Source organism: Streptomyces hokutonensis (assembly GCF_000376565.1).
Taxonomy (GTDB): Bacteria; Actinomycetota; Actinomycetes; order Streptomycetales; family Streptomycetaceae; genus Streptomyces; species Streptomyces hokutonensis.
Genome location: NZ_BARG01000012.1, coordinates 1 through 55,543, shown reverse-complemented (window position 1 = coordinate 55,543; position 55,543 = coordinate 1). Strand labels below are relative to the sequence as shown.

56 protein-coding genes and 1 riboswitch are annotated in these 55,543 nt (G+C 70.7%); of the genes, 12 read left to right on the top strand and 44 right to left on the bottom strand.

Going from position 1 to position 55,543, the window contains the following annotated elements; all coding sequences use genetic code 11:
• Positions 1–94 precede the first annotated feature (94 nt).
• Entirely contained in the window at positions 95–469 is a 375-nt protein-coding gene (locus SSP08S_RS04965; RefSeq protein WP_003977404.1) for an RNA polymerase-binding protein RbpA, read from the top strand.
• Positions 470–575: 106 nt separating this feature from the next.
• On the opposite strand, the gene fxsA is transcribed toward SSP08S_RS04965, so the two are convergent.
• From fxsA to SSP08S_RS04945, 4 genes are all read right to left on the bottom strand, one after another.
• On the bottom strand, positions 576–1,133 hold the full coding sequence (gene fxsA / locus SSP08S_RS04960) for an FxsA family membrane protein (RefSeq protein ID WP_019066465.1): 558 nt from the start codon (positions 1,131–1,133) through the stop codon (positions 576–578).
• A gap of 72 nt (positions 1,134–1,205) precedes the next feature.
• Positions 1,206–2,018 (bottom strand): polyprenol monophosphomannose synthase, encoded by an 813-nt coding sequence (locus tag SSP08S_RS04955; protein WP_019066464.1) that lies wholly within the window; start codon positions 2,016–2,018, stop codon positions 1,206–1,208.
• 534 nt (positions 2,019–2,552) lie between these two features.
• Complete coding sequence (locus tag SSP08S_RS04950) at positions 2,553–4,154, bottom strand: amidohydrolase (RefSeq protein ID WP_019066463.1); 1,602 nt, start codon at positions 4,152–4,154, stop codon at positions 2,553–2,555.
• A 47-nt stretch (positions 4,155–4,201) separates the two neighbouring features.
• Positions 4,202–4,642, bottom strand: a complete 441-nt coding sequence (locus SSP08S_RS04945) for an Lrp/AsnC family transcriptional regulator (RefSeq protein WP_019066462.1) — start codon at positions 4,640–4,642, stop codon at positions 4,202–4,204.
• A 269-nt stretch (positions 4,643–4,911) separates the two neighbouring features.
• Between SSP08S_RS04945 and SSP08S_RS04940 the strand changes: the two genes are divergently transcribed.
• Positions 4,912–5,346 (top strand): hypothetical protein, encoded by a 435-nt coding sequence (locus SSP08S_RS04940; RefSeq protein WP_019066461.1) that lies wholly within the window; start codon positions 4,912–4,914, stop codon positions 5,344–5,346.
• Positions 5,347–5,356: 10 nt separating this feature from the next.
• On the opposite strand, the gene SSP08S_RS04935 is transcribed toward SSP08S_RS04940, so the two are convergent.
• The 6 genes from SSP08S_RS04935 to SSP08S_RS04910 form a co-directional block, all read right to left on the bottom strand.
• Positions 5,357–6,451, bottom strand: coding sequence for a phosphotransferase family protein (locus tag SSP08S_RS04935; protein WP_019066460.1), 1,095 nt, complete (start codon positions 6,449–6,451; stop codon positions 5,357–5,359).
• 162 nt (positions 6,452–6,613) lie between these two features.
• Entirely contained in the window at positions 6,614–7,714 is a 1,101-nt protein-coding gene (locus tag SSP08S_RS04930) for an Rv3169 family protein (protein ID WP_019066459.1), read from the bottom strand.
• A 343-nt stretch (positions 7,715–8,057) separates the two neighbouring features.
• Positions 8,058–9,239, bottom strand: coding sequence for an acyl-CoA dehydrogenase (locus SSP08S_RS04925; protein WP_019066458.1), 1,182 nt, complete (start codon positions 9,237–9,239; stop codon positions 8,058–8,060).
• 229 nt (positions 9,240–9,468) lie between these two features.
• Positions 9,469–10,128: a TetR/AcrR family transcriptional regulator gene (locus SSP08S_RS04920; RefSeq protein ID WP_026178182.1), complete on the bottom strand. Its 660-nt coding sequence runs from the start codon at positions 10,126–10,128 to the stop codon at positions 9,469–9,471.
• 65 nt (positions 10,129–10,193) lie between these two features.
• Positions 10,194–10,340 (bottom strand): SCO1431 family membrane protein, encoded by a 147-nt coding sequence (locus tag SSP08S_RS61515; protein ID WP_019066456.1) that lies wholly within the window; start codon positions 10,338–10,340, stop codon positions 10,194–10,196.
• Between the two features lie 101 nt (positions 10,341–10,441).
• Entirely contained in the window at positions 10,442–11,794 is a 1,353-nt protein-coding gene (locus tag SSP08S_RS04910) for a C39 family peptidase (protein ID WP_019066455.1), read from the bottom strand.
• A gap of 216 nt (positions 11,795–12,010) precedes the next feature.
• Between SSP08S_RS04910 and SSP08S_RS04905 the strand changes: the two genes are divergently transcribed.
• Both SSP08S_RS04905 and SSP08S_RS04900 read left to right on the top strand, forming a co-directional pair.
• Positions 12,011–12,631, top strand: a complete 621-nt coding sequence (locus tag SSP08S_RS04905; RefSeq protein WP_019066454.1) for a uridine kinase family protein — start codon at positions 12,011–12,013, stop codon at positions 12,629–12,631.
• A gap of 433 nt (positions 12,632–13,064) precedes the next feature.
• Entirely contained in the window at positions 13,065–14,924 is a 1,860-nt protein-coding gene (locus SSP08S_RS04900; protein ID WP_019066453.1) for an AAA family ATPase, read from the top strand.
• 109 nt (positions 14,925–15,033) lie between these two features.
• Here the strand turns inward: SSP08S_RS04900 and SSP08S_RS04895 are convergent, their stop codons facing one another.
• The 10 genes from SSP08S_RS04895 to SSP08S_RS04850 form a co-directional block, all read right to left on the bottom strand.
• Positions 15,034–16,104 (bottom strand): hemolysin family protein, encoded by a 1,071-nt coding sequence (locus SSP08S_RS04895; RefSeq protein ID WP_019066452.1) that lies wholly within the window; start codon positions 16,102–16,104, stop codon positions 15,034–15,036.
• Entirely contained in the window at positions 16,101–17,435 is a 1,335-nt protein-coding gene (locus SSP08S_RS04890) for a hemolysin family protein (protein ID WP_019066451.1), read from the bottom strand. The genes SSP08S_RS04895 and SSP08S_RS04890 overlap by 4 nt, the downstream gene beginning before the upstream one ends.
• 175 nt (positions 17,436–17,610) lie before the next feature.
• Positions 17,611–18,054: a PH domain-containing protein gene (locus tag SSP08S_RS04885; RefSeq protein ID WP_019066450.1), complete on the bottom strand. Its 444-nt coding sequence runs from the start codon at positions 18,052–18,054 to the stop codon at positions 17,611–17,613.
• Between the two features lie 38 nt (positions 18,055–18,092).
• Complete coding sequence (hisG, locus tag SSP08S_RS04880; protein WP_019066449.1) at positions 18,093–18,941, bottom strand: ATP phosphoribosyltransferase; 849 nt, start codon at positions 18,939–18,941, stop codon at positions 18,093–18,095.
• Positions 18,942–18,989: 48 nt separating this feature from the next.
• Entirely contained in the window at positions 18,990–19,262 is a 273-nt protein-coding gene (locus tag SSP08S_RS04875; RefSeq protein ID WP_018534786.1) for a phosphoribosyl-ATP diphosphatase, read from the bottom strand.
• A gap of 34 nt (positions 19,263–19,296) precedes the next feature.
• Complete coding sequence (gene ribH, locus SSP08S_RS04870; protein ID WP_019059681.1) at positions 19,297–19,782, bottom strand: 6,7-dimethyl-8-ribityllumazine synthase; 486 nt, start codon at positions 19,780–19,782, stop codon at positions 19,297–19,299.
• A gap of 48 nt (positions 19,783–19,830) precedes the next feature.
• Positions 19,831–21,120 (bottom strand): bifunctional 3,4-dihydroxy-2-butanone-4-phosphate synthase/GTP cyclohydrolase II, encoded by a 1,290-nt coding sequence (locus SSP08S_RS04865; RefSeq protein WP_019066448.1) that lies wholly within the window; start codon positions 21,118–21,120, stop codon positions 19,831–19,833.
• Positions 21,117–21,761 (bottom strand): nicotinamide mononucleotide transporter family protein, encoded by a 645-nt coding sequence (locus tag SSP08S_RS04860; RefSeq protein ID WP_019066447.1) that lies wholly within the window; start codon positions 21,759–21,761, stop codon positions 21,117–21,119. The genes SSP08S_RS04865 and SSP08S_RS04860 overlap by 4 nt, the downstream gene beginning before the upstream one ends.
• Positions 21,758–22,360 carry a riboflavin synthase gene (locus SSP08S_RS04855; protein WP_019066446.1) on the bottom strand — a complete coding sequence of 201 codons (603 nt, stop codon included), beginning with the start codon at positions 22,358–22,360 and terminating at the stop codon, positions 21,758–21,760. Before SSP08S_RS04855 ends, SSP08S_RS04860 begins: the two co-directional genes overlap by 4 nt.
• 150 nt (positions 22,361–22,510) lie before the next feature.
• Positions 22,511–22,644: riboswitch (FMN riboswitch) on the bottom strand.
• 251 nt (positions 22,645–22,895) lie between these two features.
• A complete protein-coding gene (locus tag SSP08S_RS04850) occupies positions 22,896–24,134 on the bottom strand; it encodes an ROK family transcriptional regulator (protein WP_019066445.1) in 1,239 nt (412 codons plus the stop codon).
• 134 nt (positions 24,135–24,268) lie between these two features.
• On the opposite strand from SSP08S_RS04850, the gene SSP08S_RS04845 reads away from it, so the two are divergent.
• Positions 24,269–25,480, top strand: a complete 1,212-nt coding sequence (locus tag SSP08S_RS04845) for an MFS transporter (RefSeq protein WP_019066444.1) — start codon at positions 24,269–24,271, stop codon at positions 25,478–25,480.
• Here the strand turns inward: SSP08S_RS04845 and SSP08S_RS04840 are convergent.
• From SSP08S_RS04840 to SSP08S_RS04830, 3 genes are all read right to left on the bottom strand, one after another.
• On the bottom strand, positions 25,440–25,904 hold the full coding sequence (locus tag SSP08S_RS04840; RefSeq protein ID WP_019066443.1) for an acyl-CoA thioesterase: 465 nt from the start codon (positions 25,902–25,904) through the stop codon (positions 25,440–25,442). The genes SSP08S_RS04845 and SSP08S_RS04840 overlap by 41 nt on opposite strands.
• 409 nt (positions 25,905–26,313) lie before the next feature.
• Positions 26,314–26,466 (bottom strand): hypothetical protein, encoded by a 153-nt coding sequence (locus tag SSP08S_RS61600; RefSeq protein WP_019066442.1) that lies wholly within the window; start codon positions 26,464–26,466, stop codon positions 26,314–26,316.
• 325 nt (positions 26,467–26,791) lie between these two features.
• Positions 26,792–28,057: an alginate lyase family protein gene (locus tag SSP08S_RS04830; protein ID WP_019066441.1), complete on the bottom strand. Its 1,266-nt coding sequence runs from the start codon at positions 28,055–28,057 to the stop codon at positions 26,792–26,794.
• Positions 28,058–28,336: 279 nt separating this feature from the next.
• Between SSP08S_RS04830 and SSP08S_RS04825 the strand changes: the two genes are divergently transcribed.
• Positions 28,337–28,945, top strand: a complete 609-nt coding sequence (locus SSP08S_RS04825) for a flavin reductase family protein (protein WP_019066440.1) — start codon at positions 28,337–28,339, stop codon at positions 28,943–28,945.
• A 185-nt stretch (positions 28,946–29,130) separates the two neighbouring features.
• Here SSP08S_RS04825 and SSP08S_RS04820 read toward each other — a convergent pair whose 3' ends face one another.
• Together SSP08S_RS04820 and SSP08S_RS04815 are read right to left on the bottom strand one after the other, a co-directional pair.
• Entirely contained in the window at positions 29,131–29,952 is an 822-nt protein-coding gene (locus SSP08S_RS04820; protein ID WP_019066439.1) for a class I SAM-dependent methyltransferase, read from the bottom strand.
• 143 nt (positions 29,953–30,095) lie between these two features.
• Positions 30,096–31,202: a glycoside hydrolase family 6 protein gene (locus SSP08S_RS04815; protein WP_026178181.1), complete on the bottom strand. Its 1,107-nt coding sequence runs from the start codon at positions 31,200–31,202 to the stop codon at positions 30,096–30,098.
• 150 nt (positions 31,203–31,352) lie between these two features.
• On the opposite strand from SSP08S_RS04815, the gene SSP08S_RS04810 reads away from it, so the two are divergent.
• Positions 31,353–32,039: a DUF5995 family protein gene (locus SSP08S_RS04810; RefSeq protein WP_026178180.1), complete on the top strand. Its 687-nt coding sequence runs from the start codon at positions 31,353–31,355 to the stop codon at positions 32,037–32,039.
• A 95-nt stretch (positions 32,040–32,134) separates the two neighbouring features.
• Positions 32,135–33,061, top strand: coding sequence for an LLM class F420-dependent oxidoreductase (locus SSP08S_RS04805; RefSeq protein ID WP_019066436.1), 927 nt, complete (start codon positions 32,135–32,137; stop codon positions 33,059–33,061).
• Between the two features lie 7 nt (positions 33,062–33,068).
• Here the strand turns inward: SSP08S_RS04805 and SSP08S_RS04800 are convergent, their stop codons facing one another.
• On the bottom strand, positions 33,069–34,769 hold the full coding sequence (locus SSP08S_RS04800; RefSeq protein ID WP_019066435.1) for a flavin monoamine oxidase family protein: 1,701 nt from the start codon (positions 34,767–34,769) through the stop codon (positions 33,069–33,071).
• Between the two features lie 59 nt (positions 34,770–34,828).
• Positions 34,829–35,617 carry a carbon-nitrogen hydrolase family protein gene (locus SSP08S_RS04795; RefSeq protein ID WP_019066434.1) on the bottom strand — a complete coding sequence of 263 codons (789 nt, stop codon included), beginning with the start codon at positions 35,615–35,617 and terminating at the stop codon, positions 34,829–34,831.
• A gap of 212 nt (positions 35,618–35,829) precedes the next feature.
• Between SSP08S_RS04795 and SSP08S_RS59035 the strand changes: the two genes are divergently transcribed.
• Positions 35,830–36,603, top strand: a complete 774-nt coding sequence (locus tag SSP08S_RS59035) for a hypothetical protein (protein WP_245607829.1) — start codon at positions 35,830–35,832, stop codon at positions 36,601–36,603.
• Between the two features lie 153 nt (positions 36,604–36,756).
• Here SSP08S_RS59035 and SSP08S_RS04780 read toward each other — a convergent pair whose 3' ends face one another.
• The 5 genes from SSP08S_RS04780 to SSP08S_RS04760 are packed head-to-tail and all read right to left on the bottom strand — an operon-like array spanning position 36,757 to position 42,214.
• Entirely contained in the window at positions 36,757–38,232 is a 1,476-nt protein-coding gene (locus SSP08S_RS04780) for an HAD-IA family hydrolase (protein WP_019066431.1), read from the bottom strand.
• Positions 38,233–38,274: 42 nt separating this feature from the next.
• Positions 38,275–39,354, bottom strand: a complete 1,080-nt coding sequence (locus SSP08S_RS04775) for an ABC transporter ATP-binding protein (RefSeq protein WP_019066430.1) — start codon at positions 39,352–39,354, stop codon at positions 38,275–38,277.
• Between the two features lie 3 nt (positions 39,355–39,357).
• Positions 39,358–40,176 (bottom strand): ABC transporter permease, encoded by an 819-nt coding sequence (locus SSP08S_RS04770; RefSeq protein WP_019066429.1) that lies wholly within the window; start codon positions 40,174–40,176, stop codon positions 39,358–39,360.
• Entirely contained in the window at positions 40,161–41,060 is a 900-nt protein-coding gene (locus tag SSP08S_RS04765; RefSeq protein ID WP_019066428.1) for an ABC transporter permease, read from the bottom strand. Before SSP08S_RS04765 ends, SSP08S_RS04770 begins: the two co-directional genes overlap by 16 nt.
• The gene (locus SSP08S_RS04760; RefSeq protein ID WP_019066427.1) at positions 41,057–42,214 is read right to left on the bottom strand and encodes an ABC transporter substrate-binding protein; all 1,158 of its coding nucleotides are present in this window, start codon (positions 42,212–42,214) and stop codon (positions 41,057–41,059) included. Before SSP08S_RS04760 ends, SSP08S_RS04765 begins: the two co-directional genes overlap by 4 nt.
• A 212-nt stretch (positions 42,215–42,426) precedes the next feature.
• On the opposite strand from SSP08S_RS04760, the gene SSP08S_RS04755 reads away from it, so the two are divergent.
• Entirely contained in the window at positions 42,427–43,167 is a 741-nt protein-coding gene (locus tag SSP08S_RS04755) for a GntR family transcriptional regulator (RefSeq protein ID WP_019066426.1), read from the top strand.
• An 18-nt stretch (positions 43,168–43,185) separates the two neighbouring features.
• Here the strand turns inward: SSP08S_RS04755 and SSP08S_RS04750 are convergent, their stop codons facing one another.
• From SSP08S_RS04750 to rpe, 10 genes are all read right to left on the bottom strand, one after another.
• Positions 43,186–43,614, bottom strand: a complete 429-nt coding sequence (locus tag SSP08S_RS04750) for a VOC family protein (protein ID WP_019066425.1) — start codon at positions 43,612–43,614, stop codon at positions 43,186–43,188.
• A 55-nt stretch (positions 43,615–43,669) separates the two neighbouring features.
• The gene (locus tag SSP08S_RS04745; protein ID WP_019066424.1) at positions 43,670–44,122 is read right to left on the bottom strand and encodes an Lrp/AsnC family transcriptional regulator; all 453 of its coding nucleotides are present in this window, start codon (positions 44,120–44,122) and stop codon (positions 43,670–43,672) included.
• Positions 44,123–44,236: 114 nt separating this feature from the next.
• Entirely contained in the window at positions 44,237–44,632 is a 396-nt protein-coding gene (locus SSP08S_RS04740; protein ID WP_019066423.1) for a hypothetical protein, read from the bottom strand.
• A 15-nt stretch (positions 44,633–44,647) separates the two neighbouring features.
• Entirely contained in the window at positions 44,648–45,163 is a 516-nt protein-coding gene (locus SSP08S_RS04735; RefSeq protein ID WP_026178179.1) for a GNAT family N-acetyltransferase, read from the bottom strand.
• A gap of 86 nt (positions 45,164–45,249) precedes the next feature.
• On the bottom strand, positions 45,250–46,692 hold the full coding sequence (locus tag SSP08S_RS04730) for a GuaB1 family IMP dehydrogenase-related protein (protein ID WP_026178178.1): 1,443 nt from the start codon (positions 46,690–46,692) through the stop codon (positions 45,250–45,252).
• Positions 46,693–46,862: 170 nt separating this feature from the next.
• Entirely contained in the window at positions 46,863–47,477 is a 615-nt protein-coding gene (locus SSP08S_RS04725; protein WP_019066420.1) for a hypothetical protein, read from the bottom strand.
• Between the two features lie 168 nt (positions 47,478–47,645).
• Positions 47,646–47,963, bottom strand: a complete 318-nt coding sequence (locus SSP08S_RS04720) for a barstar family protein (RefSeq protein WP_019066419.1) — start codon at positions 47,961–47,963, stop codon at positions 47,646–47,648.
• Entirely contained in the window at positions 47,960–48,325 is a 366-nt protein-coding gene (locus SSP08S_RS04715; protein ID WP_019066418.1) for a guanyl-specific ribonuclease, read from the bottom strand. Before SSP08S_RS04715 ends, SSP08S_RS04720 begins: the two co-directional genes overlap by 4 nt.
• Positions 48,326–48,375: 50 nt before the next feature.
• Positions 48,376–49,422 (bottom strand): sugar-binding transcriptional regulator, encoded by a 1,047-nt coding sequence (locus SSP08S_RS04710; RefSeq protein WP_019066417.1) that lies wholly within the window; start codon positions 49,420–49,422, stop codon positions 48,376–48,378.
• Between the two features lie 78 nt (positions 49,423–49,500).
• Positions 49,501–50,187, bottom strand: coding sequence for a ribulose-phosphate 3-epimerase (gene rpe, locus SSP08S_RS04705; protein WP_019066416.1), 687 nt, complete (start codon positions 50,185–50,187; stop codon positions 49,501–49,503).
• A 125-nt stretch (positions 50,188–50,312) separates the two neighbouring features.
• Between rpe and SSP08S_RS04700 the strand changes: the two genes are divergently transcribed.
• Entirely contained in the window at positions 50,313–51,479 is a 1,167-nt protein-coding gene (locus SSP08S_RS04700) for an alpha-hydroxy-acid oxidizing protein (protein WP_019066415.1), read from the top strand.
• A gap of 619 nt (positions 51,480–52,098) precedes the next feature.
• On the opposite strand, the gene SSP08S_RS04695 is transcribed toward SSP08S_RS04700, so the two are convergent.
• The gene (locus tag SSP08S_RS04695) at positions 52,099–53,517 is read right to left on the bottom strand and encodes an RsmB/NOP family class I SAM-dependent RNA methyltransferase (RefSeq protein ID WP_019066414.1); all 1,419 of its coding nucleotides are present in this window, start codon (positions 53,515–53,517) and stop codon (positions 52,099–52,101) included.
• Between the two features lie 114 nt (positions 53,518–53,631).
• Positions 53,632–54,567: a methionyl-tRNA formyltransferase gene (gene fmt / locus SSP08S_RS04690; protein ID WP_019066413.1), complete on the bottom strand. Its 936-nt coding sequence runs from the start codon at positions 54,565–54,567 to the stop codon at positions 53,632–53,634.
• Positions 54,568–54,822: 255 nt separating this feature from the next.
• Between fmt and SSP08S_RS63210 the strand changes: the two genes are divergently transcribed.
• Positions 54,823–55,374 carry a hypothetical protein gene (locus tag SSP08S_RS63210; RefSeq protein ID WP_019066412.1) on the top strand — a complete coding sequence of 184 codons (552 nt, stop codon included), beginning with the start codon at positions 54,823–54,825 and terminating at the stop codon, positions 55,372–55,374.
• The last annotated feature ends 169 nt before the right edge of the window (positions 55,375–55,543 follow it).

Below are 55,543 nucleotides of genomic sequence, written 5' to 3'. Positions count from 1 at the left end.
CCGTACGGGAATCTTTACCGCCGACCGGACGTTGACCGGATGACGACGACAGCGACACCTGTCCTGTGGGCGACAAGCCCGGGAGGCACGATTCATGAGTGAGCGAGCTCTTCGCGGCACGCGCCTCGTGGTGACCAGCTACGAGACGGACCGCGGTATCGACCTGGCACCACGCCAGGCCGTGGAGTACGCATGCGAGAAGGGCCATCGCTTTGAGATGCCCTTCTCGGTCGAGGCGGAGATTCCGCCGGAGTGGGAGTGCAAGGTCTGCGGGGCCCAGGCACTCCTGGTCGACGGCGACGGCCCTGAGGAAAAGAAGGCCAAGCCCGCGCGTACCCACTGGGACATGCTGATGGAGCGGCGCACCCGCGAGGAACTCGAAGAGGTCCTCGAGGAGCGTCTTGCCGTTCTCCGTTCCGGCGCGATGAATATCGCGGTTCACCCGAGGGACAGCCGCAAGTCGGCCTAGTTCTGAGGGTGCGGAGCGGTTCTACCGCACACGCAAGTGGCACAAGCAAGTAAGCGCGGGCGCCGTACGAACATGTACGGCGCCCGCGCTTTTGCCTGCCCGGATGTCAGCGGGTGAGCGGCGGACGCGGGCCCTCCGGGGCGTCACCGCCGGGCTCGTCCCGGATGACCTCGCCCTGGACGACCTTGCCGTCCGGGCGGTGGATCCGGGCCTGCTGGAAGGCGTCCCCGAGGGTGCCCGGGGCGGCCTTGCGCAGCTTCCGCTCGACCGTGCGCTCCGCGTAGCGCCCCAGTGCCTGCTGGACCGGCGGGATCAGCAGGAGCAGCCCCACGGCGTCCGAGATCAGCCCCGGGATCATCAGCAGCAGTCCGCCCAGCATCATCAGGCCGCTGCCACCGCCGCTGGCCGGGGCGGTGCCCTGCTGCACGGCCTGGCTCAGGTTCTGGAAGGCCCGCCGGCCCGCCCGCTTGATCACCACCGCGCCGAGCACGAACCCGGCGAGCAGCAGCAGAAAGACCGTAAGACCGCTCGACGCGCCCGCCACCACGGTCAGCAGCCAGATCTCCAGCACCAGCCACGCGGCGATGCCCAGCGGCAGGAACGTACGCAGCCGGGAACGCGGGGGCCGGGCGGCTGAGGAAGGGGTGGATGCGCCAGTCGTCATACGTCCAGTGTGCCTGGGCCCGGCTCAGTGCGGGATAAGGGGACGATCAACGAGGCCTGTGAGGTCGTAGGGCTACGGCTGTGAGGGCTTTCCTCCGGGCTTGCCCCGGCCGCGGAGCTTGCCGATCCGCTCCCCCACGCCCCAGGTGGTGACCCGCCACAGGGCCTCGACGAGGATGTCGCGGCTCATCTTGGAGTCGCCGTGTTCGCGCTCCACGAAGGTGATGGGGACCTCGACGACGTGGTAGCCGGCCTTGACGGCGCGGCGGGCCAGGTCGACCTGGAAGCAGTAGCCCTGGGAGGCCACGTCGTCCAGACCGAGGCCTTCGAGGGTCTCGCGGCGGAAGGCGCGGTAGCCGCCGGTGATGTCGCGCAGCGGCAGGTCGAGCGCCACGCGCGAGTAGAGGCTGCCGCCCCGGGAGATGAACTCGCGGGACTTCGGCCAGTTCACCACCCGGCCGCCGGGCACCCAGCGGGAGCCGAGCACCAGGTCCGCGCCCTTGAGCGCGGTGAGCAGCCGGGGCAGCTCCTCGGGCCGGTGGGAGCCGTCGGCGTCCATCTCGACGAGGACGCCGTAGCCGTTGTCGATGCCCCAGCGGAAGCCCGCGAGATAGGCGGCGCCGAGGCCCTCCTTGCCCTTGCGGTGCAGTACCTGGACCTGTTCGTCCTCGGCCGCCAGCTCGTCGGCCAGCTTGCCCGTGCCGTCGGGGCTGTTGTCGTCGGCCACGAGGACATGAGCCTCGGGGACCGACTTTCGCACCCGCCCGACGATGGACTTGATGTTCTCCGCCTCGTTGTAGGTCGGGATGATCACCAAGGCCGTGCCTAGCGGGCCGAACTTCCGCCCCTGGGCCTGTGCCGCGAGGGCTCCGTCGCCGTCGTTCACTGCTGCCCCTTCATGTCCGTACGCAGGCGTCCACCATAGTGGCCGCCGCCTGGGATGACGTGCCACGTCGTTCGTACGGTGGTGTCGATTCGACAAGAACGGGGTAAGACTGTGCCTTTTGGGCACTGGTGTGCTGCGGATGGGGGCCCGGCGCCCTTCGGGCCGACCTGGGACCCGCCGGCTGCGGGTCGACCAAAGCCGTTGTCTACTGGACGTCCGGGCCCCACCCGGGTCACACCAGCCGACCGGCCGGAACGTTCCCTCGCCGTGGCGCGGGCGCTGAGCCTGGCTCCCAGTGGCGGTGCCCCGGTGCGGCACACCGTCCCTGACCCAGCGGCGCTTCGGCGATTGTTCGGAGGTTCCCCGGTCGGGCGTCCGGTGGTGGACTCGGACGAACCTACCGGCCCCCTGCGCCCAACTGTCAACAGCCCTCTGATCTGCGCTTTCTCCATCAACTGGCTGGTCAGGGCAGAGGATGCGCAGGTCGCGCGACGCGGCGGCGGGCGTGGATCGGGGGCGCGCCACCCCGGGAGATCACTCGCCCGGCCGTACGAACACCGTCCGTCCGCCCACGACGGTACGCAGACAAACCGGAAGGTCTCCCCCCGGCGTCAGGTCGGGCAGTCCGGGTGTGCCGGAGCGCGGGTCGGTCGACCAGCGTGCGACCCGGTCGTCGGGCGCCTGCACGACCAGGGCGTCGGTCCGCCAGACGGCGTAGTCGGCGGGCGCTCCGGGGACCAGAACACCCGCGTCGTCCCGTCCCACGGCCCGCCAGCCGCCGCGCGTATGTGCGGTGAACGCGGCCCGCGCGGAGACGCGGTGTTCAGCCGTCCGGTGGAACGCGGCGGCGCGGACCGTGCCCCAGGGGTCGACCGGGGTGACCGGGCTGTCGGAGCCGAAGGCGAGCGGCACTCCGGCCCGCAGCAGGGCCGCGAAGGGGTTCAGGGCACGGGCCCGTTCGACGCCCAGGCGCTGGGCGTACATGCCCTCCTCGCCGCCCCACAGCGCGTCGAAGGCGGGCTGCACGGAGGCGGTCAGGCCCAGTTCGGCGAAGGCGGCGATGGTCTCCGGGGTGAGCATCTCGGCGTGTTCGACGCGGTGCCGGGCGGCGCGGACACGGGCCAGGCCGACCTTCTCCGCGGCCGCGCGGACGCCCTCGACCACGGCGGTCACCGCGGCGTCCCCGATGGCGTGGAAGCCCGCTTGGAGGCCCGCCTCGGTGCAGGCCACGACATGGGCGGCGACGGCCTCCGCGTCGAGGTAGGCGATCCCGGTGTGCCCGGCGTCGGCGTACGGCTGATGCAGACACGCGGTGTGCGACCCGAGCGCCCCGTCCACGAAGAGGTCCCCGGCAGCTCCTACGGCGCCCAGGTCCCGCGCTTTCGCCACATCCTGCTCGGCCCAGTAGCCGACGACGCGCGGCCCGGGTTCCTCGGCGGCGAGCCGCAGCAGGCCCGTGAAGTCGTCCTCGGAGGAGATGTCGGGTCCGGCGCACTCGTGGACCGAGCCGACGCCCAAGGAGGCCGCGTGGGCGAGGGCGGTGCGCTGGGCCCCGACGCGCTGTTCCGGCGTGATGGCGGCGAGCGCGGTGGCGCGGACGGTGTGGTGGGCGTCGGCGGTGAGGGGGCCGTCCGGGGCGTCGAAGCCGGGGACCATGTCGAGCAGGGCCGTCGTGACGACCGCGGAGTGGACGTCGATGCGGGAGAGGTAGAGCGGGCGTCCGCCGGTCGCCGCGTCGAGTTCGGCGCGGGTCGGCGGGCGGCCTCCCGGCCAGCGGGCGGCGTCCCAGCCGTGGCCGAGCAGGACGCGGTCGGCCGGGCGGGTGGCGGCGAAGTCCCGGACGAGGGACAGGGCCGTCTCCAGGGAGGGCGCGTCGGAGAGATCGAGGCCGGTGAGCGCGAGGCCGGTGGCCGTGGTGTGCACATGTGCGTCGGTGAACGCCGGGGTGACGAGCGCGCCGTCCAGGTCGACCACCTCGTCGACCCCGTCCGCGAACGCGTCGGCGGCGCCCTCGGAGCCGACCCAGGCGACCTGGCCGCGTTCCACGACCATCGCGGTCGCGAACGGGTCGGCGGGACTGTGGACTTCGCCGCGGCGGAGCAGGACGGTGGCCGGTTCGGGGGTGCGCTCACTCATGGGGAACAGTCTCGCGCCTCGCCCGTGCGGCCCCGCACGCAGGTCGGTCAGATGCGCGGTGGGCGTGCCTCGTAGGGCGTCGAGAGGACCACCGTGGTGCGGGTCGAGACGCCGGCCAGGCCGCGCAGCCGGGCGAGCAGTTCCTCCAGTTCGTGCGGGGTGGACACCCGCACCTTGAGGATGTAGTTCTCCTCGCCCGCGACGCTGTGGCAGGCCTCGATCTCGGGGACGCCGGAGAGGCGGTCCGCGATGTCGTCGGGGGCGCTGGGGTCGAACGGTTTCACCGAGATGAAGGCGGTCATGGGCAGGCCCACCGCCTCCGGGTCGACGACCGCCGCATACCCGCGGATGACGCCACGCTGTTCCAGCCGGCGCACCCGCTGGTGCACGGCCGACGTGGACAGGCCCGTGGCCTTGCCCAGGTCTGTGTAGCTCATCCGCCCGTCCTTGACGAGCAGCTGCACGATTTGTCGGTCCAGCTCCTCCATGGCGCAAGAACTTACATGGCCGCTGATCTCCTCCGATACCTCAGCGGCGCAGGTCATACCCGGTTCGTGATGTGGCGGAGCGCAGCCTGTGAGTCAGCTGGGGACAAATCCGCCGCCCCGGGCATCTGCGGGCGGCATGTGACGAACGCCACAGGCCCTGGACCGTCTCCGTGATGTTCTCGTGATTACCGCGGAGACCGGACGGGAAGTGCTTGCTGTGGTCGAGGCCGCAGCGCCTTCACGGCCCAGCCCAGTAGGGGGAGAAACCCATGCAGAGTCTTAAGCGCCCTGGACGCACCGCGCCCAAGCGGCCGCAGCTCGTCGTCGAGTCCGAGCCGGAGGGCGTCGAACCCGACGGTTTCGAGGCCGACGAACTCGACGAGTACGACACCTTCGAGATGTACCGGGTGATCTGCCCGGACTGCGTGCAGCCCATCGCGCTCCTCGCGGACGAGGAGGTCCTGCCGGAGCACGCGCTGTGCGCCTCGCCGTGGAACCCGTTCGGGCTGACGGTCTGCGCCGGCACAGGCCGCGAGGCGGCCGACGCCCGGTCCGCCGACGAGACCACGGAGCTCCAGGAGCAGGACACCGCGCTGCTGTTGACGCTCCCTCAGGGCCTCGACTGGCGCACGCAGCCCTTCTCGCACGTCGGTGGCCCCAGCTCGCGTCCGATGCGGGTGCCCGACATGCGCCGCGCTGCCTGAGCGCTCTCGCTCAACCCCAGTAACTGCCCTGCACCATGGCCCGCAGGCTGCCGTGGTGCAGGATCAGTGTGTCCGGGTCCGCCGGGACGGCGCTCTCCCCGAAGTGCACCTGCCGGTAGGCGATGCGCAGCATCACGATCGCATGCCGCAGGGCCGCGTAGAGGGTGTAGAAGTCCATGTCGCGCGGGGTGTGGCCGGTGAGTTCGGCGTACCGAGCCTCCACCCGGTCCCGGCGGAAGAACTCCGGCAGGCCCGTCTGGCCGAAGGCGGCCGTGAGGTCCTGGAAGAAGCGGTGCAGATAGACGGTCCAGCCGAGGTCCACCTCGCGCGGGGCCGGTGCCGCCATCTCCCAGTCGAGGACGGCGACGGGGTCGAACCCGTCGTAGACGACGTTCCCGATGCGCGCGTCGCCCCAGTTGAGGACCGTCTCGCCGGGGTCGGCCGGCCAGAGTTCCGTCAGCCGGTCGAAGGCGCTCTCGATGAGCGGCGAGCGGGCGAGTCCGTCAACCACCCAGTCGTAGTAGGCGCGTTGGGAGGCGACATGGCGGCTGAGCGCGTCGCCCTCGCCGGGGAGGGCGAGGAACTCAGCCTCAGGCAAAGGGACTTGGTCGTGCAGGCGGGCGATCAGTCCGACCGAGGCGGCCTCCAGTCGCTCCCGTTCCGCGTCGGTCGCCGCGTGCAGCCAATTGCCCTCGTACGTGTAGGGCATGACGTCCGGCGGTACGCGTCCCTCCACGCGTTCCATCACGAAGAACGGGGCGCCGAGCGGGCCCGGGTCCTCCTCCAGCCAGCGGACTTCCGGTACCGGGAGGTCCGTGCGGTCGGCGACCAGGCGCATGGTGCGGAACTGGCGCGGCAGGTCGTAGACCGGGAAGACGGTGTACGCCGCCGGGTCGGCCGCGAGTCTCAACGCGCAGGCCCGCAGGGGTGGTTCGGGGTGTTCGATGTCGAAGAGCAGGGTCTCGCTGGACATGCCGTTCGACGCGGGGACCCTGATGTCGACGGCCTTGGCGCCGGGCAGGCGGGTGTCGAGCCAGGCGGTGAGGCGGTGGGCGAGTTCCTCGGGGTCGCGGGTGGTCGTGCGCGGGCGGGGTGCCGTGGCCATGCGTCAACTCCCTTGCGGTGCCGCCGCGCCAAAGCCGGTAAGACCGACGGGCGCGGCGCCGGACAAGCGGGAATCACACAACCCCGTCGAACCACAGGCGAGTTCCTCCGGGGCACGGCTGGTCGTGCGCGGGCAGGGTGCCGTCGCCATGTCTCAACTCCCCTACGGAGCAACCGAGTCGAAGCCGGTGAAGCCGCTCGGGTCGTGGCGGCCGAAGGAGCCGTGCTCGAAGATGCCGTGGCCCACCTGGCCGTCGAGGCGGAAGCGGGCCGCGTGGTCGGTGACTCCGTAGGCGGCGAGCGGGTTCGGCCGGGTGAGGTCGTAGGTGCGGGCGTCGGTCCAGCCGCGGCCTCGCCAGGTGCCGTGCTGCCAGTCGTCGGCGGGCGGGTAGCCGGCGCCGATCGCCAGGGGTGAGGAGGTCAGGATCTCGACCTCCAGTTCCTGCGGTTTGCGGGCGTCCCCGAGATGGATGAGGGCGCGCTCGGGCCGGCGGGTGCCGGAGCGGTAGGAGATCTCGGCCTGGGGCCAGCCGAGTTGGCGGTCGCGGTGGCCTTGGCGGACGACGGTCGCCTCGTTCAGGGTGCGGTGGCCGTCGGCGTCCTCCTGGACGATCACCATGAGGAAGCGGTCCTCGAAGCGGACCGGGCACCAGATCCAGTGGAAGCCCTCGGTCGGGTGGTCCGCGGCGAGCCGGCCGCCCTCCTCGCCGGGGATGGGCCGCACGCCCCAACTGCGGTCACGGGTACCGGTCCAGCCGTCGGCGGTGACCCGGAACTCCTCGTCACCGGCGCGGATCACGCCCTCCACACCGCCCGCCTGGACGAAGCGGCGCCCTTCGAGGGTGAGCCGGTCGCCGCGGTACTGGACGTGGTGGGGTTCCCAGAGAGCGGGGAACTCGGCGGTCCAAGTGAGGTCGTACGAGAGGGAGTTGTCGTCGCAGCGCAGGCGCAGACGGTGGAGTGGCTCCTCGACCTCGATGCGCAGCGGGCCGACCGAGAGGTGCATGCGGTCGTCGCCGAGGGCGTCCGAGGCGCGGACGGCGTGCAGGGTGTCGCCGGTGCGGAGGGTGGCGTAGGCGTCGATCACGCCGACGTTGGGGTAGACGCCGAGGCCGAGGATGAGCAGGGCGCGGCCCTCGTGGTCGAGGACGTGGAAGATGCAGCGGTCGTAGGCGTTCCGGTCGCCGGTCGCGACGTGCTTCATCGACAGGGGGACCTGGTGCACGGGGTACTCGTCGAGGGGCACGGGACGGTCGTCTGCCACGGCTAACCTCCCCTGGGGACAGTGGAGGTGACGGTACGTCAGGTGGCGTGCGGTAGCCAGAGGCGAGAGCCGTACGCCGGTGAACTCACGCTCGATTTCCCGCGCCGGTGACCTGTCGGCGGGCTCTTGCGTTGCCCTGGTATGACCCCCACATATGCGCCGACCGGGCGTCAGCGCCGTATCTACGTCCCCGCACCCGCAGAATCGGTTCCGCTGGCGCCGCCGCAGCCGCAGGACCCGCCCATCTACCGTGATCTGATGCGGACTTGGGCCGACCGGGGCCGCACCCTGCCGGGACGGCACGACCCGGAGTGGGTGCGGCTGGCGGCGCCGCCGGTCGGACTCAGCCAGTTCGGCGGGCTTCGGGACCCGCTAGGTGGCGGGCGATGACCATGCGCTGGATCTGGTTGGTGCCCTCGACGATCTGCAGGACCTTGGCCTCGCGCATGTAGCGCTCGACCGGGAAGTCCGCGGTGTAGCCGTATCCGCCGAGCACCTGGACGGCGTCGATGGTGGCCTTCATCGCGGTGTCGGTGCAGTGCAGCTTGGCCATGGCGGCCTGTTTGGCGAACGGCCGGCCCGCGTCGCGCAGCCGGGCCGCCGCGAGGTAGAGCGCCCGGCCCGCCTCGATCTGGGTGGCCATGTCGGCGAGCATGAAGCGCAGCCCCTGGAAGTCGGAGATAGGCCGCCCGAACTGCTGCCGTCCGGTCGCGTACGCCACCGCCTCGTCCAGCGCCGCCTGCGCCAGGCCGATCGCGCAGGCCGCGATGCCGAGCCGGCCGGAGTCCAGCGCGGACAGGGCGATCGCGAAGCCCTGGCCCTCCTCGCCGAGGCGCCGCTCGTCGGAGACCCGGACGCCGTCGAAGTGGACCTGGGCGGTGGGCGAGCCCTTCATGCCCATCTTCTTCTCCGGCACCGCGCCGCTCAGACCGGGCGCGTCACCGGGCACCAGGAAGGCACTGATCCCGCGCGGACCGTCCTCGCCGGTGCGGGCCATGACCGTGTAGAAGTCGGCGATGCCACCGTGCGTGATCCAGGCCTTGGTGCCGTCGATCACCCAGTCGTCACCCTCCCTGACCGCCTTCGTGCGCAGGGAGGCCGCGTCGGAGCCGGAGGACGGCTCGGACAGGCAGTAGGCGCCCAGCAGTCCGCCGCCGAGCATCGCGGGCAGGTACTCGACCTGCTGCTGCTTGGTGCCGTAGTTGGCCAGCGCGTGGCAGGACAGGGAGTGGACGCTGACGCCGAGGCCGACGGTGAGGCGGGCCGCCGCGAGTTCTTCGAGGACCTGGAGGTAGACCTCGTACGGCTGGTCGCCGCCGCCGTACTCGGAGTCGTAGGGCAGGCCGAGCAGTCCGGACTCGGAGAGCAGGGTGAAGACCTCGCGGGGGAAGCGTCCGGCGTCCTCTTCCTCGGCCGCTCTCGGGGCGATCTCACGCTGCGCGATGTCGCGGACCAGCGAGATCAGATCCCGGGCCTCGTCCGTGGGCAGTTGCCGGTCCACCGGCTGCGGGGCGCGGTCGGGCATGGCGACGCTCTCCTCCCTGTCGGGACATCGGCGGGCGTACGCCTGGGGTCGAGGCGCCTGCGCCGGATATCGCACGGGTACGGCCGCTGCTCCCGCTTCCGGGTCTCGGAAGCGGCTGACCAGCGGCTCTGCGCTGTGAGTATGCCCGATCGAAGGTCCGCCGTCACCAGTTAACGACCGCTTACTTCGAGAATAACCCGGTCGTCCGGAACCGGTCGGGAGCGCCTGTTCAGCCGTCCCTGCGGGCCGGGGTCGGCGCCGGGTACGTCGGGTCCAGTTCCTCGATGGCGCGCAGGGTGCCGCCGAGGGTCTTCACGAGGAGCTCGCGCATCGTCTCGCGGGACAGGTCGGGGCCGCTGATCCACTCCAGGGTCGCGCCCTCGACGCTGCACACCCAGCCGAACAGGCCCATGCGCGCGAGGCGGGAGATGTCGCTGCGGCCGTAGGCCCCGGCGGCGATGGTCTCGACGATGGCCGCGCGGACGCCGTCACGGATGGCGTGCACCTCGGTGTCGAAGCCGACGCCGCCGCTGACGATGGTGCGGTACGCGGCCTGGTTGTGCTCGGCCCAGCGGAGATAGCTGTCCATCGTGCGCTGTACGCGGTCCAGTTGGGGCAGTTCGTAGCCGCTCGCCGCGAAGGTCACCAGGTCGGCGACGGAGTCGTTGATGATCGCCAGGTAGTAGCCGCGCTTGGACTGGAAGTAGTAGTAGATCAGCCCCTTGGCGACATGGGCCTGCCGCGCGATGTCGTCCATGGACAGCGCGTCGTAGGACGTGTCGGCGAACAACTTCCGGCCAATGGTGATGAGTTCGGCGCGGCGCGCCAAGGAACGCTCGGTACCGCGCGCCCGGGGACGTGCGACGTCACGCTGCTGACTGATTTCCAATTTCGACTCTGGCTCTCCAACTGGGCTTGGTCAACCGCAGTATGGCAGGTCAAGTATGCGTCAGGTCACAGCAGGCCGATTTGAGTCACGAGCATCGCGATCACCACGACGAGGGTCCAGCCCATGACGTGTTCGACGATCTTCGGGCCGTCGCCCTTGGGGCCGCCGGTGCGGGTGCGGGCGCGCGCGGCGGCGGCCGAGTGTGCGGTCATGGTGGCTCACAGAGGTCGGATGTGCGGTGGACTCCCCCGTTCTGTCCACCTTGCCATCGATATCGCCTCCTGGGCCGGAGACCTTGGTCACAGCCCCATGGTCAGCGCACGCCCACCGCCGCGAGTGCGGTGCGCTGGCGGGCGGTCGGCCGCGCCGGGAAGTAGAGGTAACAGACGCCACCGGTACCGGAGGAGAGCTTGCCGGAGGCGTTGTACCGCTTGGTCCGCAGCCAGATGTTCTCGAACTCACGGCGCTTGTAGACGCGGCGGACGGCCGGATCGCTGGGTGAATTGGGGTCGTTGGCGATCACATCGCCGTCGACGGTGAAGCCGATCACGGTCATCAGATGGCCGGCCGTGCCGTATCCCGCGCCGGTCAGCTCGCTGCTGAGGAACGACTGGGACGTTATGGCCGGGACGCCCGCCGCGATCAGCGTCTCCAGGTCGGTGAGCGAACCGAGCCGGGTGACGACGCCCTGGAGGTCCGGGTACGTCGCCGCGTAGGCGGCGTTGAACGGCCAGTTGCCGCAGCCGTTGTACTGGTAGTCGTAGGTGAAGCGGGCCGCGTTGTCCACCTGCGGGTCGGCGTAGCTCGGGTCGACCCAGGCCAGTTGCTCCGGGGTGAGCCGGCCGCCCCAGTACTCGATGATCATCTGCGAGGAGGTGGGGCTGCACCAGGCCTCGCCGCCGTTGTCGTACTCGGGGTACTGGCCGGTGTGGATCTCCTGCGAGTAGCGCGGGACGATCAGCTCCCCGGCGAGTCCGGGCGTCGAGGCCGGGACGGTGAAGCGGTCGGGGATGTCCGAGCCCATCGCGCCGAGCCGCCACACCGTGGGGGTGAGCTCGGTTCCGGGCTTGCGGTAGAGGGTCAGGCGCAGCCGGTACGACGCCAGGCGCAGGCCCGTGGTCGCGTCGTCGATCGCGAAGGTGTCCGTCCAGACGGCGGACTTGCCGTCCTTCTGGTCGTCGACGGAGGTCCGCTTGATGTCCTGGTCACCGGCGGCCCAGCGGCCCATCACGTACCAGGGGGTGTCCGTGCCGTCGGAGTACGTGCCGCGCATTTCGACCTGGATCCAGGTGCCGGCGGGGGTGTGCGCGTTCCAGGAGGCGATGGCCTCCGTCGCCGGGACCGAGAGCATGTGGACGGGGGACGTCCAGGTCGCGTACTCCCAGCTCGCAGTCGTGCCGGTGTGCGGGTCCGTGTAGTCGACGCTGCCGAGGGCGGTGCCGACGACGAGGCCGGGGCGGGGGCCCGGGACGGCCCGGGTGCCCTTGGCGGTACCGCCGCACCAGTCCTCGTAGGCGGTCCATGCGTGGTAGTCGACCAGGGTCGGGGCCCGGCCCGAGTCGGCTGCGCCGGTGTCGGCGGCAGCGGGGACGGCCCCGCTCACCACGGTCGCGGCGACCGCGGCGGCCAGGACGGCTCGGCGGGACGGCTGTTCGGCTCTGCTCATGGGCGGAAGACCCCCGGGTGTTCCGAATCGGGACAGATCCAATGGACGGATGTGCGCCCACTATGGGCACACGCGGCTCCCCGCTGCCAGCACTTCGAACCTCGCCACACCCACCAATATTGGTATCGACCACTGGCATGACCTGGGGCGGGAGCGACCGCTCCCTAGACTGTCCCGGCGACCTGCGGCATCACCCACGACCTCCCGGGACCAGTCATGCACGACCTCGCCCAACGGCTCCGCCGCCTTCCCCCGTCCTGCGGCCCGGTCCGGCTCGTCGGTGTCGACGGGCACGCGGGGTCGGGGAAGTCGACGTTCGCCGGGCGGCTGGCCGCGGCCCTGGGCGGGGCGCCCGTGCTGCACCTGGACGACCTCGCCACCCACGACGAGCTGTTCGGCTGGACCGACCGGCTGCTGAGCCAGGTGATCACCCCGCTCGGCCGCGGCGGGACCGCGCGCTACGCCCCCTACGACTGGCACGCCCGGCGCTTCGGACCACCCCGCGCGCTGCCGCCCGCGCCCGTGATCCTGATCGAGGGCGTCGGCGCCGGACGCCGGGCGGTACGCCCGTTCCTCGCGCGACTGCTGTGGATGGAACTGCCCCGGGAGGAGTCCTGGGCACGGGGGCGGCTGCGGGACGGGAGTGAGCAACGGGACTTCTGGGACGGGTGGGTCGAGGCGGAACGCGAACACTTCACCGAGGACCCTTCGCGACCGCACGCGAACCTCCTGGTACGGCAGTTGCTGAAGGGGTACGAGGTGCTGCCGGGGCCCTCCGGGACGATTGGACCGGACCACGAAATCACCCACGGTGACGAACCGCCCGCAGTGTGCTGAACTTGTGAAGACCGTCATGCTCGAACTTGCCTGAGTGCCTCAACTCGGCTTGACCCAGGGGCCGTACAGGTCTTACGTTCTGAATGTGCGGCCGTTCGGAGCCGCCCAGAGTCGCGAAGCCCCCGGTTGTTCCCCCGTGATCGGGGGCTTCGTTCTGCTCTCAGCCTCTTTTCCGGCCGCTACGAGCCGTGATTTGCTCACCCTGGGTCACCGTCCCGAGTGCGCCCCATCTGCTCCCACCTCGTCAAACGGCCTGTGCGGCACCCTTCGGTGGGCGACTGCCCCGCAGGTACGATGCCCAGGGTGCGACCAACGGACGGCTGCTTCGCGCACCACGGCAACTCCCGTCCGCGGCACAGCGGTTCGACCCAGACTGCCGACGGGCGCCGGCCCGGCGGTGAATCAACGGGGGCACGGTTTGTGGGGGGACGTGATGGACTTCGGCACGCAGGGCCCCGAGGCCCCGGCCGACCTCGCGTGGCTGCGAGGCGTGGACGCCTACACGATGGGCGCTTATCCGCAGGCTGAGGAGGAGTTCCGCACCGCGGTACGGATGGATCCCGGGATGGCCGACGGCTGGCTCGGACTGCACGCGCTGCGCGTCGACACGACGACCGCGCTGCTGCGGATGTACCGGCACCGGGAACGCTTCGGGGAACAGCGCACCAGACACCGCCGTACGCTCAACTCCTGGTACTGGCTCGGCTGGTGGGTCCAGCCCGTGCTGGAGAGCCCGCGCGATCTGCTGCTCGCGCACGCCTCGCACTGGCTGGACGGCCGCCATGTGCCCGAACTGGACCGCGCGTTGGCCGGACTGCCGCCCGTCGACACCGACCACCAGGTCCGCTTCCTGCACGCCTGCCGCGCCTATCTGGTCAAGGACTGGGAGCAGCTGGTCCGGCACACCGATCCGCTGCTGAACGACCAACTCCTGGGCATCGAGGCGGGGTTGTTCGGCGGGATGGCCCGGGTACGGCTCGAGATGTACGGCCAGGCCGAGCCGCTGCTGTCCTCCGCGCTGATGCGCTGTCGCAGCGAACAGCCGCAGCGCAAGGAGTTGCGGTACTGGCTGGCGCGGGCCCACGAGGGCACCGGCCGCAGCGCCGCCGCGCTGCCCCTCTACCGGGCGGTGCATCGCGTCGACCCCGCGTTCATGGACACCTCGGCGCGGCTCGCCGCGATCACCGACTCCGACGGGTACGACGGCTCCGAGGACGTCACCGACCTCGCCGCGATCACGCTCTCCGGCGGGCAGGACGCGCTGGAGAGCCCCGACGGGCTCGATCCGCTGTTCGGTGCGGAGGGGCGCGATCTGAAGCTGTCGGAGCCCGGTCTGCCGCCGACCGGGCCGCTGCCCTCGGCCGCCGACTCGGTGCGCGAGAAGACCTCGGTGCCCGTTCCGCCGCTGCCCACCGGTCCCACCGACCCCGTCTTACTCGAGGAGGCGCTCAACGAGCTTGAGCGCATGGTGGGGTTGGAGCCGGTCAAGCGACAGGTAAAGGCGTTGTCCGCCCAGTTGAACATGGCCCGACTGCGGGCCGGGCAGGGGCTGCCGGTCCAGCCGCCGAAACGGCACTTCGTCTTCTCCGGTCCCTCGGGCACCGGCAAGACCACCGTGGCCCGCATACTCGGCCGCGTCTTCTACGCCCTCGGGCTGCTCGGCGGCGACCATCTCGTCGAGGCGCAGCGGGCCGATCTCGTCGGCGAGTACCTCGGTCAAACGGCCGTGAAGGCCAACGAGTTGATCGACTCCGCGATCGGTGGCGTCCTCTTCGTCGACGAGGCCTACTCGCTCTCCAACTCCGGTTACGGCAAGGGCGACGCGTACGGCGACGAGGCCTTGCAGGTGCTGCTGAAGCGGGCCGAGGACAACCGCGACCACCTGGTGGTGATACTGGCCGGCTACCCGGAGGGCATGGACCGGCTGCTCGCCGCGAACCCCGGGCTGTCCTCCCGCTTCACCACGCGCGTCGACTTTCCTTCGTACCGGCCTCTTGAACTCACCTCCATCGGTGAGGTGTTGGCCGCGGAGAACGGGGACGTGTGGGACGAGGAGGCGTTGGACGAACTACGGTCCATCGCCGGGCATGTGGTGGATCAGGGGTGGATCGACGAGCTCGGGAACGGGCGGTTCTTGCGGACCCTGTATGAGAAGAGCTGTGCGTATCGGGATCTGCGGTTGTCGGTGTATCCCGGGATGTTGTCTCGGGATGACTTGTCGACTTTGCGGTTGCCGGATCTGATGCAGGCGTATGGAGAGGTGTTGTCGGGGCGGGGACCTGCGGAGGGCTGAGCGGTACGCACTGGCTCGGGTGGCTGTTGTTCGTTCGCGAGTGCGGGTGCGTTGTGGCTGGTCGCGCAGTTCCCCGCGCCCCTGAAAACGGGGCGCAGGGGGACCTGCGTCAGCTCGGAACCGTCTCTTTCACTTCCGCCGTTCGTGGCTGTGCTGGTACCTCTCGATGGGCCGGGTCGTTGACCTCGCCCACCAACAGCTCCAGCACGTCCTCCATCGCCACCAAGCCCAGCACCTTGCCTGACGCGTCCGCCACCTGGGCCAGGTGTGTCGCGGCGCGGCGCATCACCGTCAGGGCGTCGTCCAGGGGGAGTTCGGAGCGGAGGGTCGTCATGGGGCGCCAGATCTGCTGCGGGACCGCCCTTTCGGATTCCTCCAGGTCCAGGACGTCCTTGACGTGGAGGTAGCCCATGAAGGCGCCGGTTTCCGCCGCGATCGGGAAGCGGGAGTAGCCGGTACGGGCGGTGAGGGCGACGATCTCGCCGGGGGTGACCGAGGGGCTGACCGTGACGAGGTTCTCGCGGCGCAGGAGGACGTCGGTGACCGGGCGGGAGCCCAACTCGAGGGCGTCCTCGAGGCGTTCCTGTTCCTCGGGGTCGAGGAGGCCGGCCTGGCCCGAGTCCTCCACCAGGCGGTTGAGCTGTTCGCTGGTGAAGACGGCCTCGACCTCGTCCTTGGGCTCGACGTGGAAGAGCCGCAGGATGGCCTGGGCGACGGCGCCGAGGGCGATGGTGATCGGCTTGCAGACCCTGGCGAAGGCGACCAGCCCGGGGCTGAGCCACATCGCGGCCTTCTCCGGGGCGGCCATCGCGAGGTTCTTCGGGACCATCTCGCCGATGACGAGGTGGAAGAAGACCACGGCGGCGAGCGCGAGGACGTAGCCGAGGGGATGGATCATGCCGTCGGGCAGGTGCATCCACTCGAAGACCGGCTCCAGGACGTGTGCGACCGTCGGCTCGGCGACCGCGCCGAGCGTCAACGAGCAGACGGTGATGCCGAATTGGGCTGCCGCCATCATCTGCGGCAGGCGCTCCAGGCCGTAGAGGACCTGGCGGGCGCGGGCCGTGCCGAGGGGTTCGATCTGGCTGCGGCGGACCGAGACCAGGGCGAACTCGGCGCCGACGAAGAAGCCGTTGGCGAGTACCAGGAGTACGGCGAAGAGGAGTTGGAGGACGGTCATCGGGCCGCCTCCATGACGTTCACGGGGGGAGCGGTGCGGACCAGGCGGACCCGTTCGGCGCGGTAGTGGCCGACCTGGCGTACCGAGAGCCGCCAGCCGGGGAGTTCGGCCTTGTCGCCGGGGGCGGGGATGCGGCCGAGGAGGTCGGCGACCAGGCCGGCGACCGTCTCGTACGGTCCTTCGGGCACGTCCAGGCCTATGCGCTGGAGGATGTCGACGCGGCAGCTGCCGTCGGCGTCCCAGGCGGGTTTGCCGTCCTCGGACGGAGCCGCGGCGAGTTCGGGTACGTCCTGGCCGTCGTGTTCGTCGCGTACCTCGCCGACGAGTTCCTCGACGATGTCCTCCAGGGTGACCACTCCGGCCGTACCGCCGTATTCGTCAACGACGACGGCGATCGGCTGTTCGCTGCGCAGCCGGGCCAGGAGGGGCTGGACGGGCAGGGTCTCGGGGACCAGCACCGGGGACTTGGCGATGCTGGTGACGGGGGTGCGGAGTCTGGCGTGCGAGGGCACGGCCAGGGCGTCCTTGAGGTGGACCATGCCGACGATCTCGTCGATCTTCTCGCGGTAGACGGGGAAGCGGGACAGACCGGTGGCGCGGGTCAGGTTGACCACGTCCTCGGCCGTCGCCGACGACTGGAGCGCGCTGACCTTCACGCGCGGGGTCATGACGTGCTGCGCGGTCAACTCGCCCAGCGACAGGGTCCGTACGAAGAGATCGGCCGTGTCCTGTTCCAGGGCGCCGGCCTGCGCGGAGTGGCGGGCCAGGGAGACCAGCTCGCCGGGGGTGCGGGCGGAGGCCAGCTCGTCGGCGGGCTCGACGCCCAGGGCCCGGACGAGCCGGTTGGCGACCGCGTTGAGCGCGGCGATCACCGGGCGGAACAGACGGGCGAAGGCGTGCTGCGGCGCGGCGACGAAGCGCGCGACCTGAAGGGGCCGCGACACCGCCCAGTTCTTGGGCACGAGTTCGCCGATCACCATCTGCACGGCGGAGGCGAGCAGCATGCCGACGACCACGGCGACACCGGAGACGGCGCCCTCGGGGATGCCGATCGCGCTGAACGGGCCGTGCAGCAGCTGTGCCAGGGCCGGTTCGGCGAGCATGCCGACGACCAGGGAGGTGATGGTGATGCCGAGCTGGGTGCCGGAGAGCTGGAAGGACAGCTCCTTGAGCGACTCGACGACCGTGGCGGCCCGTCGGTCGCCCTCGGCGGCGGCCTTCTCGGCCTCGGGGCGCTCCACGGTGACGAGCCCGAACTCGGCGGCAACGAAGAAGCCGTTGGCCAGAATCAGCAGGATCGCCGCGCCTAGGAGCAGCAGGGGGATGGTCATGCCGCCGCCTCGATATGTCGGGAGGGGGCGGCGCAGGTACTACAGGACGATCCGTCCATCGCTGGAGGGAGTCACTCCTCGGGTAGCAGGGGGCCTCGGAAGACAGGGGGGAACACCGGTGGCGGAGGCGCGAGGAAAAACGCCACCGACAACAGATTAATCAAGACATGGCCATCTACGGCAGATCCCTTGTCGAGTGGGCCTCGGCGAGCGCCCGCAGAGTGCGCGCGTCGGCGATGGCCCGTTCCTTGGCGATGCCCGGCTGGATGCCGAGCACGGGGAGGCTGGTGCCGTCGCTGAGGTTGAGGAAGACCCAGGGGTCGCCGGGCCGCAGGTTCACCTGGAGGATCTCGGCCCACTCCAGACGGCGCCTGCTGGCGATGTTGACGACGGTGACACCGGTCTCGTCGGCGACGACCCTCACCCGGGCGAGCACGGCCAGCACTCCGAAGAGGAGGGCACCGGTGAGGACGAAGCTGAGCTTCTCCCCCGGGCCGAGCTGCTCCAGGAGCAGCGCGACGGTCGTGATGACGACGAAGATCGCGGCGCCCGCGGTGAGCAGTACGGCACGGGTGCGGCCCGGCCGGAACGTGACCGGCAGGGCGGGGAGTTCGGACATGGTCGGTGTGTTCCTCGACGTACTTCTCGACGTGTTCCTCAGAGACGGCAGGCGTGGATGGCCGTCGTCAGGATGGCCCGGGCGCCGATGTCGTACAGGTCGTCCATGATCCGCTGCGCTTCCTTGGCGGGGACCATCGCGCGGACGGCGACCCAGCCCTCGTTGTGCAGCGGGGAGACGGTCGGGGACTCCAGGCCAGGGGTGAGCGCGACGGCCTTCTCCAGCTGCTCGACCCGGCAGTCGTAGTCCATCATCACGTAGGTCCGGGCGACCAGGACGCCCTGGAGGCGGCGCAGAAACTGCTGGACCTTGGGCTCCTCGACCTCGGCGCCCTTGCGGCGGATGACGACGGCCTCGGACTTCATGATGGGCTCGCCGAAGACCTCGAGGCCCGCGTTGCGCAGGCTGGTACCGGTCTCGACGACGTCCGCGATGACCTCGGCGACGCCCAGTTCGATGGCCGTCTCCACGGCGCCGTCGAGGTGGACGACGGACGCGTCGATGCCGTTGTCGGCGAGGTGACCGGCGACGATGCCCTCGTACGAGGTGGCGACCGTCTTGCCCTTGAGGTCTTCGACGCTGCTGGCCGCGCCGGGCTTGGAGGCGAAGCGGAACGTGGAGCGGGCGAAGCCGAGCGGGAGGATCTCCTCGGCGCTCGCGGCGGAGTCGATGAGGAGGTCGCGGCCGGTGATGCCGATGTCGAGGCGGCCCGACGAGACGTAGATCGCGATGTCGCGGGGGCGGAGGTAGAAGAACTCGACCTCGTTGACCGGGTCGACGATCCGCAGTTCCTTGGACTCCCGGCGCTGCTGGTAGCCGGCCTCATGCAGCATGTCCGCCGCAGGTCCTGACAGGGAACCCTTGTTGGGGACGGCGATGCGCAGCATGAGGTCGGCTTCCTTCGCGTGAAATGGGGTGGGGTGTCGGAACTGGGTTTACAGGTGGGCGTAGACGTCGTCCAGCGAGATTCCGCGGGCGACCATCATCACCTGAACGTGGTAGAGCAGCTGCGAGATCTCCTCGGCGGCCGCCTCCTTGCCCTCGTACTCGGCGGCCATCCAGACCTCGGCGGCCTCTTCGACGACCTTCTTGCCGATGGCATGGACGCCCTTGCCGACCAGCTCTGCGGTGCGGGAAGTGGCGGGGTCGCCGGTGGCGGCCTTCTGCTGGAGCTCGGTGAAGAGCTCCTCGAACGTCTTATTGGACATGGTGCTGCCCACCCTATTGCAAACAATCGTGGGCTTAACGCCACGGTTCAGATACTGAGCGGAGGGTGGCCGCCGTCGCCACGGCCGCCGTCACCGCCTCGTGCCCCTTGTCCTCGTTCGAGCCCTCCAGGCCGGCCCGGTCGAGGGCCTGCTCCTCGGTGTCGCAGGTCAGAACGCCCATGCCGACGGGGACGCCGGTCTCGACCGAGACCTGGGTGAGGCCCTGGACGACGCCCTGGCACACGTACTCGAAGTGCGGGGTGCCGCCGCGGATGACGACACCGAGGGCGACGATCGCGTCGTAGCCCCGGCCCGCCAACACCTTTGCCACGACCGGGAGTTCCCAGCTTCCGGGGACCCGGAGCAGGGTCGGCTCGTCGATCCCCAGGTCGTGCAGGGCGCGCAGGGCGCCGTCCACCAGACCGTCCATCACCTTTTCGTGCCACTGCGCCGCGATGACGGCGACCCGCAGGTCTCCGACGTTGCGTACGGACAGTTCCGGTGCGCCCTTGCCGCTCACGTTCTCTTGTCTCCTCGGTGACTTCTGAAGGGGTCTTAGTGGTCGTTCTTACTGGTTGCCGCAGGTGGACACGGGGGCCGGGTCCAGCCAGGGCAGGTCGTGGCCCATCCGGTCCCGCTTGGTGCGCAGGTAGCGGAGGTTGTGCTCGCCCGCCTGTATCGGCATCGGCTCGCGGCCGGTGACCTTGAGGCCGTGCCGGACGAGCGCGTCGGTCTTGTCGGGGTTGTTGGTCATCAGGCGCAGGCTGCGGACGCCGAGGTCCTCCAGGATCTGCGCGCCGGCGCCGTAGTCCCGGGCGTCGGCGGGCAGGCCGAGCTCCAGGTTGGCGTCGAGGGTGTCGCGGCCGCGCTCCTGGAGTTCGTACGCCCGTAGCTTGGAGAGCAGGCCGATGCCGCGCCCCTCGTGGCCGCGCAGGTAGACCACCACTCCCCTGCCCTCCTCCTGGATGCGCTCAAGGGAGGCCTCCAGCTGGGGGCCGCAGTCGCAGCGCAGGGAGTGGAAGACGTCGCCGGTGAGGCATTCGGAGTGGACGCGGACCAGGACGTCCTCGCCCTCGCCGATCTCGCCGTGGACGAGGGCGACGTGCTCGACGCCGTCGACGGTGGAGCGGTAGCCATAGGCCGTGAACTGGCCGTGGCGCGTGGGGAGTTGGACCTCGGCCTCGCGGCGGACGGTGGGTTCGGCGGTCTGCCGGTAGGCGATCAGGTCCTCGATGGAGATGATCGTCAGGCCGTGCTTGCGGGCGAACGGGATCAGTTCGGGGAGGCGGAGCATACGGCCGTCCTCGCCGGCGATCTCGACGATCGCGCCGGCCGGGCGCAGCCCCGCGAGGCGGGCGAGGTCTACGGCGGCCTCGGTGTGGCCGTTGCGGACCAGCACTCCGCCGGACCGGGCGCGCAGCGGGAAGATGTGGCCGGGGCGGACGAAGTCGTCGGCCTCGGTGGTGCCGCTCGCGAGGAGCCGGAGCGTGGTCGCGCGGTCGGAGGCCGAGATTCCGGTGGTCACACCGTGAGCGGCCGAGGCGTCGACCGACACCGTGAACGCGGTCTTCATCGACTCGGTGTTGTCCTCGACCATCTGCGGGAGCCGGAGCCGGTCCAGCTCGTCGCCCTCCATGGGGGCGCAGATGAGGCCTCGGCACTCGCTCATCATGAAGGCGATGATCTCGGGGGTGGCCTTCTCGGCGGCGATGACGAGGTCGCCCTCGTTCTCGCGGTCCTCGTCGTCGACGACCACGACCGGGCGGCCGGCCGCGATGTCGGCGATGGCCTGCTCGACCGGGTCGAGCGAGAAGTCCTCGAAACCGTCTGTGCTGTAGAGGATCGGTGCCGCTGTCATGCCGGCGCTCCTTCCAGGACGGGCTGCGGGGCCTTGCGGGAGCGCAGCCACCAGTCGCGCATGCCCCACAGGACGAGTGCGCCGTAGATGACGTAGACGAAGCCGGAGAAGGCGAAGCCGTTGGCGAAGTTGAGGGGGACGCCGACGAGGTCGACGAGGAGCCAGGCGAACCAGAACTCGACCATGCCGCGGGCCTGGGCGTACATCGCGACGATCGTGCCGACGAAGATGTAGGCGTCGGGCCACGGGTCCCAGGAAAGGGACGGGTACGCCTTGAAGAGGGCGGCCACCGCGACCGTTCCTACGGCTGCTGCGCCGACCAGGATCGCGCGCTCGCGCCAGGTGGCGAAGCGGGGGGTGATGTGGCCGTCGGCGGAGCCACCCCTGCCGCGGTTCCACTGCCACCAGCCGTAGACCGCGACGACCATGACGACGATCTGCTTGCCGGCGCTGCCGGAGAGGTGGGCGGTGGCGAACGCGGCGAACAGGATGACGCCGGAGACGAACTGGGTGGGCCAGCTCCAGATCGAGCGCCGCCAGCCGAAGGCCAGGGCGATCAGGCCGACGACGTTGCCGATCATGTCCGACCACTTGATGTGCTGGCCGAACAGGACGAAGGCCTCGGAGTTGAGCCAGTTCACGGGGTCACCTCGCGGTCGCCCATGAGCCGCTCGACGTACTTGGCGATGACGTCCACTTCGAGGTTGACCGGGTCACCGGGCTGCTTGAGGCCGAGCGTGGTCAGGTCGAGGGTGGTGGGGATGAGGCTGACCGTGAAGTAGTCGGGGCCCGCGTCGACGACGGTGAGGCTGATGCCGTCGACGGTGATGGAGCCCTTCTCGACGACGTAGCGCCTGAGGTCGGCGGGGAGCGAGACCTTGACGAGCTCCCAGTTCTCGGACGGCTTGCGCTCCAACACCGCGCCGGTGCCGTCGACATGGCCCTGCACGATGTGTCCGCCGAGGCGGGCGCCGAGGGCCATGGGGCGTTCGAGGTTGACGCGGGAGCCGACGGCGAGGGCGCCGAGGCTGGAGCGGTTCAGGGTCTCGGCCATGACGTCGGCGGTGAACTCGTCACCCTCGTGCTCGACGACGGTGAGACAGACGCCGTTCACGGCGATGGAGTCGCCGTGCTTCGCGCCCTCGGTGACGATCGGGCCGCGCAGACGGAAGCGGGAGGCGTCGTCGAGACTCTCGACGGCGGTGACCTCACCCAGCTCTTCGACGATTCCGGTGAACACTTCCCGGGTCCTCCTGCCACATCGGGGCACGGACTCCGGGGCCTGTCGAAGACGACAGAATGAAACGAACGGAAGCACCGAGGACGACGCCGGACAGAACCCGTCCACACAGGACGAGCCGATACGGCGGCGCGCACGAATGCCCGCCCGCCGCGCACTGCCTCCCATCCGGACTTTAACCGTCGGTCCAGGAATTCCACCTGGTCAACCGGCCGCTGAACTACACGGACGGGTCGCGGACTATAACCGCCGGTTCGGACTTTCACCGACCCCGGAGTGCGCTGCTTCTGGTACACGGCAAGTGTGCCACGCCTGGCAAGGGTCCATCCAGGTGAAGTGTGTGGGGTGGCTCACAGAGGGTGTCGATGGACTTCTCAAGCAGCCCTCACCTGCTGGATCATCTGGTCTAGTCCTTTTCCGGATCACCGGACAGGACACCTCTGGACCGGTCCGGCGGTGGTGACGACGGCCCTTGCCCACCGCCGGGCCTCTCAGCCGAGCAGGCCCGGGCCCCAGCCGAACAGGCCGGGGCCTCTCAGCCGAACAGGTCGTCCTGCGCGCCGTCCTGGGCCGTCAGCAGCGCGCCGCGCAGCACGGCCGTATCGCCGAGGACGCTGGGGCGCACCTCCACGGGCAGCGGTGACATACCGGCGATCCGTTCGGCCACGCGTACGGCGAGCTCCTCACCGCCGGCCTGCCCGACCTCGCCGCCGAGGACCACGCATCCGGGGTCCAGCAGCGCGACGACGGACGCGACACCGAGGGCGAGGCGATCGGCGAGGGTGTCGAGGAAACGGGCGGCGCGGACATCGGCCGCCGTGGCGACCGCCCATCGCACGACCTGCGCCGCGGTCGCCGGCTCCCCCGCGCCGCCGATGTCCAACACCCCGCATTCCCGGGCCAGTTCGAGCACCGCCGTCGCACCGGCCAGTGAATGGAAGCCCCCTTCGCAGTCCGTCGCCGAAGGGAGTCCCCGCGTGCCCGGCACCGGCAGGAAGCCGAGCTCGCCCGCGCCGCCGGACGCTCCCCGGCGCAGTGCGCCGTCCAGGACGACCGCGGCGCCGATGCCCATGTCCAGCCAGAGGAGGACGAAGGTGTCCCGGTCCCGGGCCGCGCCGTCGCGCATCTCCGCCAGGGCCGCGAGGTTGGTCTCGTTCTCGACGACGACGCGGGCGTCGGGCAGCCGTTCCTGGAGGGCGCCCACCAGGCTGCGGTGCCAGGCGGGCAGGCCGGTGGTGTTGCGGAGTTCGCCCGTGGCCGGGTCGATCAGACCGGGGGCGCCGATGCCGACGGTGTGCAGACTGCCCCACTCGCGTACGGACTCGGGTCCCCGAACTCCCGTCGCCTCAGGCCCGGTTGGCCCGGTCCCCGCCTCCTTCACCGCCCGCTCCACCAGCGCGACGGCCTGCTCCACCGCCGGTCCCGTCCCCGCGTCGGCGTCGATCGGCACGGACGCCTCAGCGAGGACCCGGCCGACCAGGTCGGAGACGAGCACGGAGACGCTCTCCAGGCGGACGTCCAGCGCGGCGAGATGGGCGCGGTCGCCGACGATGCCGTACAACCGGGCGTTCGGGCCCCGCCGTTGGGCCCCCGACTCGCCGACCATCTCGATCAGCCCGGAGGCCGTGAGGCGTTCGACGAGGTCGGCGACGGTGGGCCGGGACAGTCCGGTGAGCTGCTTCAACTGCCCTGCCGTCAGCGGGCCTTCGCGCTGCAGGAGACGCAGGGCGAGCCGGTCGTTGATGGCCCGGGCGGTGCTCGGGGATGCGGGCATGCCGGGAATCCTCCCAGATCGAGGGGGTGCGGCCGGCGGCCGGTAATTCTCTATCTATCAGGCAGGGTTCCTGATAGTTTACGCGACGCAGCTGAGGGCGGGGACGGAATCCGAACAGCAGGAGGGGTCGGACAATGAGCGAAGTGGTCTACGACCGACACGAGGTGAAGCGCGCCCGGTATGCCGTGGCGGCCGTCTTCACCGTGCACGGCGCGGTCACCGGCTCCTTCGCGACCCGGGTGCCGTGGATCCAGGAGCACGCGCATGTCGCCGCCGGCTGGCTCGGTTTCGCGCTCGCCTTCGGCGCGTTCGGTGCCTCCTGCTCGATGCCGCTGGCCGGTTGGATCACCCACCGCTTCGGCAGCCGTACGGCGCTGCGCGGGCTGATCTCGATGTGGACGATGTCCCTGATCCTGCCGTCCCTCGCGCCGAACCTCGTCACGCTGTGCCTGGCGATGTTCACGTACGGGGCGAGCGCGGGCATGGCCGACGTCGCGATGAACGCGCTCGGCGTCGAGATCGAGCGCCTCATGGACAAGTCGATCATGTCGAGTCTGCACGGCATGTGGAGCGCGGGCGCGCTGATCGGTTCGGCGGGCGGCACGCTGGCCGCGCACCTCGGCTCGGACGCGCGCGTGCACCATCTCATCGCGGCCCTGATCCTCACGCTGCTCGGTGTGACCGCCTGTCGCTGGGTGCTCGACATCCAGCCGGGGGTGGAGGAGGAGGCTCCACCGCGGTTCACGCTGCCGCCCCGGTCGGCGCTGCTCATCGGTGCGGTGGGCTTCTGCGCGGTGTTCGCGGAGGGGGCCAGCCTGGACTGGTCGGCGGTGTATCTGCACGACCAGTTGGGCACGTCCGCCGGGCTCGCGGCGGCCTCGACGACCGGGTTCATGCTGACGATGGCGGTGGCCCGGCTGGTGGGCGACACGGTGGTGAACCGCTTCGGCTCGGTGCGTACGGTCCGCGCGGGCGGGCTCCTGGCCGTGTGCGGCGGCCTGCTGATCGTCGTCGCGGACAGCCCGGCGCTGGCGATGGGCGGCTTCGCGCTGCTCGGTCTGGGCATCGCCGTGGTCGTACCGCTGTGCTTCGCGGCGGCGGGCCACAGCGGGCCGAACCCGAGTCAGGCGATCGCCGGCGTGGCGACGATCACCTACACCTCGGGGCTGATCGCGCCGAGCCTGATCGGCGGGGTCGCGCAGGCGACGAGCCTGATGGTGTCGTTCTGCCTGGTCACGGCGTTGGCGGGCGGGCTCGCAGTCTTCGCGGGCGTGCTGCGCGCCGGGGACCGGGACCGCCCGAAGGTCAGCGCTCCGAGCGCAGCAGTGCCCGACCGACAGCTCTGAAGCCCTCGCTCCATGGCGCGGGGCGCAGCGTCCCGGCGTCCAGCCGGACCAGCACGCGGGTGCCGGTCGCGTACGTCACCGAGCCGTCGGCGGAGCAGAGTCGGAACCCGTACGTCAGGCCGGTCGTGCCGAGCCGGTCCAGCCACAGGTGGACGGCGTAGGTGCCGGGCCTGGTGACCGGCGCCTCGTAGCTGATCAGCAGTTCCTTCACGACATTGCAGGCGTCACCGGCACTCGCCCAGTCGCCGTCGAAGCGGACTCCGTGCTCCTGCCACAGCTCGGTCCAGGCCCGCTCGACGAGGAGCGGATACCGGGCGTTGTGCAGCATGCCGAGCGCGTCGAGATCGTCGAAGTGAACGGTGACGGGGATGAGCCGGCCGTGAGCGAGGGCGCTGGCGCTGGCGGACGGGGATTCGACGGTCACGGCGGGGCTCCCGAGCGGTGCTGAGTGGGGCGGAGGAGACTGTGGGGACGCCCCATTCTAAGCAACCGCTCAGGAACCCCTGTTCGAGAGGGCCGGGGCGGGAGGGCGGTGCGGGTCGGGTGGCGGGCGGGCTTGTGCGGGCGGCCGGCCGACGACCGGCGGGCGTGTGCAGGCCGGTCGGTCGAGGGCAGGCAGGCCTGTACGAGCTGGTCGGCCCACGATCGGCGAGCCTGAGCGGGCCCGTCGGCCGAGGGCAGGCAGGCCTGCGCGGGCCGGTCGGCCAACGCCAGGCAAGCCTGTACGAGCTGGTCGGCCGACGGCAGGTGCGCCGCTTCGCGGCCAGTCACCTGGCGATAGGCGAGCTCTCGCGGATTGGCCAGCCCACGGCCAGCAGGTCCTCGCACGCCGGTCAGCCCGCGATCGAATCCAGCTTCCCGGCCGCCGGACGCAGCGCCCACAAGTCACCGCCCGACCGCACCTCCACCTTCGGCACGGCGGCTCTGGCCCGTGCGTCGCCGGGCGGCAACCGGCGGGCCTGTACGAGCTGGTCGACCGACGGCAAGTGCGCCCCTTCGCGGCCAGTCACCTGGCGATGGGCGAGCCCTCGCGGATTGGCCAGCCCACGGCCAGCAAGACGTCGCATCCCGGTCAGCCCGCGATCGAATCCAACTGCCCGGCCGCCGGACAGAGCGCCCACAAGTCACCGCCCGACCGCACCTCCACCTTCGGCACGGCGGCCCTGGCACGAGCGTCGCCGGGCGGCAACCGGCGAGCCTGTACGAGCTGGTCGACCGACGGCAAGTGCGCCCCTTCGCGGCCAGTCACCTGGCGATGGGCGAGCCCTCGCGGATTGGCCAGCCCACGGCCAGCAAGACGTCGCATCCCGGTCAGCCCGCGATCGAGTCCAGTTGCTCGGCCGCCGGGCGCAGTGCCCACAAGTCGCCGCCGGGCGGTGTCTGTAGTTTCGGTACGGCGGTCTTGGCCTGCGTGTCGCCCGCGTCGGCCGCCGCGTGGACGATGTCGCTTGCTGCGTAGCGGTAGAACTCCAGTTCCGGGTGCGGCCATGCGGCGGCTCCGGTCGCGGCGGGGAGCAGATAGTCGACGGCCTTCAACAGGCCCTGGCCGTCCGGGCCTTGATAGGTCCAGAGGTTCACGCCGACGTGCCGGCCGATGGCCGCGAGGCGGGTGTAGGCGACCAGGTCGAAGGTCGAGTAGTGCCAGCTCCGGGTCCGTGCCAGCTCCTGCGGCTGGCTGCCGTCGCCCGCGATCTGAGGGTCGATGCGCTTGGCGCGCGCGTCCAGCACGGTCCGCTTCGCCAGCGCCTTGTCGCCGGTCGCGTAGGCGAGGGCGGCGAGCTGCATGTCGTAGAAGGTGCCGTGGTTGTTGGCGGCGGCGCCCTCCTCCTTGCCGAAGGTGCTGTTCTTCAGCCAGCCGAGGAAGTCGGAGTTCCACTTGGTCATCGCCGTGCGGTCGGTCTTCGTCCAGCCGGGGGCGCCCGTGCCGAGGATCGCGATGGCGTCGACGACGCTGGTGTACGACTGGGAGAAGTCGATGATGCCGATGGCGCGGCCGTCGTACTTGCAGGGGATGAACTGGGCGTGGTTCAGGTTGGGGTTCATCCTCGTGGCCGGGTCGAGGAACCAGGTGCGCAGGACCTGGCCGGCCTTCCGCGCGTAGCGCTTGTCGCCGGTGTAGTACCAGGCGAGCGCGAGGTCGTACGTCGAGTCGAAGACCTTCTCGACGTCCTGGCGGTCGGTGCCCGTGTCGACCTCGGGGTTGCGCTGGCCGTCGCGCTGGACGTACGGGCAGCCCCAGGGGTTGTCGGCGGTCGGTGTGGTCGTGGGCCACCAGTACGGTGCCTGGCTCAGGTAGTCGTGAACATCGCCGCCGGGCGCGAGTTTTGGTTTGTCCACGACCGTCCAGGGGCCCTGGTCAAGCCAGTTGTCGGCACGGTTCGTCAAGTTGCCTAGGGCGTGCCGGAGTTGGGGGTCGCCGCGGTCCAGGCGGAGCTTGGTCTGCTGGAGGCGGGCACCGTCGAGGACGGCGGTGTCGGGGGCGGCCGACAACGGGTGCGCGGCGGCGGAGGGGACGAACACGGCGGTCAGCGTGGCCACCGCCGCGAGCAGGACACCCAGTCGGGGTCTCGCACTCACCAGGGATCTCATCGGTGCACTCACCAGGCGACTCCGATCATAAATGTGAACGCAGTTCATGAGTGGGACCGTGTGAGCGTAGAACCGCCAGGTACACGTGGCAATGGTCCGGACCGTCTTCATGTACGGGGACGATGAGTCTCACGATGGGGCGTGCGCCCCCAGCGGTGCCGCCCCGTTTTCGCGTCGGCGCACAGTTCTTTCCGACGGACGTGGTGTCGGGCCCGAACCGCCCGGACAGCCGCACGGCGCCGCACGGGCATCTGATATATCGCTGGTATGCGTACTGAATTCAACCCGGCCCAGCTCGAACCCGTCGCGGTTTATCGACTGCTCACGTCGACCGTCGTTCCGCGCCCCATCGCCTGGGTTTCGACCGTCTCCGCCGACGGCGTCGACAATCTCGCCCCGCACTCATTTTTCACCGTCTCGTCGGTCACCCCGCCCATCGTGCAGTTCACGTCGGTCGGCCGTAAGGACTCACTGCGCAATGTCGAGGCCACCGGGCAGTTCGTGGTCAACCTCGCTCCGGAACCGCTTGTCGACGAGGTGAACAGGACCGCCACCGACTTCCCGCACGGCGTCAGCGAGTTCGACGCCGTGGGAGTGGCGCGCGAGGCCAGTGCACGGGTGAAGGCACCACGCGTCGCCGGCTCCCCCGTGGCACTGGAATGCGAACTCCACAGCACCCTTCGGCTGGGTGACTCCACGGTGGTATTCGGACGGGTGGTACATATCGCGGTCGACGAAACCGTGCTGGAGAACGGCCATCCGGAAATCACGCGCCTACGACCCCTGGCACGCCTCGGAAAAGACGAGTGGAGCACCATCGGCGACGTTCTCGACCTGCGCCGTATTCGGTACGCCGACTGGCCGGCGTCGAGTTAGGAGTCCGAATTCCGCCGTGGTAGTTGCCCGTCCCGCTCTCCCCCACACCGCCGAACGGCAGATCCGGGACAGCGAGATGGGCGATCGGGAGGTCGTGGCCGAGGCCGCCCGGAGGCGGTGGCGGCCATCGAATATGGGTCGGCGATGCGCAGGCCCGGCAGACGCATTCCGCCGGACCCCGCGTACTAGTCGAGCCGTCCCCACGCGGCGACCAGCTCCGACAGGTAGACGATCGCCTGCGCCTGCTCGCACGCTTGCGACAGGCGGCCGCGCAGCGTCTCGATGTCCACGGCGTGGGCGTCGGCGACGCCGCCGCGCTCGAGCAGCGGCAGGAGACTGCGCACGGTTTCGGCGATGAGGGACATCGCCGGCGAGTCCGCGCCTCCCGTCGGGACGGCGACGGCGACCTCGGGTCGGGCCAGCCCCGCGGATCGCAGTACCTGGGCCAGTTGTTCGCCCATGTCGGGATTGCTGCCCGCCTCGCGCTGCGCCGCGCAGATCCACTCACGGCAGGTCGTCACCAGGGGCACCTCCGGAATGGCGCGTGCCCGCGAGATATTGATCTCCTGGAATGTCACGAGACCTCCGGGACGGACAGACCTGGTCAGCCCTTTCACTACCGCCACGGGGTCCGCGAGATGCATCAGGATCAGTCGGCCCACCAACGCGTCGACGGGTTCCGCAAGTTCGACATCGGGCAGCACATGGTGCTCGAAGCTGACGTTATCCATCGCCGCCGCGGCGGCATTGGCGCGCGCGGTCTCCAGCACCTCCGGATTCATGTCCACGCCCACAACACGCCCCTGCGGGCCGACAATTCGCGCGGCGGCGAGAGACACCCCGCCCGTGCCGCAGCCGACGTCGAGGACGCTCATTCCCTCCCGCAGGCCGGCGGCCCGCAAGAGGTATTCGGTGAACCCTCCGTACAGCGCGTCCTGGACATCAAGTCTGGCCGTTTCCGCGGAGGTTCGCCCCATCGCGTACGTGCTGCCGCCCGCCTCTGACATGTTCGTTCCGCCACCGTTCACGAGTACCGACCGAGACACCCCGACGGTGACTCGCGCACGACTCTGCCAAGGCGTGCCGGAGCCGTCTTTCGTGTCGGCGCACAGTCCTTTCCCGTGGACGAGCGGATCAGTTGATCAGCGGATCAGCGGGCCAAGTCGTAGGCGTACGACGCCGTGAACGTGCCGGCCGCGCCCTTGCAGCCGTCCGACTCCCCCGGCAGTTTCACCCACAGATAGCCGTCGATCCGGGCCTCCCCCGTGTTCAGCGTCGGTGCCCGGCCGATCTTCCGGCCGGCCGGGTCGCACCACTGGCCGTCGGCCGGGGCGCCGTTGCCGTTGCGGCTGGTGTCGATGACGGCGCCGAGACCCGCCGGGCCGCCCAGGGCGTCGAGGACCTGGCGGTCGTAGGCGATCTCCGCCGAAGTGGTGTGGAAATTCGAGACGTTGCTGAAGATCCCGTCGGAGGAGTCGGCGGAGGCCGCGCCCGCCTGCTTGAGCAGCGCCGCCTGCTGCCCGGCCGGGTTCCAGTCGGAGTGGCCGGCGTCGTAGTACACGCGGGCCTGCGGGTCGGCGGCCTTCAGGACGCGGCCCGCGCGGGCCAACGCCTCGAAGCGTTCGGCGCGTTGGGTGTCGTCGAGGCAGTCGGCCTGGGCTATGGAGTCGGGTTCCAGTATCACGACGACCTCATGGGAGCCCAGGCCCGCCGCGAAGTTGTCGATCCAGTCGTCGTAGGCGGCGAAGTCGTCCGCACCACCCTCGGAGGCTCCGCCGCAGTCGCGGTCCGGGATCGCGTACGGCACGACGACCGGCACCCTGCCCTGCGCGGCGGCGCCCGAAGTGACCGCGCGGACGCGGGAGGTGATGGTCGACGGAGTGAAGTCGGCGAACCACACGGCCGCGGGCTGGTCGGCGATCCGGTCCGCTATGACCTCAGTACGGGGGTCGTCGGGGTGGTCGCGGACCCAGTCGAGGACCTGGGACTCGGGGTGACGGTAGAGGCGTGGGGAGACGGTGGCGGTCCGCTGCGGCTTGCGCGTGGTGCCGGTCGTGGCGGTCCTCTTCGGGCGGGCGGACGAACTCGCCTTCGCGGACGGGGAGTTCGACGCCGACGGCACTTCGGGCAGCGGTACCAGCAGCGTCGCCCCGGTCGCGTCGGGCCGCGCCGAGTCCGCACCGCTGCCGTCGTCCAGCGCTCTGATCATCCCGGTCACCGTGCCGACCGCGACCACGACCGACGCGGCCACGACCAGCACGCTCCGCCGGGCGGACCGCCCGCGTCGCCGGCCACGCGAACCCGCCACGCTGCCGCCCCCTCCCGTGCGCCGCGCCCGTTCCCCCGTTCTGGGGAAGTGTCGGGCCCGCCGGCACCTCGGCCAGCCTAGGACTGGGACGCTGCCCCCATGGGGCAATTGGCACACTTCACCACACCCGTGGACAAGGTCGTCTCCCGGCTGCGCGCGCTCGACGAGGAACTGCCCGCCCGGGACGGGATCGCGGTGTTCAACCGCGTCTACCTCGCCGTCACGGAGGCGGTCGACCGGAGCGTCGACGCCGGGCGGTTCAGGGACCCGCGGGCCGCGATCACGCTGGACGTACGGTTCGCGGAACGCTATCTGGCGGCCGTGGACGCGGCCACCAACGGGCGGCGCGCACCTGCCTGTTGGCGCCCGCTGTTCCAGTTGCGCCGGCATCCGGGCGTACGACCGCTGCAGTTCGCGTTGTCGGGCATCAACGCGCACATCGGCCACGACCTCGCGCTCGCCGTGGTGGACGCCTGTCGTACGCTCGACTGCGAACCGGCCGATCTGGAGGACGAGTTCGACCGCGTGGGCGATCTCCTCGTGTCGTTGGAGGAGCGCATCCGCGAAGAGCTGATGCCGGGTCCCGACCTGTTCCAGATCGCCGATCCGCTCACCCATCTGCTCGGCTCGTGGAGCCTGGAACGCGCCCGGGACGCCACCTGGACGGCGGCCCGGGCCCTGTGGGCGCTGCGCGGACTGCCCGATGTCGCCGAGGAGTTCACCGAACGGCTGGACGCGGCGGTGGGGCTCGCGGGGCGCATGATGCTGACACCGCTGCCCGACTGAGGTGGCCTGATCCGATCGGCGTGCGAGCCGCTTCGGAATCTCCCGGTGATCGCCCTACGTTGACGGCACGCACCCGACTGCGAAGGAGCACCGGTATGACTCGGCTCGGCCTCAGCCTTCCCCAGATGCGGCAGTACAGCATCGGCGCGGACGTTCCCGACGTGGCCCGCACGGCCGAACAGATCGGCTACGACAGCCTGTGGGTCTTCGAGCGGGCCCTCTTCCCCGAGCCCGCCACCCAGGGCCTGTACGGCGTCCCGGGTCTGCCCTGGCCGGACGCGTACAGGAACGTGGCCGAGCCGCTGGTCACGCTGACCCTCGCGGCGGCGGCCACCGAGCGGGCGCGGCTGGGCAGCAGCGTGCTGGTGGCTCCGCTGCACACGCCCTTCCAACTGGCCAAGTCCCTGGCCTCGTTGGACGCGGCGAGCGGCGGCCGGGTGATCGCGGGTCTGGGCACCGGCTGGTCGCTCGACGAGTACGCGGCCTCCGGAATCCGGCCGTTCGAGGACCGCGGCACGGTGCTCGACGAGCTGATCGAGGTGTGCCGGGCGATATGGGGCCCCGACCCGGTGAAGTACGACGGGCAGCTGACGAAGATCGCCTCCGCCGTGGTCGGTCCCAAGCCCGTCCGGCCGATCCCGATCATGCTGGCCGCGACCAACAAGAAGGCCCAGCGGCGGCTGGTCGACCACGCCGACGGCTGGCTGCCGGTGGGCATGGGCGCCGAGCAACTGGCCGCCCAGTGGCGGGAGTTGCAGGACCTGGCGGCCGAACGCGGGCGCACCGAACCGATTCAGACGGTCGTGCGGGTCAACACCGTGTACACGGCCAAGCCCTATGACGGACCCGACCGCCAGCCCTTCCAGGGCAGCGCCGACCAGATCGTCGAGGACCTGGTGGCCCACGCGGAGGTCGGCCTGGAGGAGATCCTGATCGACCTCCAGACCACCCCTCGGGACGCCCAGGAACTCAAGGCGGTCGCCGCCGAGGTGTACGAGAAGGCGCGGGCGGCCGGGGTCTGAACTCCCGTCAGTCCTCAGGAAGTTCGACCGGCGCGATCGCGTCGTAGACGTCCCCGGGCCCCGGGTTGGTCGGGTCGGTCGCGCCGCCGAACAGATGCATGACGCCCCAGACCGCGTTCAGCGCGGTCTGGACGGCGCCCTCGGCCCAGCCGGCCGTCCAGGAGATGTCGTCGCCCGCGAGGAACACACCTCGCTTGTCCGCGGGCAGCCGGTCCTGCATGAAGTGGGTGAACAGGCGCCGCTGGTAGCGGTAGTGGCCGGGCAGGTTGGCCTTGAACGCGCCCATGAAGTAGGGCTCGTTCTCCCAGGAGACGGTCACCGGGTTGCCGATGACGTGCTTCCTGATGTCGACCTTCGGATAGATCTCGCCGAGCGACTTCAGCATGACCTCCATCCGCTCGTTGGCCGACAGCGGCAGCCACTTGAGGCTGTCGTCGCACCAGGTGTACGAGAGGCAGATGACAGCCGGCTTGTCCGGGCCGTCGTCGAGGAGGTAGGTCCCGCGCGTCATACGGTCGGTGAGAGTCATCGACATGACGTCCCTGCCCGTCTCCTCGTCCTTGTCGAGCCAGAAGGGGCGGTCGACCGGGACGAAGAGCTTGGAGCTCTCCATGTAGTGGGTGCGCTCGATCGCCGTCCAGTGGTCGATCGGGAAGAGCGAGTCGTCGCAGGCGATCTTGGAGAGCAGCATCCAGGACTGGGCGGTGAAGATCGCCGCCCGGTAGGTGCGGATGTCGCCGTTCGCGTCCGTCACGGTGATCCGGTTGCCGGCCGTACGGTGCAGCCGGGTCACGGCGGGGCGGGGTTCGCCGTTCACGTGCAGGGACGCGAGCGAGGTGCCGTAGGGCCAGTGGACGACCTTCTGGGGCTCGCGGTCCCAGAGGCGGAGCGGGAGTTGCTGGGAGCCGCCGACGATGCCGCGGTGGTGGTCGTCGGCCTCGGTGTAGACGACGCGCAGGATCTCGAGGATCGAGTTCGGGAAGTCGGTGTCCCAGCCGCCCGTTCCGAAGCCGACCTGGCCGAAGATCTCGCGGTGCCGGAAGGATTTGAAGGACTCGGAGTCGCAGAGGAAGCCGTAGAAGGTCTGGTTGTCGAGCTTCTCGACGAGCCTCGACCAGATCTCGCGGATGCGCGGGACGTCGCGTTCGCGCATGGCGCGGTTCATGTCGGAGAAGTCGGCGCCCTCTTCGAGACAGGCGTTCCAGGCGTGCATGACGTCGCGGTAGACCTGCGGGAGGTCGTCGACCGTGGTCGCGTAGTGGGACTCGCCCTTGAGGTCGACGACGGTCGAAGGGGTCGCCTCCGCAAGGGGGTTGGGGAACGGGCGGGTCTCGAGTCCGACCAGGTCGATGTAGTGCTGGAGGGCGGTGGAGGAGGGCGGGAAGCGCATCGCGCCCATCTCGGCGGTCAGTTCCTCGGTGCCGGGGCCCTCGAAGCCGACCGTGCGCAGTCGGCCGCCGATCCGGTCGGCTTCGTAGACGACGGGCTTGAGGCCCATCTTCATCAGTTCGTAGGCGGCGACGATGCCGGACAACCCGCCCCCGATGACGGCGACTTCGGTGCCGTGCTCGGTCGCGGGTATCTGGCCGAGGCCCGCCGGGTGGGCGAGGAAGTCGTCGTAGGCGTAGGGGAAGTCCGGCCCGAACATGGTGATCGGCGGCTGCCGCTCGTCGGCGTGCTGGACGGCGTTGGGCACCGTGGACGTCATGAGGTAGGGACTCCTAGCGGAACAAGAACAAGTTCAAGTGCGGGAAGGGCAGGGGGGATTCAGGCCAGGGACCCGTAGAGGCCGGGGCGGCGGTCCGTCAGATACGGGTTCGCGGCACGGGAGTTGGCGAGGAGAACGGGGTCGACGTCGCCGAGGAGCAGTTCCTCGCCCCGGCCGGCCTTGGTGCGGGCGACTCCGTCCGGACCGGCGAGCGTGGAGAGACCGAAGAAGTCGAACTCCCCTTCCTGGCCGATGCGGTTGATGTACGCCACGTACATCTGGTTCTCCCAGGCCCGCACCGGGACCACGGACTCGGCGACCAGCTGGAACGGGACCATGTTCGCCGTCGGGACGAGCAGCAGGTCGGTGCCGGCGAGGGCGTGGGCGCGGACGGGCTCCGGGAACTCGACGTCGTAGCAGATCATCAGGCCGATGGTCAGGCCGTTCAACTCGGCCTGGACGACGGGCTGTTCGCCGGGGGTGAAGTGGGCGCGCTCGAAGTCGCCGAAGAGGTGGGTCTTGCGGTAGTTCGCGAGGCGGTCGCCGTCGGCGGAGATCAGCTGGGCGGAGTTGTGGACGGCGTCGCCGTCGCGCTCCGGGTAGCCGTAGGTGATGGCGAGCCCGTGCCGGCCGGCGATCTCGGCGATCGTGTCGGCGGAGTCGCCGTCGGCGGGTTCGGCGAGGCGGTCGATGTCGTCGCCGATCGCGTATCCGGTGAGGAACATCTCCGGCGCGGCGAGCAGCGCGGCACCGCCGGCGGCGGCCCGGCCGGCGGCCTCGTCGAGGACCTTGAGGTTCTCGACGACGGAGCCGGGGCGGCCGGAGCTCTGGAGCAGGGCGGTGCGCATGCGTGGTCCTCACCGGTACGAAAAGACTGAAGAGTCCCTTTATTGGGGCCCCCTAGACGGTACGGCCGAGGGGCTGGGCCGGACAAGAAGGAGCCGTTGCGCGCCGGTGAGCGTTTTGTTGCGTGCGGGCGGGGTGGGGCGGCGATTCGTTGCGCACCGGTCGTTCCGGTGCGGCGGACCCGTTGTCAGTGGTGGGGCATAGGTTTCCGCCCATGAATCCTGAACTGGTCAACCGGCTCGAACCGTTCCGTGCGGAGGCGCTGCGGCGCGGGATACCGCCCCAGGACGTCGAGGGGTGGATCGCCGCCGCCCGTCCCCGCGCGACCCTCGTCACCCGTGGGAAGGGGCCGGTCGTCGGCAGGTTCGGCGGGCCGCTGCTGTTGCCGGCCGACGTCCCCGACCCCTGGTTCCCGTTACTCGCCACCCTCGACTGCGCGGCCCTGCCGGAGGAGGTGACGGGCCTTCCGCTGCCTGTCGACGGCCGCCTGCTGCTCTTCGGCTTTCCCGAGCTGCCGGACTACAGCGCACCGGCCGGAGAGGTCGTGTACATCCCCGAGGGGACACCCGTCGAGGAGCGGATCACGAAGAACAACTACGCCTACGAAGACCTCATATGCGAGCAGTTCCCGCAGGAGGAGCTGCGGCTGGCGCCCGATGTCTCCATGGCGTCCCACTTCCTGGCCCGGTCCGAGGAGCGCGGCGGGGAGGTCGTCACGCTCCCCGGCCATCCCCATGCCGGGGAGCTGGCCGAGACGTGGGAGCAGACGTACGGCGACATCGTCGTCGACGGACCGCTGCACTCGGCGGGTACGCCTCCCACGAGTGCACGGAGACGGACCCCGTCATGGACGCCGCCGACGAGGCGAAGGACGCGCGACGGTTCCGGGGCGACGCCACGGAGCTGCCCGCCCCCGAGGAGTGGGTGCTGCTCGCCCAGTGGGACATCGGTCTCGACGGCCGGGAGGGTTCCACCCTGCACTGGGTGATCCCGCGGCAGGACCTGGCCGACCGCCGCTTCGACCGTGCCCACGTGTCGTTCTTCTGGAACCCGTGACGACAGCGCCCCAAAGGGGCGCGGGGAACTGCGCGACCAGCCACGACGGACCCGCAGCCGACCCACGGGCCTTCCAGCGGAGCACTTAACCGCGTGGCACCGCAAACACCGTGAGGACGGCCGCGTGGTCCGAGGGCCAGCAGTTGGCGGACACGTCCGGCCAGGGGCTCGGCGTGCCGGTGACGAAGGCGCGGGAGTCGAGCACGGTCAGGCCCCGGTGCAGGACGTAGTCGATGCGGTCCTGGGGTTCGGGACGTCCGCTGCCGTCCTCGTGCAGCGGGTGGATCGGCGACCAGGTGTGGCCGGGGTCGGCGACCGGGTCCGGGTAGGCCTCCCGGTAGCTGTCGCGCAGGCCCGCGTCCGCCGCCGCCTTGGTGACCGGCCACTCGACGTCCGGCCAGTCCAGGTGCGAGGGACTGTTGAAGTCGCCGACCAGGACCACGGGTACGGCGTCCTCGGCCGCGTCCGCGATCCGGTCGAGGGTGTCCCGCATCTGGGCGAGCCGTACGTCCTCGTGGGCGATCAGGTCGGCGGCCGGGAGCCCGTCGAAGGCGGACTCGTAGGGGCCGTAGGGCGTGTAGTCGAGGTGGCAGGTCCACAGGTCGATCTCGCGGCCTTCGGCTACGGCGATCCGTACCCCGGCGGCTCCGTAGAAGCCGACGTCCGGGTCGCCGAAGCGGGCGGTGATCGGGTGGCGGCTGATCACGCCGAGGTTCTCGCCTGCCCGGTGGTGGTGCCAGCCGAGCGCCTCGGCCAGTTCCGCGGCCGCGGTGCCGCCGGTCTCCTGGAGGCCGACCACGTCCGCGCCGGTCTCCGCGATGACCTTCAGCTGCTTGGCGCGGTGGTCGTCGACCTTGCTGCCGCCGAGCCAGAGGTTCCAGGTCAACACGCGTAGCTCGTGGGCCGTGCCCGGTGTCACCATCGCGCGCAGGTCCGCCGGGGTGATCCCGGTGAGGCTGGCCCGTACGGTCCGGCCGGGGGCCGTGTCGATCGGGGCCAGCGACGGTACGGCGAGGACCGCGCAGCCGGCCGCCTCGGCGGAGCTGACGCCGGTCTGGGTGTCCTCGACGGCCACGCAGGCCGCCGGGTCGACGCCGAGGGCCCGGCAGGCGGCGAGGTAGGGGTCGGGGGCGGGCTTGGTGGCCCCGGTGTCGTCGGCGGTGACGGAGACGGCGAAGCGGCTCGCGCCGAGGGCGTCGAGGACGGTGTCGGCGACCGCGCGGGGGGACGCGGTGACCAGGGCCGTGGGGACGCCGTCGCGGGCGAGGGCGTCGAGGAGGTCGAGCGCGCCGGGGCGGGGCACGATGCCGGTGCGGACGCGGGCGGCGAACTCCCGGTGCAGTTCGGCCGCGAGGTCCGTCGCCGACGCGCCCGTGGCGGTGGCGAGCCAGTCGGCGGTGTGCTCGACCGGACGGCCGAGCACCTCCGACTGGTCCGCGTCGGTGAGGGTTCTGCCCGCGACCTGCTCCACCGCCTCCCACCACAGCCGCTCGGTGTCGACGAGCGTTCCGTCCATGTCGAACAGGACGGCCTGGAGCGGGAGTTGGGTGTGGGGGGTCACGTCTCTCTCTTTCACTGCGGGTTCACTGCGGGCTTGTGGGCCCTACGGGTTGACGCGTTCTGCCACGAGTACCGGCCGCTCCGGCAGCGACACGCGTACGGCGACTCCGGCGCCCAGGGTGGTGGCCTCGTGCGTGGGCAGGTCGGCCTTGACCTCGGTGCCGTCGCCGAGCCGAACGCTGACACGGACGACCGCGCCGAGGAAGGCGGTACCGACGACACGCGCGTCTCCGGCGTCGTCGGCGTTCACGTGGATCGCCTCGGGCCGTACGAGCACGTCGACTTCGGGTCCTGCCGGTGCCTCGCCGTCGACCGGCAGCCGCTGGCCGAGCACCTCCACGGTGCCGTCCGTGAGGTGCCCCGGGAGCCGGCTCATCGTGCCGACGAACTCGGCGACGAACGCGGTCGTGGGCCGGCCGTACAACTCGGCCGGTGCGGCGCACTGTTCGAGCTTTCCGGCGCGCATGACGGCGACCCGGTCGGCGATGGACAGGGCCTCTTCCTGATCGTGTGTCACGAAGAGGGTGGTGATGCCGAGTTCCTGCTGGAGGCGGCGGATCTCCTCGCGCAGGGACAGCCGCACTTTGGCGTCGAGCGCCGACAGCGGCTCGTCCAGGAGCAGCACGCGCGGACGCAGGGCGAGCGCGCGGGCCAGCGCGATGCGCTGCTGCTGGCCGCCGGAGAGCTGGTGCGGGAAGCGCTCGCCCTTGTCGCCGAGCCCGACAAGATCGAGCAACTCGCCCGCACGGGAGCGTCGTTCGGCCGTACGCACCTTGCGCATGCGCAGTCCGAAGGCGACGTTGTCGAGTGTGTTGAGATGCGGGAAGAGGCTGTACGACTGGAAGACCATCCCGGCGTCACGGCGGTGCGCCGGCACGTCCGTGACGTCCTTGCCGTCCACCAACACCTCGCCGGAGGTGGGGTGTTCGAACCCGGCGAGCATGCGCAGGGCGGTGGTCTTGCCGCAGCCGGAGGGGCCGAGCAGGGCCAGGAACTCGCCGGGCTCGACGGTCAGGTCGAGGCCGTCGAGGGCGACCGTGGGGCCGAACTCCCGGCGCAGGCCCCGGAATTCGACGGTGGCGGCGTTCTCCGTCGTGGTTTTCTCAAGCGTGGTGGCGGTCATGGTTCATCCCCGGGACTTGGCGGTTTTGTCGCGCCCGCCGACACCGGCGAGCGTGAGGAGGAGTGCCCAGGTGACGACCAGGCTGAGCACGGAGACGGCGACGGAGAGCTGGGCGTTGGACCCGCCGACGCTGTAGATCCACACGGCGAAGGGCTGGAAGCCGAGCAGCTGGGCCACGGTGAACTCGCCGAGCACGAGCGCCAGCGTGAGGAAGGACGCGTTGAGCAACGCCCCGCGCAGATTGGGCAGTACGGCCCGCACGAGGGCCTGCGGCCAGCCCGCGCCGCAGCTGCGGGCGGCCTCGACGAGGGTCTTCACGTCGATCGCGCGCAGCCCGGAGTCCAGCGCCCGGTACACGAACGGCAGCGCCATCACGACGTAGGCGAGGACGAGGATGAACGGGAAGCTCGGGTTCTGGATGGCGACGAAGGTCTCGAACAGCGGGGTCCGGGACAGGTAGTCGGGGCCCCACTTGAGGACCGTTGCGATACCGGCGACGAACGCGATGGGCGGCACCACCAGCGGCAGCGAGCAGATCACCTCGACGACCGGGCGCAGCCGGGGCGCGCCGAGCCGTAGCGCGACCATGGCCGGGACCATCAGGAGCAGGACGACGGCGATGGTGGCGGCGGCGAGTTCCAGCGAGAGCACCAGGCTGGAGGTGAAGCCGTCGGCGGAGACGATCTGGGTGTAGGCGTCGAAGGTGACGCCCTCCCCCGGCACGTCGACCGTGAAGATCACGGAGGCGGCGAGCGGCACCAGGAAGTACAGGGCGGCGAGGCCGAGGACGACCCACCGCCAGATGTTCAGGCGTCCAGCCATCGCGCGCTCCGTCGTTGCAGGGGCAGGTACACGGCCATGACCAGGCCCGCGACCAGGACCATGTCGAGGCTGAGGGCGAGGGCCACGTTCTCCTGGCCGACCAGCACATTGCCGGAGATGGCGTCGGCGATCTGCAGGGTGACCAGCGGGATGGAACTGCCCACCATGGCCGCGGCGGTGGCGTACGCGGCGAAGGCGCTGCCGAAGAGGAGGACGAATCCGCCGAGCAGCGAGGGCAGCAGCACCGGCAGGGCCACGTGCCGCCAGTACTGCACGCCGGTGGCGCCGTTGTTCGCGGCGGCCTCGCGCCACTGGGTGCGCAGGCCCTCCAGGGCGGGGGTGATGGTGAGGACCATCAGCGGGATGAGGAAGTACAGGTAGACGAGGACCAGGCCGGAGAAGCTGTAGAGGTCCCAGCCCTTGTCCTTGAGGCCCAAGTGGGTCGTCAGCACACCGGCGTTGCCGAGGGTGGCGACGAACGCGAAGGCCAGGGGGACACCGCCGAAGTTGGCGAGGACCCCGGAGGCGGTGAGGACGGCCTCGCGCAGCGCGCGGAAGCGGGAGGTGATGACGACCTGCGCGAGCGGGAGACCGAGCAGGGTGCCGAGGGCGGCCGAGAGGGCGGACAGCTTGACGCTGCCGACCAGCGCGGTGAAGTAGGCACCCTGGAGCGAGTCGGTGAGGTTGACGGTGCTGTACGAAGTGGCGCCCGTCGTCTGGTTCTTGACGGTGAAGGCGCCGTTCAGCATCGCGATGGCGGGCACCCCGAAGGCGACCGCGACGAACACGAGCAGCGGGACCACGGCGATCCAGCCGGGGACGCGGCGCCGCCGCTTCGAGGAAGCGGCGGCGACCACGTCGGCCCGCGTGAGCGTGGCCGTCATCCGGAGACGGCCTTCGCCCAGCCGGACGCGATGACCGTCTTGGCCTTGCTCTGCTGGGCCTCGGTCGGGAAGGACGGCGTGCCGGTGACCTGCGGGAGCTTGGCGGCGGCGGTCTTGTCGAGCGTGCCGGCCGACTCCATGGAGGTCATCAGCACCGGACGCGCGTACCCCTTGAGCCACAGGTTCTGGCCCTCGGCGCTGTACAGGTACTCCTGCCACAGGCGGGCGGCCGCCGGGTGCGGGGCGTCCTTGTTGATGGCCTGCGAGTAGTACTGCGCGTACTGGCCGTCGGTCGGGATGGTGACCTTCCAGTCGACGCCCTTGGACTTGAACTCGTCGGCGTAACCAGCGTTGAGGTAGTCCCAGTCGATGGAGATGGGCGTCTCGCCCTTCTCGACGGTGGCCGGGGTGGACTCGACGGGCGTGTAGTTGCCGTTCTTCTTCAGCTTGCCGAAGAAGTCCAGGCCGGGCTGGATGTCGTCGAAGGAGCCCTTGTTGGCGAGCGCCGCCGCGTAGACGCCACCGAAGGCCGAACCCGACTTGGTGGGGTTGCCGTTGAGGGCGACCTGGCCCTTGTACTGCGGCTTGAGCAGATCCGCGAAGGTGGTCGGACAGGTCTTCACGCGCTTGGCGTCGCAGCCGATGGAGATGTAGCCGCCGTAGTCGTTGAACCACTGCCCCTTCGGGTCCTTCTGCCCCTCGGGGATCTGGTCGAAGGAGGCGACCTTGTACGGCGCGAGCAGACCCTGCTGGGCGGCGCTGAGCGCGAAGGAGGAGCCGAGGTCGAGGACGTCGGGCGCACGGTTCTGGCCCTTGCGCGAGGTCACGGCGTTGATCTCGTCCTGGCTGGAGCCGTCCGGGTTCTCGTCCGTGATCTTGATGCCGTACTTCTTGGTGAAGCCGTCGATGATGGCGCCGTAGTTGGCCCAGTCACGGGGCACCGCGATGATGTGCAGCGTGCCCTCCTTCTTGGCGGCCTTGACCAGGGCGTCCACGCCGCCGAAGTCGGCGGCGGAGGTGGCGGTGGCGGCGTTCTTGCCGTCGGCGGTGGTCGACGAGTTGGTGGGAGCGGCGCCGCAGGCGCTCAGGGCGAGCGCGGCGACGACGGCGAGGGAACCACCCAGGACGGCGTTTCTCGGCGGGGACACGGTCACGGTCTCTCCAGGGGTGCGCACGAGGGTCAGAGCAGAGCGGAGAACTTGTCTGAACAAGTTGGCCTCAGTACGCCCGGCGATGGTGTCTTGTTCGTAAACATTGGCGAAACCGTGACCCCTTCTTCTCTGCACACTCCTGGCTGACACGGATCACCGAGTGAACTCGACTACGCTGCTCACGCTGTGCACAGTGGTCGATTCGGAGGGGAAGCATGACGGCGCGACACGAGGAGATCGCCGACGAGCTGCGAAAAGCCATCGACCGCGAGGAGTACACAGTCGGCAGCCGGCTGCCCGCGGAGACGGACCTCGCCGCGCAGTACGGCGTCTCGCGCGGCACGGTCCGCCAGGCCGTCGCGGCCCTCACCGCCGAAGGCCTGATCGGCTCCCGCCAGGGCGCCCGCCGGGTGGTGCTGGCCAGCCGCCGCAGCCAGAGCTTCGCGGAGCTGCGCAGTTTCGCCGAGTGGGCGCGCGCGATGGAGCGCGAGGCGACCGGGCACGTGGTCGAGCAGGAGTACCGCCCGGCCACCGCCGAGGACGCCGTACGCCTCCAACTCCCGGAGAAGACCCCGGTGTTGCACGTCCTGCGGGTGCGCGGCCTGGACGGCGAACCGGTCCTCCTCGAGCGGACGGTGTACGCCGACTGGATCTCCCCGGCCGTCGAGGCGATCGAGCCCGACTGCCCGTCAGTGACCCAACGCCTCTACGACGACACGGGGTTGGTCTTCGCCTACGGCGAGCACGTGATCGACGCGGTGGCGGCGGGCGCGCAGGACGCGGAGCTGCTGGGCATCCGCCGGACCAGCCCACTGCTGCGGGTCCGGCGGGTCACAACCACCCGCGAGGGACGGCCTGTCGAGTGGTCGGACGACCGCTACCGCTCGGACGCGGTGAGCTTCAGCGTGCACAACTCGATAGGGAACAACGCGCTGGCCCGCAAGACGGCGGAGTGAACCCGGGGGGCTGAGGGCTCAACCCGCCGCCACGCAGAACTCGTTGCCCTCGGGGTCGGCCATCACCACATGGTGTCCGTCGAACTCCGTGAGCACCCGGCCGCCCGCGTCCACGAGCCGCTCGGCCTCGGCTCTGATCGCCGCCCATCTCTCGTCAGGGCCGCCCCGCACCGGGACCCGGATGTCGAGGTGGAGCCGGTTCTTGGCGGTCTTGGGCTCGGGGACCTTGAGGATGGACAGGCGCGGACCGACGCCGTCGGGGTCGCACAGCCAGGCGCCGTCGTCCTCGCCCCCGTCGTCCTCCGGGTCGTAGTGCGCGATCCACTCGGCGCGCGTGGCGAAGGGAGCGGGCGGTGGCTCGTCGACGTAGCCGAGGGCCGTCTTCCAGAACGCGGCGAGGAGTTGGGCGTCGTCGCAGTCGAGGGTGAGATCGATTCGTGCTGCCATGCCCTCGACCGTACGACCAGGCACTGACAGTCGACCTGTTGCGCCTGCGTCGCACCTACGTGGGCGAGCCGGACGAGAAGCGGCGCAGCAGCGGGGACAGGACCAGCACGGACTTCGTCCGTTCCACGAACGGCTCCCCCGCGATCCGCTCCAGCACCCGCTCGAAGTGGCGCATGTCGGCGGCGAAGACCTGGACGACCGCGTCGGCGTCGCCGGTGACCGTGGACGCGGCGACCACCTCCTGGTAGCGCTCCAGACCCCGTCGGATGGTGTCGGGGGAGGTGTTGTGGCGGCAGTAGATCTCGACGAACCCCTCGGTCTGCCAGCCGAGCGCCGCCGGGTCCACCCGTACGGTGAAGCCGGTGATGGCGCCGGTGGCCCGCAGCCGGTCCACGCGCCGTTTCACGGCGGGCGCGGAGAGGCCGACGAGTTGCCCGATGTCCGCGAAGGAGCGGCGGGCGTCCTCGGCGAGGGCGTGCACGATGCGTTCGTCGAGTTCGTTCAGCACGGGGGATCGATCACTTCTCGGGTGGTGCGGGTGGTGCCGATGGTGCCGGTCGGGAGCGGCGACGGCCGTATACGAAGTAGAACACGAGCCGGACGGCGATACCGATCGCCCCGTTCAGCCCTCGTCCGGGTCCCCCGCGAGGGCCCGCGCCTTCGCCAGGTCCTCTTCGTCGAACCCCATCCGTCCGGGCTGTCCGTGCACCTCCGCCTGCGTGTCGATCCAGCGCGTGTGCGCCTCCCAGGCGGCCTGCTTGCTCATGCCGAGCGCGGCCCCGATCTGCGTCCAGGAGGCACCGGCCTCGCGGGCCGCGCGGACGGTGAGCTGACGGCCGTAGGCGGCCTTGCGGGCGACGACCTCGCTCAGGGCGAGCAGTTCCAGCGTCTCGGCCTTGTCGAGGGCCTCGGCGTCGCTGCCGAAGCCGGCGAGGGACTCGCGGGTGCGGAGGTCGTCGAGGCGCGCGACTGCGGTGAGGAGGGTGTGCTCGGGTTCGATGCCCTGGGGTGTGGTCATGGGTTCAGCGTTGCGTCAAGACTGCTTGACGTCAAGAGGGCCTGACGGAAACTTCTTGACCAGGAACACGCACGGCTCGGCGTACTCGTGCCGTACGCCCTCGGCGTCGAGGTGCGCGTAGCGGTCGACGTACGTGACCGTGGGCCGGTAGCCGAGCCGTGCGTAGAGCGCCGCGGCACGGTGGTTGCCGTCGCGGACGCCCAGTCCCATGACGCCGATGCCGCGCTCGCCGGCCAGCCGCTCGGCCCCGCGGACCAGCGCCGCGCCGATACCCCGTGAGCGAAGCGACTCGGGCCACACGAAGAGTCCGTTGATCTCCGGACAGTCCGACGGCACCTCGAGAGCCGCGCACCCGGTCCAGCGGACCTCCGCGTGCCCGACGGGACGGCCGTCGAGCCAGGGGATCAGATAGCTGCTTCCGCCGGCCTCCTGACGGGCGAACCTCGTCCGGTGGTTCCCGTCGACGCTGTACGACGGCATGAAGTGCTCCAGTACGGCGATGTCCTCGGCCCGGCACACGGCGATCTCCATGCTGTCGACGGTAGGCCCCCGGGCATGCCGACGGCCCCTGGTTTTCCCGGTGACGGGACAACAGGGGCCGCAGGAAAGGGAGTTGGTCAGCTCCAGCTGGCGTGCAGCGGCTTGCCCTCCGCGTAGCCGGCCGCGCTCTGGATGCCGACGACGGCCCGCTCGGCGAACTCCTCCAGAGAGGCGGCGCCGGCGTAGGTGCAGGAGGAGCGGACGCCCGCGATGATCGAGTCGATCAGATCCTCGACGCCCGGGCGGGCCGGGTCGAGGAACATGCGGGAGGTGGAGATGCCCTCCTCGAACAGCGCCTTGCGGGCGCGGTCGTAGGCCGACTCGTCGGACGTGCGGTTGCGGACCGCGCGGGCGGACGCCATGCCGAACGACTCCTTGTAGAGGCGGCCGTTGGCGTCCTGCTGGAGGTCGCCCGGGGACTCGTACGTGCCGGCGAACCACGAGCCGATCATCACGTTCGACGCGCCGGCCGCGAGCGCCATGGCGACATCGCGCGGGTGGCGGACACCGCCGTCGGCCCACACGTGCTTGCCGTACTTCTTCGCCTCGGCGGCGCACTCCTTGACGGCCGAGAACTGCGGGCGGCCGACGCCGGTCATCATGCGGGTGGTGCACATCGCGCCGGGGCCGACGCCGACCTTGATGATGTCGGCGCCCGCCTCGATCAGGTCCTTGACGCCTTCGGCGGCGACGATGTTGCCGGCCACGATCGGGACCTGCGGGTCGAGGGCCCGCACCTGCTTGATCGCGCTGATCATCGACTCCTGGTGGCCGTGGGCCGTGTCGATGACGAGCGTGTCGACGCCCGCGTCCAGCAGCTGCTTGGCCTTCTGCACGAAGTCGCCGTTGATGCCGACGGCGGCGGCGATCCGCAGCTTGCCGTCCGCGTCCACGGCCGGCGAGTACAGCGTGGCGCGCAGGGCGCCCTTGCGGGTGAGGATGCCGGCGAGCCTGCCGTCCTTGTCGACGGCGGGCGCGTAGCGGCGGTTGGCGCCGTCCAGCCGGTTGAACGCCTCGCGCGGGTCGATGTCCGCGTCGAGCAGCAGCAGGTCCCGGGACATGACCTCGGCGAGCTGCGTGAAGCGGTCCACGCCGTTCAGGTCGGCGTCGGTGACGACACCGACCGGGCGCTGGTCCTCGTCCACGACGACACCGGCGTTGTGCGCGCGCTTGGGCAGCAGGGCCAGCGCGTCGGCGACGGTCTGGTGCGGGGCCAGCCGGATCGGGGTGTCCAGGACGAGGTGGCGGCTCTTCACCCAGGACACGACCTCGGTGACGACCTCGATCGGGATGTCCTGCGGGATGACCACGAGCCCGCCGCGCCGGGCCACGGTCTCGGCCATCCGCCGGCCCGCGATGGCGGTCATGTTGGCGACGACCAGCGGGATCGTGGTGCCCGTGCCGTCCGGGGAGCTGAGGTCCACACCCTGCCGCGAGCCGACCGCGCTGCGGCTCGGCACCATGAAGACGTCGTCGTACGTCAGGTCGTACGGGGGCTGGATGTCGTTGAGGAAACGCACGTGCCGCACATCCCAGTCGATCGAGGTGACCCCCGGACAGGTCAGCCAGGGGGAAGAGCACGTACTTCATTGTCCCATGTCAGCCGGAATGCCATACCTCGGATCATCGTCCAGGCAGGTCACGGGGGGCTCTGGAGGAACGTCCAAGTACGCCCCGCCGGGACAAGGGATCAGTACAGGAACCGGTGCAGCGGAGCCGACTCGGTGAGCAGCATGGTCAGCCGGTGGGCTAGGCGCTGCCAAGCCTCGTCCTGCCCGTAGGTGAGTCTCACGTCCTCGTCGCCGTCGGCCGCCTCGATCGCCGCGAAGAGGGTGGCCGTGTCGGCGTCGGGCGTGAGGTCCACCAGGGACAGCACCCGCGCCAGCGCGCCGACCAGGCCGACGGCGGTCTTCTCGGGCGTCAGGACGGTGCCGCGGACCGCGGCCACGACGCCCGAGGGGTCGGGCAGGTCCGGCGGCGCCACCAGGAGCCCGGACAGCTCGCGCAGCAGCGCGTACAGCAAGTCCGTGTCGTCGGTGGGCAGTTCGACGATACGAAGACCCTCGTGCTCCCAACGGCCGTTCGGCGTCCACACCTTGGGGCCGCGGGCCACCGCCTCGGCGAGTGTCTCCCGCACCCGCCGGAAGACCACCGGCCCGTCCGCGAAAAGCGCGTGCCCACCGGCTCCCCGCGCGGACTCGGCCAGCGGCGCCAGCAAGTGTTCCTCGACCCGGTCGCACTGCGCGTCGAGATCCGGATCCACGACCACGAGACGCACCGACGTGCGCTCCTCCTGTTGCTCCATACCGACCACTCTGCCAGCCGCCTCGGACAATGGGCCCAGGGCCCAGGGCCTTCCGGCGGATCATGCCGCAGACGCGGGGTGTGGCACGCACATCTGCCGCGTTGTCGTCACTCACCGGCGCTGATCAGGCGCCGAAGCTTTCCTGCGGCCCGCTCCGCCGGACAGGCCCTAGCGCCCGGCCCCGCCCAGCGCGAGCACCACGGACAGCGTCGGCGTCCGGTCGACCGCGTCGCCGAAGACGTCGACCGCCGTCTCCCACTCCCCCGGCCTCGCCTTCGCGTACGCCCGCCAGTTCCGTACGACGACCAACAGGCCCTGTTCCACGGCCTCTTCGGGCCACACGGTGTGGTCGCCGAGGCTGTCGGCGAGGGCGTCCCAGTTGCGGCCGAACCAGTCGGGGAGCTGGAGGGCGCGGGCGACACCGTCCATCAGGCCGGCCTTGTCCGTGACCCCGTCGAGGTCGAGGGTGACCGCGAGCTGCGTCATCTCAGTACCGTCCTGAACGACTTGTAGTGATCATCGGTGTAGTAGATCTCGCCGCCCTGCCCGGTGACAATGCGCCGGGCCCCGCGATCGCGCGAGCCCGGCGTCCGGACGGTGTATTCGTGGTAATAGCCGCGCTTCTGCTCCGGCAGCAGCTTCTCGTAGTTCCCGAAGACGACCCCGTCCTTCGCGTACGGGAAGGGGCCACCCTGGTCGATGAGGGTGATGGTCTGCCGTGCCTCGGCGGGGAGTTGGGAGACTTTGACGGTCCCCGTGCCGCCAGTGGTGGCCGTGGACGAACAACCGACCGGAAGCAGCACGGCCAGACAGACGAGAAAGACCCGGGAGACGAACCGCAGCAGCATGCGCCCGATGCTGCCACGGCCGTCCCTGTAGGAGTCGCTGTCAGGGCCCGTCAGATCCCGTCGGGGTCCGTCCGGCCGAGTGCCGACTTCGGTGGTGTGCCGGCCGTCATCAGATAGTCCGCGGCGGCGGTGTCCGTCACCAGGCTGGTGACGAGCCCGGACCGCAGCACCGCGTCGATCGCCGCCGCCTTCCGCTGCCCGCCCGCGATCGCGACGACCTCGGGGATACGGCGCAGCTGGTCCGCCTTGACGGTGATGCACCGCTCGCCCAGGTCCCGGCCGACCCGGCGGCCCTCGGCGTCGAAGAGGTGCGCGGAGGTCTCGGCGGCGACACCGAGGGACGAGTAGTGGGCCCGCTCCTCGTCGCTGAGCATGTCGTACACCGTCGAGATGCCCGACTCCCAGGAGCCGATGGAGACACACGCGACGGTGACCTTGTCGAAGTACTCGAAGGCCCGGGCGATCCCCGTCTGGTGGCGCAGCGCCTCCGCGGTGGCCGCGTCCGGGAGCAGCATCGGCGCGTAGATCGGGTGGGCGTCGCCGCCCGACACCTGCGCGGCGCGCCGGACCGCCTCGACCGAGCCGCGCTCGGCGGTCCCGGCGTCGTACACGCCCGTCAGCTGGACCACCGTGCAGGGCGGCAGCCGGTCGAGGGCCGCCGCCATGTGGATGGTGGACCGGCCCCAGGCGAGGCCGAGCACATCGCCCTCGTTGACCAGTTCGCCGAGCAGGTCGGCCGCGACCTCCCCGAGGTTCTCGGGGTCGGGCGACTCCTCGCTGACCTCGGCCGGGGACTCGACCACGACGGCGTGCCTCAGGCCGTACCGGGCGCGCAGCGCGTCCGAGCGCTCCGCGTCCAGTTCGGCCGGTACTCGGATCTCGATGCGTACGAGATCCCGTTCGAGGGCGGTCTCCAGGACCCGGGCCACCTTGAAGCGGCTGACGCCGAACTCCTCCGCGATCTGGATCTTGGACTTGCCCTCGAGGTAGAAGCGGCGGGCCATGGCCGCCGCCTGCACCAGCTCTGCGGGTCCCATCCGCATGGCTGACCGGCCCGCCGACATACCCGACACGGCGATCTCCTCACTGCTGTTCACACTCTGGATTCGCCGTTCATCCTTGCAGATCCGGCGCTGTTGATCAGCCTTGATGGCCGCCGTTCACATACCTGCCGCTCAGTGGTCGCACGCCCAGGATGCCTTGCTCACGACCCCTTCGGCCTGCGTGCGCAATGCACGTACCGCCGCTGCCGGGTCGGATGCCCCGTAGACCGCCGAACCGGCGACGAACACATCGGCTCCGGCCTCCGCGCAGCGCTCGATCGTCGAGGCCGAAACTCCTCCGTCGACCTGCAGCCACAGCTCCAGTCCGTGCTTCCTGATCAGCTCACGGGTGCGGCGGATCTTCGGCAGCATGATGTCGAGGAACGACTGGCCACCGAAGCCCGGCTCCACGGTCATGATCAGCAGCATGTCCAGCTCGGGCAGCAGATCCTCGTACGGCTCGATGGGCGTCGCCGGCTTGAGCGCCATGGAGGCGCGGGCGCCCTTGGCCCGAATCTCCCGGGCGAGCCGCACCGGAGCCGCGGCCGCCTCGACATGGAAGGTGACGGAGGAGGCACCCGCCTCGACGTACTGCGGGGCCCAGCGATCGGCGTTCTCGATCATCAGATGGCAGTCCAGCGGGGTGTCCGTCGCCCGGGCCAGTGACTCTACGACCGGCACGCCGAGCGTGAGGTTCGGGACGAAGTGGTTGTCCATGACGTCGACGTGGAGCCAGTCGGCGCCCTCGACCGCCTTGGCCTCCTCGGCGAGGCGGGCGAAGTCGGCGGACAGGATGCTGGGGTTGATCTGCACGGCCATGCCCCAAGCCTGCCATGTCCCGCGGGGGTTAGCGGCATCGGTCGGTGGCGGGAGAGGCCGGGTGCGGGGTACGGGGCCGCCGCGCCCACTGCGAGAATCCCTCCCTGAGCGAAGAGGGAGATGGCATGGGACAGCCGTTCGGCTCCTATCAGAACGAGATCTACTTCAACGGGCTCGGCGGCATCCTGCCGTCCTACCCCATGGCTTTCGCGGAACTGGAGGAGCGGGCGAGCGCGGCCCTGCCCCCCTCCGTCTGGTCCTACGTCGCGGGCGGCGCCGGCGACGAACGCACCCAGCGCGCCAATGTGACCGCCTTCGACCACTGGGGCCTCGTCCCCCGCATGTTCGTCGGCGCGGCCCAACGCGACCTGTCCGTCGACCTGTTCGGGCTCAAGCTGCCCTCCCCCGTCTTCATGGCACCGATCGGCGTCCTCGGTCTGTGCGCCCAGGACGGACACGGCGACCTGGCGACCGCGCGGGCCGCCGCGCGCACCGGCGTGCCGATGGTCGCCTCCACGCTCGCGGTCGACCCGCTGGAGGAGGTCGCAGCGGAGTTCGGCGACACCCCGGGCCTCTTCCAGCTCTACACCCCGACCGACCGCGACCTCGCCGCAAGCCTCGTCCACCGCGCCGAACAGGCCGGTTACAAGGCCATCGTGGTCACCCTGGACACCTGGATCACAGGCTGGCGCCCCCGCGACCTCTCCACCGCCAACTTCCCCCAACTACGCGGCCATTGCCTGGCCAACTACACCACCGACCCGGTCTTCCGGTCCCGCCTCACCCGCACCCCGGAGGAGGACCCCCAGTCCGCGGTCCTCCTCTGGACCCAGCTCTTCGGCAACCCCCTCACCTGGGACGACCTCCCCTGGCTACGCTCCCTCACGGACCTCCCCCTGATCATCAAGGGCATCAGCCACCCCGAGGACGTACGCCGGGCCAAGGACGGCGGCGTGGACGCCGTCTACTGCTCCAACCACGGCGGCCGCCAGGCCAACGGCGGACTCCCCGCCCTCGACACCCTCCCGTCCGTGGTCGAGGCGGCGGACGGCCTCCCGGTCCTCTTCGACTCCGGCGTCCGCACCGGCGCCGACATCGTCAAGGCCCTCGCCCTGGGCGCCACCGCCGTCGGCATCGGCCGCCCCTACGCCTACGGCCTCGCCCTCGGCGGCACGGACGGCATCGTCCACGTCCTCCGCTCCCTCCTGGCGGAGACCGACCTGATCATGGCGGTCGACGGGTATCCGACGCTGGCCGACCTCACTCGGGAGGCGCTCCAGCGCGTCGTATGAGGCACGGCACGCGTCAACTGGCCCTGCGGATGGGCGCGTTCGGTGATCCGCGGGTCGGGCGGTCTCGCGGAAGGGCGTTCCACGATCCGCGGGTCGGCCAGTCCTGCCGATGACGTCATCCGGTGACTCGCGGATCAACCAGTCCTGCCGATGAGGGCGCCCTGTGACCCGCAGATCAGTCGGCTCTACGGACAAAGGCGTTCCATGATCCGGGCGTCAGCCGGTTCTGCCGATGAAGGCACTCTGTAACCCGCAGGTCAACCGGCCCTACGGACAAAGGCGTTTCATGGTCCGGGCGTCAGCCGGTTCTGCCGATGACGGCACCGTGTGACCCGCAGATCAGTCGACCCTGCGGACGAGCGCCTTCCGTGATCCGCGCGTGAGCCGGTCCCGCAGCCAAGCCGCCCTGTGACCGGCGCGTCAGCCGATGCTGCGAACGCCTCTGTGATCCACGCGTCAACCCGTCCTGCCGATGACGGCGCCCTGCGACCCACGGATCAGCCGATCCCGCAGCCAAGCCCGCCCTGCGACCGGCGCGTCAGCCGACGCCGCGGTTGAACGTCTCGGTGATCCACGCGCCAACCGGCCCTGCCGATGACGGCGCCCTATGACCGGCCCGTCACCCGGTCCTGCGGATCAGCGCCAGATACATCGCATCCGTCCCGTGCAAATGCGGCCACAGCTGTACGTCAGGACCGTCACCGAGAGCCGGGACGCCCGGCAGCAGCGGGCGGGCGTCGATCAGTTCGGTGTGTGGGTACTGCTTGAGGAGGTCGTCGACGACGGCGCGGGTCTCGGCGAGGTGGGGTGAGCAGGTCGCGTAGCCGACGACTCCGCCGACGCGGACGGATTCCAGGGCGGTGCGCAGCAGCCCGCGCTGGAGGGGTGCGAAGCCGTCGAGGTCCTCGGGGCGGCGCCGCCAGCGGGCCTCGGGGCGGCGGCGCAGCGCGCCCAGGCCGGTGCAGGGCACGTCCATCAGGACACGGTCGAAGCTGTCGGGCCGCCACGGCGGCCGGGTGCCGTCGGCGGCGATGACCTGGTAGGGCCCGGGGTTCCCGGCGAGCGCCTTCGCCACCAGGCCCGCGCGGTGCGGCTGCTTCTCGGAGGCGAGGAGCGTCGCCCCGCGCTCGGCGGCCACCGCGGCGAGCAGCGCGGCCTTGCCGCCGGGCCCGGCACACCCGTCGAGCCACTTCTCGTCCGGCCCGTCGAGCGGCGCGTTGGCCAGCGCGAGGGCGACCAGCTGACTGCCCTCGTCCTGCACCCCCGCCCTGCCCTCCTTCACGGCCGCCACGGCCCCGGGCTCCCCGCCCTCGCTGAGCCGCACGGCGTACGGCGACCAGCGCCCCGGCAGCGCGGCCTCCTCGCGCAGCAGCTCGTCGGTGGTGGACCGGCCGGGCCGGGCCACGAGGGTGACCTCGGGCCGTTCGTTGTCGGCCTCCAGCAGGTCCTCGATCCCGGCGCGGGGGCCACCGAGCGAGTCCCACAGCGCGGAGACGACCCAGCGCGGATGCGAGTGCACGATGGCGAGGTTGTCCTCGGGATCGTCGTCGTAGGGCGGCGCGACCCGTTCGACCCACGTGTCGAAGTCGTCCTGCGCGACCTTCCGCAGCACGGCGTTGACGAACTTGGCCCGCCCGTCGCCGAGGACGACCCGGGCGAGTTCGACGGAGGCGGACACGGCCGCGTGGGTCGGGATCCGCGTCCCGAGCAGCTGGTGCACCCCGAGGCTCAGCACGTCCAGCACCGGCGGGTCGACCTCGCGCAGCGGCCGGTCGACGCACGAGGCGATGATCGCGTCGTACGTCCCCTGCCGGCGCAGCGTCCCGTAGACCAGCTCGGTGGCGAGCGCCGCGTCCCGCGCGTCGAAGTCGCCCTTGTCGCGCGCCTTCCGGAGCAGCGGCGGCAGCACGAGGTTGGCGTACGCGTCCCGCTCGTCGACGGCCCTCAGCGCCTCGAAGGCGAGGATGCGGACGGGGTCCTTCTGCGGCCGACGGTAGGGCTTGCCGGGCTTACGGGGTCGCGGGGACTGCTCACTCACGAAAAAGGTGCTCCGGATTTCTGGCCGAGATGTGCGTCCAGCCTACGTCGCACCGGCCCGACCGCGCGCGGGACGTCACGCCCGGGAAGCCGCGGGACGTCACGCCCGGGAAGTTCAGAGGGTCCCGACCGTCTCCCCCGCCCCGATCCGCGCCCCGCGCGCCCAGTCCGCCGCCCGCATCGGCTTCTTGCCCTGCGCCTGCACCCACAGCAGCTCGACGGCGTACGACCCGGTGCCCACGTACACGTTGTTCTTGCCCACGGAGAGCTCACCGGGCGCGAGGTCGGTCCGCTCCGGCACGGGCACGGCCTGCACGATCTTCAGCCGCTCACCCCGGAAGCCGGTCCAGGCGCCGGGCGCCGGGGTGCACCCGCGCACCACCCGGTCCACCCGCAGCGCCGGAGCCGCCCACTCCACCTGCGCGTCCTCGACGTTGATCTTCGGAGCGAGGGTGATGCCTTCGCCAGGCTGCGGTACGGCTTTCAATGTCCCGTCCTCGATCCCGTCCATGGTCGCCGCAAGCAGGCCCGAGCCGGCGAACGCGAGCCGGGTCAGCAGGTCGCCGCTGGTGTCGGTGGGCCGGATCTCCTCGGTCACGGTGCCGTAGACGGGCCCGGAGTCGAGTCCCTCCTCGATCAGGAAGGTGGAGGCGCCGGTGATCTCGTCGCCGGACATGATGGAGTGCTGCACGGGAGCGGCGCCGCGCCAGGCGGGGAGCAGCGAGAAGTGCAGGTTGACCCAGCCGTGGGCCGGGATGTCGAGGGCGACACGGGGCAACAGGGCGCCGTAGGCGACGACGGGACAGCAGTCGGGCGCGATCTCCCGCAGCCGCTCCAGGAACTCCGGGTCGCGCGGCTTGACGGGCTTCAGCACCTCGATCCCCGCCTCCTCGGCCCGCTCGGCGACGGGACTCGCCACGAGCCTGCGCCCACGCCCGGCCGGCGCGTCGGGCCGCGTGACGACGGCGGCCACCTCGTGCCGCCCGGAGGCGATCAGGGCGTCCAGTGCGGGAACGGCGACCTCGGGGGTACCGGCGAAGACGAGCTTCATGGGTGCGTTCGGGCCTCTCGGGCGGGAGTGTGCGGGCAGCGCACCAGTCTATGGCGCGCGGGCCCAGGGGCCCACGTCGGCGGACGCACGGACGCCCGCAGCGCACACCGGTTCACCGGGGGCGTACGCATATGCCCTTACGCCCCCGTTGCGTGACCAGCGGAGCGCACACGCGTTGGTCAAGAAAGAGTTGACCACTATGGGCCGCATTCACGCGGCCCGATCCTTTTCAACGCCGGTTCGAGAGGCTTGTTCATGGCCGACCACGCAACCCACGACGCCCAGGCTCGGGCCAGCCTGCACTTGCTGGTGCGGGACATCGAGCGGGTCCGCCGGCAGGTGGACGCACTGCGCACGCTCACCGCCCAGCTGGGCAACGTCTACCGCCCGCGCCGCTCCGGCCCGTCCACGGGCTTCGTCGTCTACGGGCGCGCTCCCGCCCCGACGGTCCGTCTCGCGCAGGAACTGCGGGACAGTGTCGAGACCCTGGTCACGGCCGCCGTGGACTTCGACCGCTCGCTCGGTTTCTCGTGGGACGCGGTGGGCTCGGCCCTCGGGGTCACCAAGCAGGCGGTACACCGCCGCTACGGCGCCCGCCGCGCCGCGACCCAGGCGGCGGCCGACGCCGAACGCACGACGGAGGCGGCGACGGCCCGCCCGGTCACGGTGAACACGGGCCTCCCCCCGATGCCCGCGCTCCCGACGGTCCCCGCCGCCCGCTCCATGCCGACCCAGCCCACAGCCGGCAGCCCCACCCTCCGAGACGAGGCCAGGCCCACAGCCTTCCCGGGCCCGCGCAACGGCTGACCCGACGCCCGAACCTTGCCTGCCTCCCGGACAACAACCGGGAGGCAGCTGCATGCCGGACGCACGGACGGAAGGAGGCACGGACGGTCGGACGGTCGGACGGTCGGACGGTCGGACGGTCGGACGGTCGGACGGTCGGACGGTCGGACGGTCGGACGGTCGGACGGTC

Bases quoted from the DNA above. Each gene is read 5' to 3' on its own strand.
- SSP08S_RS04965 (WP_003977404.1), top strand. From the start codon at position 95: ATGAGTGAGCGAGCTCTTCGCGGCACGCGCCTCGTGGTGACCAGCTAC.
- fxsA (WP_019066465.1), bottom strand. From the start codon at position 1,133: ATGACGACTGGCGCATCCACCCCTTCCTCAGCCGCCCGGCCCCCGCGT.
- SSP08S_RS04950 (WP_019066463.1), bottom strand. From the start codon at position 4,154: ATGAGTGAGCGCACCCCCGAACCGGCCACCGTCCTGCTCCGCCGCGGC.
- SSP08S_RS04945 (WP_019066462.1), bottom strand. From the start codon at position 4,642: ATGGAGGAGCTGGACCGACAAATCGTGCAGCTGCTCGTCAAGGACGGG.
- SSP08S_RS04940 (WP_019066461.1), top strand. From the start codon at position 4,912: ATGCAGAGTCTTAAGCGCCCTGGACGCACCGCGCCCAAGCGGCCGCAG.
- SSP08S_RS04935 (WP_019066460.1), bottom strand. From the start codon at position 6,451: ATGGCCACGGCACCCCGCCCGCGCACGACCACCCGCGACCCCGAGGAA.
- SSP08S_RS04925 (WP_019066458.1), bottom strand. From the start codon at position 9,239: ATGCCCGACCGCGCCCCGCAGCCGGTGGACCGGCAACTGCCCACGGAC.
- SSP08S_RS61515 (WP_019066456.1), bottom strand. From the start codon at position 10,340: ATGACCGCACACTCGGCCGCCGCCGCGCGCGCCCGCACCCGCACCGGC.
- SSP08S_RS04910 (WP_019066455.1), bottom strand. From the start codon at position 11,794: ATGAGCAGAGCCGAACAGCCGTCCCGCCGAGCCGTCCTGGCCGCCGCG.
- SSP08S_RS04905 (WP_019066454.1), top strand. From the start codon at position 12,011: ATGCACGACCTCGCCCAACGGCTCCGCCGCCTTCCCCCGTCCTGCGGC.
- SSP08S_RS04900 (WP_019066453.1), top strand. From the start codon at position 13,065: ATGGACTTCGGCACGCAGGGCCCCGAGGCCCCGGCCGACCTCGCGTGG.
- SSP08S_RS04895 (WP_019066452.1), bottom strand. From the start codon at position 16,104: ATGACCGTCCTCCAACTCCTCTTCGCCGTACTCCTGGTACTCGCCAAC.
- SSP08S_RS04890 (WP_019066451.1), bottom strand. From the start codon at position 17,435: ATGACCATCCCCCTGCTGCTCCTAGGCGCGGCGATCCTGCTGATTCTG.
- SSP08S_RS04885 (WP_019066450.1), bottom strand. From the start codon at position 18,054: ATGTCCGAACTCCCCGCCCTGCCGGTCACGTTCCGGCCGGGCCGCACC.
- hisG (WP_019066449.1), bottom strand. From the start codon at position 18,941: ATGCTGCGCATCGCCGTCCCCAACAAGGGTTCCCTGTCAGGACCTGCG.
- SSP08S_RS04875 (WP_018534786.1), bottom strand. From the start codon at position 19,262: ATGTCCAATAAGACGTTCGAGGAGCTCTTCACCGAGCTCCAGCAGAAG.
- SSP08S_RS04865 (WP_019066448.1), bottom strand. From the start codon at position 21,120: ATGACAGCGGCACCGATCCTCTACAGCACAGACGGTTTCGAGGACTTC.
- SSP08S_RS04850 (WP_019066445.1), bottom strand. From the start codon at position 24,134: ATGCCCGCATCCCCGAGCACCGCCCGGGCCATCAACGACCGGCTCGCC.
- SSP08S_RS04845 (WP_019066444.1), top strand. From the start codon at position 24,269: ATGAGCGAAGTGGTCTACGACCGACACGAGGTGAAGCGCGCCCGGTAT.
- SSP08S_RS04825 (WP_019066440.1), top strand. From the start codon at position 28,337: ATGCGTACTGAATTCAACCCGGCCCAGCTCGAACCCGTCGCGGTTTAT.
- SSP08S_RS04820 (WP_019066439.1), bottom strand. From the start codon at position 29,952: ATGTCAGAGGCGGGCGGCAGCACGTACGCGATGGGGCGAACCTCCGCG.
- SSP08S_RS04810 (WP_026178180.1), top strand. From the start codon at position 31,353: ATGGGGCAATTGGCACACTTCACCACACCCGTGGACAAGGTCGTCTCC.
- SSP08S_RS04805 (WP_019066436.1), top strand. From the start codon at position 32,135: ATGACTCGGCTCGGCCTCAGCCTTCCCCAGATGCGGCAGTACAGCATC.
- SSP08S_RS04800 (WP_019066435.1), bottom strand. From the start codon at position 34,769: ATGACGTCCACGGTGCCCAACGCCGTCCAGCACGCCGACGAGCGGCAG.
- SSP08S_RS04795 (WP_019066434.1), bottom strand. From the start codon at position 35,617: ATGCGCACCGCCCTGCTCCAGAGCTCCGGCCGCCCCGGCTCCGTCGTC.
- SSP08S_RS59035 (WP_245607829.1), top strand. From the start codon at position 35,830: ATGAATCCTGAACTGGTCAACCGGCTCGAACCGTTCCGTGCGGAGGCG.
- SSP08S_RS04775 (WP_019066430.1), bottom strand. From the start codon at position 39,354: ATGACCGCCACCACGCTTGAGAAAACCACGACGGAGAACGCCGCCACC.
- SSP08S_RS04770 (WP_019066429.1), bottom strand. From the start codon at position 40,176: ATGGCTGGACGCCTGAACATCTGGCGGTGGGTCGTCCTCGGCCTCGCC.
- SSP08S_RS04765 (WP_019066428.1), bottom strand. From the start codon at position 41,060: ATGACGGCCACGCTCACGCGGGCCGACGTGGTCGCCGCCGCTTCCTCG.
- SSP08S_RS04755 (WP_019066426.1), top strand. From the start codon at position 42,427: ATGACGGCGCGACACGAGGAGATCGCCGACGAGCTGCGAAAAGCCATC.
- SSP08S_RS04750 (WP_019066425.1), bottom strand. From the start codon at position 43,614: ATGGCAGCACGAATCGATCTCACCCTCGACTGCGACGACGCCCAACTC.
- SSP08S_RS04740 (WP_019066423.1), bottom strand. From the start codon at position 44,632: ATGACCACACCCCAGGGCATCGAACCCGAGCACACCCTCCTCACCGCA.
- SSP08S_RS04735 (WP_026178179.1), bottom strand. From the start codon at position 45,163: ATGGAGATCGCCGTGTGCCGGGCCGAGGACATCGCCGTACTGGAGCAC.
- SSP08S_RS04725 (WP_019066420.1), bottom strand. From the start codon at position 47,477: ATGGAGCAACAGGAGGAGCGCACGTCGGTGCGTCTCGTGGTCGTGGAT.
- SSP08S_RS04720 (WP_019066419.1), bottom strand. From the start codon at position 47,963: ATGACGCAGCTCGCGGTCACCCTCGACCTCGACGGGGTCACGGACAAG.
- SSP08S_RS04715 (WP_019066418.1), bottom strand. From the start codon at position 48,325: ATGCTGCTGCGGTTCGTCTCCCGGGTCTTTCTCGTCTGTCTGGCCGTG.
- rpe (WP_019066416.1), bottom strand. From the start codon at position 50,187: ATGGCCGTGCAGATCAACCCCAGCATCCTGTCCGCCGACTTCGCCCGC.
- SSP08S_RS04700 (WP_019066415.1), top strand. From the start codon at position 50,313: ATGGGACAGCCGTTCGGCTCCTATCAGAACGAGATCTACTTCAACGGG.
- fmt (WP_019066413.1), bottom strand. From the start codon at position 54,567: ATGAAGCTCGTCTTCGCCGGTACCCCCGAGGTCGCCGTTCCCGCACTG.
- SSP08S_RS63210 (WP_019066412.1), top strand. From the start codon at position 54,823: ATGGCCGACCACGCAACCCACGACGCCCAGGCTCGGGCCAGCCTGCAC.